A 55350-nucleotide genomic window follows, 5' to 3' on the forward strand; every position below is an offset into this window, starting at 1 on the left:
TGAGCGCCGGGCGGTCTGCTTTCTGTGGCACTGTCCCGCGGGTCACCCCGGGTGGCCGTTAGCCACCACCCTGCCCTGTGGAGCCCGGACGTTCCTCGGGAAGCCCCCTGGGGAGCTCCACGCGGCCGTCCGCCCGGCTCGTCTGCCGTGTGGACCATGTTACCGGCCTGCGAGGGGCGGCCGTAGCCGGCACTGATCCGGGCCTGCGATCAGCACGCCCGCTGGAGCCGAGCGTTCCGGCGACCTTCACCGGGCGCAGGCCGGTCTCTCGTAGGCCGCGTTCAGAGAAAGTCCGACGTGTCCAGGTCGAAGGCGAAGGGCTCCGGGAGGACCAGAGGCTTACCGAGGGGACGTGTGCAGTGCTCCCGGTAGTCGCCCTTCTCGGGGTCGCTGAAGAGGGTGACCGATGAGGCCTCGCGATCGACGAGCAGGTAGAGCGGGATGCCGCCGCGGGCGTAGCAGCGGCGCTTGGCCTCGCGGTCGGCCTTGGGCTTGGTGGAGGTCACCTCAAGGACCATGGCGACGCCGTCGCAGGGCATCCAGGAGTCGGCGCCCCGGTAGAGACGCAGCTTCCTCGGAGCGAACGTGCCGTCCGGGATCACGTGGTCCTTCGGGCAGTCGCTCCCGCTCTGCAACTTCAGTCCCTTGTTCCCGGAGAACTGCATGTCGGTCCGGGACCGCCTGTAGACCTGGTTCACGATCAACTCGATGCAGTCCTCGTGATCCCCGTCCGGCGGCGGTGTCACAACGATCTCCCCCTCGATCAGCTCCGCCCGGAAACCCTCCGGGGTGTCCAGGGCGAGAAAGCCCTCCAGCAGGACTTCTTCCTGCGTGAGCGGCTCATGGGCCATGGCAGTCATGTCACGCCCCTCCTTCGGTCGCTCGCCAGACTGGGACATCGGAAGATCACCTGTCCGTGAGATCGGGAACCGTTCCTTCGATCGTGGCACACGATCACGGCACCGTCAGGCGGCGAGCCGCTCGCTTGACCCTGCCGCAGCGTCAACGTCTCTACTGATCCCATGCGGATCGGAGAACTCGCCGCCGCCGTCGGCGTCACCACGCGGACCGTGCGGCACTACCACCATCAGGGGCTGCTGCCCGAGCCCGAGCGGCGTCCGAACGGCTACCGGGACTACACCCTGCGGCATGCCGTCGTGCTCGCGCGGATTCGGCGGCTGACCGAGTTGGGGCTGGGGCTCGCGGAGGTGCGGGACGTGCTCGCGGAGGATGCCGGGAAGGATCTTGTCGAGGTGCTGAGCGAGCTCGATGAGGATCTCGCGCGGCAGGAGGCCGCCATCCGGGAGCGGCGGGCGCGGTTGCGGGCGTTGCTGGAGACGGAGGGCGGGGTGCCGGCCGAAGGGCCTGTGTCGCCCCGGCTGGCCGCCCTGTTCCAGGACATGGCGCATGCCGCAGCCGACTCGCCCATGGCCGCCAAGGACCGCGAGATGCTCGCGCTGATCGAGACCACGGCCTCCCCCGAGGACCGTGAGCGGATCATGGAGGTGATGGGCGGCGCGCTGGCCACGCCGGGCGGGGTGGAGCGGGCCCTGGCCGCCTACGCCCTGCTCGACGACCTCGCCGACGCCGGCCCCGGCGACCCGCGCGTGGAGGAGGCCGCCCGCGCTCTGGCCGACTGTCTGCCCCGCGATCTGCTGCCGGGCGGTTGGGGCGACATCGATCACGACGACAGCTTCCTGCGCGCCTTCTACGCCGACTTCGCCCCGGCGCAGGCCGAGGCGATCCGCCGTACGCTGCGGATCCTCATGGAGGAGCGGCGATGAACGCCGTGCTCGTCGTGGCCCGGCACGAGCTGCGGCTCCTCGTCAGCCTCGCGCTGTGGGTGGCCCGGCGTCGCCACCAGACCGGCTCGGGCACCGCCTTCGGGTATGCGCGGGGGCAGGGCCCGGTGATGTTCGGGCTGGCGTTCGTGTGCGTGGTCGAGTCGATCACCATGTCCGTGCTGCTGCGGGACCATCCGGCCGTGCACCGGGTGGTGTTCCTCCTCGACGTGTACACCATCGTGCTGGTCGTCGCGCTGCACGCGGCCTCCGTCGTACGACCGCATGTGCTCGACGCCGACTCCCTGCGCATCCGGCGTGCCGCCCACGTCGATCTGCGGATACCGGTGGAGAAGATCGCGCATGTGCGGCGCGAGTTGCGCACGACCCATGAGCGGGCGGAGGGTGAGCTCGATGTCGTCATCGGGGCGCAGACTTCGGTGACGCTCGAACTCGCCGACACCGTCCCCTACTTCGGCTTCCTCGGTCGTCGGCGGGACATCCGCCTCGTCCGCTTTCACGCCGACGACGCCGACGCCCTCGTACGAGCGATCACGACGGCACGAAGCGCACCTTCGCCACGCCCGGATCGGCCTGGGTGAGGCGGACCCGGAGACGTTCTCCCAGGGGGAGCCGGTCCGTGCCCTCGATCCGGCCTATGACCGCCGGAGACTCCAACTGCACGGTGCCCCGGGCGGGTTGCCGCTCCTGCACGTCCACCACCCAGCCGTCGAACACCTCCCCCACCCGGTCCTTCAGCAGCGCCGCCTCCACGAGGTCGACGCACTCCCGCTCGACGGTGCCCGCGCGCCGCGCTCCCTCGGCCATCCGGGCGGGCAGCGCGTCCAGGGCGGACAGCACCCAGTCGGGCACCGGCTGTCCGGCGGCGGTGGCCAGGCAGATCTCACTGACGTACCGGTCGGCGAGGCGGCGCAGTGGCGCCGTGCAGTGGGCGTAGGGGGCGGCCACGGCGGAGTGGGTGGTGATGACGGGGAGGTCGCCGTCCCGGAAGACGGTGTAGCCGGCGCCGCGCAGCAGCGTCGTGCACTCCTGGAGGAAGGCCGCGTGGTGCGGGCGGTGCGGGTCGAGGGAGCGGACCAGTTCGGCGTACGAGACGTGGTGCGGCCAGTCGATGTGCAGGGCGTGCGCGGTGCGGCGCAGGCGGCCGACGGCGCCGTCGGGGGCGGCGGGGAGGGTCCGCAGGATGCCGGTGCCGCCTGCCAGCATCAGGTCGGCGGCGGCCATGCCGGTGAGCAGGGAGAGCTGGGCGTTCCAGCCGTCGGCGGGGTGGGGTGCGCGGTAGGCGAGTTCGTAGGTGTGGTCACCGTCGCGCTCGACTATCTCCTGCTCCGGCACGTTCAGCGAGATCCCGCCCCGCTCCACCTCCAGCCGCTCCCGCAGCTCCCCGATCTCCTTCAGCAGCGCGAGCGGCTCCTCGGCGGTCCCGCTGTCGATCTCCTTCTGCACGGCCGCGTAGTCCAGCTTGGCCCGGCTGCGCACCAGGGCACGGCGGACGTCGACGGCGAGCGTACGGCCCTCCGCGTCGAGGTCGATGGTCCACAGGACGGCGGGCCGGACCTGGTCCGGGAGCAGGCTCGCCGCGCCCTCGCCGAGCACCTCGGGGTGGAGCGGGATCCGCCCGTCGGGGAAGTAGAGGGTCATCACCCGCCGGTGCGCCTCCCGGTCGAGCGCGCTCGACGGTACGACGAAGGCGGCGACGTCGGCGATGGCGTACCGGACGCGGTAGCCGGTGCCCTGCCGGGAGAGGTGCATCGCCTGGTCGAGGTCGGTGGAGGTGGGCGGGTCGATGGTGAGGAAGGGGAGGTCGGTGGCGTCGTGCGACGGGCGGGCGGTGGCGTTGGCGGCCTGTTCGGCCTCCGCCGACACCTCGGGCGGGAAGCTGCCGGAGACGCCCAGTTCGGTACGGAGCGCGCCGAGGGCGGCCCGGAGGGGGGCCTCGGGTGCGCCGGTCACTCGGATGTGGCGGCGGGGCATGTGTCGAGCGTAGGGCGAGGGCCGCCGGGTGGCACGCCGTACGCTGTGGCGGAGTTCGACTGAAGGAGTACGTGTGCTTGTCCTGCTGCCGCCTTCCGAGGGGAAGGCCCCGTCCGGTCGGGGTGCCTCGCTGAAGCTGGAGTCACTGTCGCTGCCGGGGCTCAACGAGGCCCGTGAGGCCGTTCTCGGCGAGCTCGTCGAGCTGTGTGCGGGCGACGAGGACAAGGCGCGGGAGGTACTCGGGCTGAGTGAGGGCCTGCGGGGCGAGGTCGCGAAGAACGCCGCGCTGCGCACGGCCGGCGCGCGGCCCGCCGGGGAGATCTACACCGGGGTCTTGTACGACGCCCTCGACCTGGCGTCGCTGGACGCGGCGGCGAAGAAGCGGGCGGCCCGGTCACTGCTGGTCTTCTCGGGACTGTGGGGTGCCGTCGGGGTCACCGACAAGATCCCCTCCTACCGCTGCTCGATGGGCGTGAAGCTCCCCGGCCTCGGTGCGCTCGGCGCGCACTGGCGGGCGCCGATGGCCGGTGTGCTGCCGGAGGCGGCCGGGGACGGGCTGGTGCTGGATCTGCGGTCGTCGGCGTACGCGGCGGCGTGGAAGCCGAAGGGCGAGGTGGCCGGGCGGACGGCGACGGTGCGGGTGCTGCACGCGCCGACCCGGAAGGTCGTCAGCCACTTCAACAAGGCGACGAAGGGGCGGATCGTACGGAGCCTGCTGACGGCCGGCGCCGCGCCCGAGGGCCCGGCCGAGCTGGTGGAGGTGCTGCGGGATCTCGGATACGAGGTGGAGGTCGAGGCGCCCGGGAAGGCCGGGAAGGCGTGGACGCTCGATGTGCTGGTGACGGAGATCCACTAGCCCGCATCGTCCTCCCCTGAGGGCGCATCGCGTGCATTGCATCATGCGCAACTCCCTTTGCGCACACTGCATGCCCTGGGCAGGATGAGGCCATGACCTCCGTCCTGGATCTCGCGCCCGTCGTCCCTGTGGTCGTGGTCGACGATCCCGCCGACGCCGTACCGCTGGCCAGGGCGCTGGTCGCGGGCGGGCTGCCCGCGATCGAGGTGACGCTGCGGACGCCGACCGCGTGGGCGGCGATCCGGGCGGTCGCCGACGCGGTGCCGGACGCGGTGGTCGGGGCGGGCACGGTGATCACACCGGAACAGGTGTCGGAGGCGGTCGCGGCGGGGGCGCGCTTCCTGGTAAGCCCCGGCTGGACGGACGTACTGCTCGATGCCATGCGGGGGTCCGGGGTGCCGTATCTGCCGGGCGTGTCGACCACGTCCGAGGTGGTGGCACTGCTGGAGCGCGGGGTGCGGGAGATGAAGTTCTTCCCGGCCGAGGCGGCGGGCGGCACGGCGTATCTCAGGTCGTTGTACGGGCCGCTGCCACAGGCCCGGTTCTGTCCCACGGGCGGGATCGGTCCGGCGTCGGCCCCGGGCTATCTCGCGCTGCCCAACGTCGGTTGCGTGGGCGGCAGTTGGATGCTTCCGGTGGACGCGGTGGCGGCCCGGGACTGGGGGCGGGTCGAGGCGCTGGCGCGGGAGGCGGCCCGGCTCAGGGACTCAGGGGCGCAGGTGTGAGGTGTCGTTGACGAGACGGACGCTGGCGTTGCCGTCGGCGTAGTACGCGATCGCCGAGAGGGAGGCCGCCGACAGTTCCATGCGGAACAGGGACTCGGGCGGGGCGCCGAGGGCGAGGCGTACGAACGTCTTGATCGGGGTGACGTGCGTGACGAGGAGGACCGTGCGGCCGGTGTACGCCGCGATCAGCTTGTCGCGGGTGGCGGCTATGCGGGTGGCGGTCGCCGCGAAGCTCTCGCCGTCGCCGGTGGGGCGGGCCTCGGGGTCGGCCAGCCAGGCGTCGAGGTCTTCCGGGTAGCGCTCGCGGACCTCGCCGAAGGTGAGGCCCTCCCAGGCGCCGAAGTCGGTCTCGCGCAGGCCGTCGTCGATGGTCACCTCCAGGCCGAGGCGGGCGGCGACGATGCCCGCGGTCTCCCAGGTGCGGGCCAGCGGCGAGGCCACGACGGCCTGGATGGTGCCGCGCCGGGCGAGGGCGGCGCCGACCCGCTCGGCCTGCTCCCGGCCGACGTCGGAGAGGGACGGATCGGTACCGCCACTGCCGGAGAACCGCTTCTGGGGGGTGAGGGGGGTCTCCCCGTGCCGGAGCAGTACGAAGGTGGCCGGGGCCCCCATGTCGGCGGGGGCCCAGCCGGACGAGGGCGTGGCCACGGTGCGCGCGGCCCTGACGTCGGCCTCGGCCGCCGCGGAAAGCCGCCCCTCGGCCGCCGCGGAAACCCGCCCCTCGGCCAGCGCCGCACGCGCCCGCGCCGCGCCCGCGGCGGCGTCTCCCGGCGGGCCGGACGGCTCGGGCTCGGGCTCGGCCACGGCCCGCGCGGCCCGCGCGTCAGCCGCCGCGAGTTCGGCGGTGGACGCCGCCGGCGACCAGGGCTCCCCCCGCTTCCCGGCGTCCATCGCCTCGTTGGCCAGCCGGTCCGCGTGCTTGTTCTGCTCCCTGGGCATCCACTCGTACGTCACCCGCGTCGCCGGGAAGACCCGCGCCGCCTCGAACGCCAGCGGCTTCATGTCGGGGTGCTTGATCTTCCAGCGGCCCGACATCTGCTCGATGACCAGCTTGGAGTCCATACGGACGTGGACCGTGGCCGTCGGGTCCAGCTCGTGCGCGGCGCGCAGACCCGCGAGCAGGCCGCGGTACTCGGCCACGTTGTTCGTGGCGACGCCGATGTACTCGGCCGCCTCGGCCAGGGTCTGGCCCGTCGCCGCGTCGATGACCACGGCGCCGTAGCCCGCGGGCCCCGGGTTGCCCCGTGACCCGCCGTCGGCCTCGACGATGAACTCCCGCACGACCAAAGCCCCTTGTATTTACCGAGGTCCTACAGAGCCGACTGTTTACCGAGTCCTACAGACCCGACTGGTTACCGAGGTCCTACAGACCCGACTGGTTACCGAGGTCCTACAGACCCGACTCAGCCGTGCGCACCAGGATCCGGCGGCAGTTCTCGCACCGCACCACCGTGTCCGGCGCGGCCGAGCGGATCTCGCTCAGCTCGGTGATGGCGAGCTCCTGGCGGCAGCCCTGGCAGGTGCGCTGGTACAGCTTGGCCGCGCCGATGCCGCCCTGCTGCTCGCGCAGCTTGTCGTAGAGCCTCAGCAGGTCGGCGGGGACGGCGGCGGAGATGACCTCGCGCTCCTTGGTCACGCTCGCCACCTCGCCGTCGATCTCCTCGAACGCGGCGTCCCGGCGGGCGGTCGCGTCGTCGATCTTCGACTGGACGGAGGCGACCCGCTCGGTCAGCTCGGCGACCCGCTCCTGCGCGGACTCACGGCGCTCCATGACGTCCAGGACGATGTCCTCCAGGTCGCCCTGCCGCTTGGCGAGGGAGGCGATCTCGTGCTGGAGGTTCTCCAGGTCCTTCGGGGAGGTGATGGCGCCGGAGTCCAGTCGCTGCTGGTCGCGGGCGGAGCGCTGGCGGACCTGGTCCACGTCCTGCTCGGCCTTGGTCTGCTCGCGGGCGCAGTCGCTCTCCTCGGTCTGCGCGGCCACGAGCAGGTCGCGCAGCTGGGTGAGGTCCTTGGTCAGCGACTCGATCTCGGCGTGCTCGGGCAGGGACCTCCGCCGGTGCGCGAGCTGCTGCAGGCGGACGTCGAGGGCCTGGACGTCGAGAAGTCGGATCTGGTCGGCCGGCGCGGCGTTCAGTTGGGGGCTCCCGTTGTGCTAGTGGGCGGGTTGGACGCCGCGTGGGCGGTCCAGGGGTCGGTGACCGTCTTCGAGACGTGGACGCGCAGGTCCCAGCCATGGCGGTCGGAGATCTCGTCGAGCTGGGCGGCGGCCAGCTCGCACCAGGGCCATTCGGTGGCCCAGTGCGCCGCGTCGAGCAGCGCGAGGGGACTGTGCGCCACGGCCTCGGAGGCCGGGTGGTGGCGCAGGTCCGCGGTGAGGAAGGCGTCGACGCCGGCCGCCCGTACCTGGTCGAAGAGGCTGTCGCCGGAGCCGCCGCTCACGGCGATGGTGCGGACGACGGCTTCGGGGTCGCCGGCCACGCGGATGCCCTGCGCCGTGGCGGGCAGCCGTTCGGCGGTGCGGGCGGCGAGTTCGCGGACGGTCAGGGGCTGGTCGAGCTCGCAGACGCGGCCCAGTCCCCGGCGGCCCTCCGGGTCACTCGTGTCGGGCACGAGCGGTCGTACGACCCTCAGGTCCAGCGCACCGGCCAACGCGTCGCTGACGCCCGGGTCGGCGGTGTCGGCGTTGGTGTGCGCCACGTGCAGCGCGATGTCGTTCTTGATCAGCGTGTGGACGACCCGGCCCTTGAAGGTGGAGGCCGCGACCGTCGTCGTCCCGCGCAGGTAGAGGGGGTGGTGGGTGACCAGCAGGTCGGCGCCCAGCTTCACCGCCTCGTCCACGATCTCCCGCACCGGGTCGACGGCGAACAGGACCCGGGAGACCTCCTGGTCGGGGTCGCCCACGACGGTGCCGACCGCGTCCCAGGACTCGGCCCGCTCGGCGGGCCACAGGTTCTCCAGCGCGGCGATGACTTCAGACAGACGGGGCACGAAGGAAAGGCTACCTGGCTGTTCCGTACGGCTGTACCGGCGGCGGAGCAGCCGGATCGGCCCCCCGTGTCGCTCCGGGCCGCGCCCGGCCCCGCCCAGCACATCAGCCCCCGTTTCCTCAGGCGAATCGTTCCCCGGCCACCCCTTTGTGTGAAGCGGATGCTGCCGCTGCCACGCCTGTGCGTGCGAAAACTAGCTTCGTAACCGGAGGTGACCGATCCATGACGGCCTGTGCGATCGAGCCCGCTGCGGAGCACGAGGACGGCGACACGCCTCGGGCGGGATGCACCATCACGGCGGACGGCTCCTACGCCGCCCGCCTCGCGCTGGACGGCGACTGCTGGTTCCCGGAGCGCTGGACACTCGACGGCCCCGAGCCCTACGCCGTGCCGCTGCCCGCCCACCAGCCGGAGGAGCCCGGCACCGAGGTGCAGCCGATGAGCGACGGGCGGGTACTCATCCGCCGCCCCACCGACGGACGGCACATCTTCTCGCTGCTGTACCCGACCGGACCCGGCACCGGGGAGCTGTTGCTGGGCGCGGTCCAGTGCCCGGACGAGGGGACCCGGCTGCGGATGCTGCCGCCGGCGCCGGGCGGCGACAGGGCGTACGCCCTCGCGGTGGGCCCGCGCTCCAGCGCGGTGTGGCTGGTGGCGGGGGGTGCCTTCGGGCCGGAGCACCTCGCGCAGGTGCCGGGGCGCTGCTCGGGTGGGGTGTGGCTGGACCGGGGCGGGCGGATGCTGGCCCTCGACCGGAGGATCGGGGGCCGTACGAAGACCGTGGTGGTCGACCTGGAGCGGGGCGGCGAGGTGTCGCCGCTGCTGCAGATCGCGGCCGACAGCGACGACCGGCTGCTGCTCGCCGACCCGGACAGCGGGCTGCTGCTGATCCGGTCGGACGCCCCCTCGCCGGGACGGGACCGGCTGGGCTGGGGGGTGCTCGGCAGCACGCTGCCGGTGCGCTTCCCGGAGTGCCTGCGGCTGCCGGACTGCGCGGTGACGCCGATCGCGATCCAGCCGGGGCAGGTGCTGACGCCGGAGAGCTGCGGGGTGGCGCTGCGCCTGGACGGGCCGGTCGGCAGCTGGATCGGGGTGTGGCGGCCCGCCGAACGGCAGGTGTGTCATCTTCCGGCGCCCGAGGGGTGGTTGGCGGGGGCCGGGTGGTGGACGCGGGACGGGGTGCTCCAACTGCCGTATGCCACGGCCGAGGTGCGGTGCGGGGTGGCGCGGGTGGAGACGATGGCCGTGCCTCGGATGGAGGGGGTGGCGGTTCCTCGGGGAGAGGCGGCAGTGCATCGGGGGGAGGCAGTGGCGGTGCCTCGGGCGCAGGCGGTCATGGCGTCTCGGGTGGAGGCGGTCCCGGCGTCTCGGGTGGAGGCGGTGGCGGTGCCCGGCCCGGCAGCGGCGGAGACGAGGGCGGCCACGGCACCGGCCCCGGAGCCGGAGTCGACGGCGTCCAGACCGCCGGAAACGGACCCTCCGCATCCCGTCGCAACGCGCCCCGTGCCGTTGCAGCAAGCCCCGTTGGGCGGTCTTGTAACGAAGTAGTGCCGGTTGGCGTGGCCGCCTGGATTCGGCCCTCAGGGGGCCGGTTAGACTCGCCCGGCTGTTAGAAAGATCATCGTTGACGGGGTGAGCTTTACCGATGAGCAACGCCAGCACGACCCAGCCGTCGTCCGACGTCCAGGAGGCCGCCGGTCACGGCAGGCACCGGGGCCCGGTCTCGGCCAACGACTGCGAGACGGCACCTCGCGGCCGTCACCGCAAGCCGGTCGAGGAAGCCGAGTCGGCAGCCTGACGCCGCGCGCGAGCAACGGCACACGGCCCTGTTCCCCGTAGGGGGCAGGGCCGTTTTCGTGGGGCAGGACCGTTTTCGTGCCTCACCCCCGTTTCAGGCTCAGCACCTCCGCCGCCCCGAACGTCTCTCCCGACGGCCGCCGCGCGTAGTGCGGACCGAGTACGGCGTCCAACTCGTCGTACGTGAACGTCTCCTGCCTGCTGTCGAACTTCGCCCGCACCCGCGGCCGTTCGACGACCGCCACCATGCCGCCGTGCACGACGAGCAGCTGGCCGTTGATGCGGGCGGCGGCCGGGGAGGCCAAGTAGCCGACGAGCGGGGCGACATGCTCGGGTGCGAGCGGGTCGAGGCCGTCCGGTGGCTGCTCGAAGCCGGCGAAGACGTCCTCCGTCATACGGGTGCGGGCGCGCGGGCAGATGGCGTTCGCCGTCACGCCGTACTTGGCGAGCGCGAGGGCGGTGGAGGTGGTGAGCCCGACGATTCCGCCTTTCGCGGCGGCGTAGTTGGGCTGTCCGGCGGAGCCCGCGAGGAACGCCTCCGACGAGGTGTTCACGATCCGCCCGTACACCGGGCCGCCCGCCGCCTTGGAGCGCTCGCGCCAGTGCGCGGCGGCGAAGCGGGTGGTGTTGAAGTGGCCCTTGAGGTGGACGCGGATGACCGAGTCCCACTCCTCCTCCGTCATGGAGAAGACCATGCGGTCGCGCAGGATGCCCGCGTTGTTGACCAGGATGTCCAGCTTGCCGAACTCGGCGACCGCCGACTCGACGAGTTCCCGGGCCTGGGTGAAGTCGGCCACGTCTCCGGTGTGGGCGAGCGCCTTGCCGCCCGCCTCGCGGATCTCGGCGGCGACCTCCTCGGCGGGCCCGGCGGAGGCCTCGCCCGAGCCGTCCCGTCCGGGCTGTCCGTAGTCGTTGACGACGACGGCCGCGCCGAGCCGGGCGAGCTCCAGGGCTTCGGCCCGGCCGAGCCCGCGGCCGGCGCCGGTGACGATCGCGGACAGGCCCTCAAGTGGCAGTGACATACGACCCCTTCGCCGTCAGATCTCGATGCAGGTACGCAGCGCGGTGCCCGTGCGCATCTGGTCGAGGGCCTCGTTGATCTCGGTGAGCGGCACGCGGTGGGTGATCAGGCCCGCGAGGTCGATGCGGCCCGCGCGCCAGAGCGCGATCGTGCGCTCGTAGGAGCGCAGGACGTCGCCGCCGCCGTACATGGACGGCAGGATCCGCTTCTCGTCGAAGAACAGCTCGAACATGCTGAGCTGGAGGAAGTCGTCCATCGCTCCCGCGCCGACGACGACGAGGGTGCCGCCGCGCCGGGTGTTCTCGTACGCCGTCCTGGCGGTGGCCGACTTGCCGACGACCTCGAAGACGTAGTCGAAGCCCTCGCCGGCGGTGACCTGTTGCCTGGCGTCGGGCAGCTCGTCCGGGGTGACCGCCCTGGTCGCGCCGAACCTGAGCGCGGCCTCGCGGCGTGCGGCGACCGGGTCGACGGCGACGATCTCGGCGGCGCCCTTGAGCCGGGCGCCCTGGATCGCGGAGATGCCGACGCCCCCGCAGCCGATGACGGCGACCGACGAACCGGCCTCCAGGTCGGCGGTGTTGAGGGCGGCGCCGAGTCCCGTCGTCACCCCGCAGCCGATGAGGGCGGCGATGTCGAAGGGGACGTCGTCGGGGATCGGCACGGCGCAGCCGGCGTCGACCACGACCTCCTCGGCGAAGGTGCCGGTGCCGGCGAAGCCGAAGACGTCACCGGCGGGGCGCTTGAAGTTGGGGGTGCCGGCGTTCATGAACCCGGCCAGGCACAGCTCGGTCTGGCCGCGTTTGCAGGCGGGGCAGGCGCCGCAGGCGGGCAGCCAGCAGACGACGACCCGGTCGCCGGGCTTCAAGTGGCGTACGCCTTCCCCGACTTCGAGGATCTCGCCCGCGCCCTCGTGACCGGGTACGAAGGGCCCCGGCTGCGGCAGCACCCCCGCCATCGCGGACAGGTCCGAGTGGCACAGCCCGGTGGCCCGCACCCGGATCCGCACCCTGCCGGGCCCGAAGCCCACCGTCTCGACGTCGTCGAGGACCTCCAGCTTGTCCTGGCCGATCTCGTGCAGTACGGCTGCGCGCATGGTGCGGCTCCCCTCGGGCGACGGTCTGACTCAACGGTCTGACTCAGGTGTGTTCGACGATGGTGTCGGCGAGGACGGGCGCGTCCTCCCGCTCGACCGCGCTCACGGCGACCCGAACGGCGCCCTCTCCCGGCCACATGCGGATCCGCAGGGTCTCCCCCGGGTACACGACCCCGGCGAACCGGGTGGTGTACGAGCGCACTCGGGCCACGTCCCCACCGAGCAGCGTGTCGACGACCGCCTTGAGGGTCATGCCGTAGGTGCACAGCCCGTGCAGGATGGGCCGCTCGAAACCGGCGACCTTGGCGAACTCGGGGTCGGCGTGCAGCGGGTTCCAGTCGCCGGAGAGGCGGTAGAGCAGGGCCTGGTCCTCGCGGATCGGCCGTTCGACGGTCCGGGCGGGCTCACCGGCCGGGGGTTCGAGGCGGGCGGACGGGCCGCGGTCGCCGCCCCAGCCGCCCTCTCCGCGGATGAAGATCTGGGCGTCGTTGGTCCACAACGGCCCGTCGGCGTCGGTGACTTCGGTGCGCATGACCAGTACGGCCGCCTTGCCCTTGTCGTAGACGGCGGCGATCCGGCCGGTGGCGGTCGCGGTGCCCGTCACGGGCAGCGGGCGGTGGACGGTGAGCGTCTGGCCGCCGTGCAGGACACGGGCGAGGTCGACCTCGATGCCGGGCATGGACAGGCTGCTGATCACTCCGGGCGAGCCGGAGCCCGCGACGGTGGCGAAGCTCGGCAGGACGTGCAGCCGGGACTCCAGGGTGTAGCGCAGTTCGTCGGGGTCGGTGGCGGGGCTGTGCTTGTCGGGGTTCGCGCCGGCGCCGATGCCGAGGTGGTAGAGCTGGACGTCCTTGGAGTTCCAGGAGATCTCGCCGGTCCGGGGCTCGGCGGCGAGGGCCTTGGCTGCGTCGATGGGCATACGGCTCCTGACGGTGGCGGATTCCTGACAGTGGTGGGACTCCCGACAGTGCGGAGTCAAGACCCCGGTACGGCCGTCCGCACCGTCGGCCGCACCGAGGTCGTCACGGGCCGTTCTAGAACGCGTTCCAGTCCGGCGCCCCCTGTATAGCCGAGCGCTCCGCACTTGTGAAGACTCCTGACACCCCATCAGCTCCGGTCGGCCGCATCGGTGTCCGCCCGGCCTCCCGAGGCGTCCCGCTCCGCCGCCCTCAGCCGCAGCACCAGCACGCTCGCCGCCAGCAGGATGGCGCCGCCGGTCACCATCGGCGCCGAGACCGTCGTACGCGCCGCCAGAAAGCCGCCCAGCGCCGACCCCACGGGCATCAGCCCCCAGGCGGCCAGCCGGTACGCCCCCGCCGCCTTGCCGCGCAGCTCGTCGGGGACCAGTTCCTGGCGCTTGGCGGCGGTGAGGACGTTCCATACGACGACCGTGCCGCCGTTGACGGCCAGGAGCGCGGCGACGGCGTACGGGGAGCACACGGTGCCGGCGAGGACCAGGGTGACGCCGGCGACGAGGACCGCCCCGGTGTTGGCCGTTCCCCAGCCGAGCCGGGCGCCGAGGCGGGCCGCGAGCCCGCTGCCGACCAGGCTGCCCACGGCGGACCCGGCGATCAGCCAGCCGTAGCCGGCCTCGGACAGGCCCAGGGTCCGGGTCGCGTAGAGGACCAGGACCGACGTGGCCATCGCCCCGGCCAGGCTCAACAGCCCGACCGTCACCGTCAGCAGCCGCAGGACGGGGTGCCGGAGCAGGAAGGCGAGGCCCGCGCGGATCTCGCCGAGCCAACCGCCGGCCGGCGCGGGGGTGGCCGGGGGCGCGGGGCGGAAGCTGCCGGGGATGCGGAGCAGCAGGACCGCGCTGAACAGGAAGGTCAGCGCGTCGACGGCGAAGGGCGCGTGGACGTTCCAGGCGAACAGCCAGGCGCCGATCACCGGTCCGGCGAAGCTGAGGTTGACGACGCTCGTCCCGAACAGCCGGCTGTTGGCCCGGGCCAGCGACGGGGTGGGGACGGTCGAGGGGATCATCGCCTGGGAGGCGGTGTCGTAGAAGGTGTCGGTGGTGCCGAGCAGGAAGGCCACCGCGTAGAGGAGGGCGGGCGAGAGCGTGCCGCCCAGCGCCGACGCGATGAACCCGGCCACCAGCAGGTGGCGCAGCACGTCGATGCCGATCATCAGCTTCCGGCGGTCGACACGGTCGGCCGCGGCGCCGCCGATGAGGGCGAAGAGCAGCCAGGGCAGCCGCTCGAAGGTGGCCACCAGGGCCACCTCCTGGGGGTCCCCGGTGAGCGTGGCCGCCATCAGCGGCAGCGCGGTGACACGGATGCCGTCGCCGAGCCCGGACACGGCGTACGCTCCCCACAGCTTCCGGAACGCCCCGCTCAGCGGTGGTGTGCGCGGCGCCTTGGCGGTGGTTCGCGGGGCGGAGTTCACGGGGGCGTCTCCAGGTGTCGGCCGACGGCTTGTGCGGCGCGGGTGCCGCGGTGAACGGAACGGAACCGTAGTCTCCGGGTCGGCGGGGGGCAGCTCGTTTTTCGTGGGGCGGGCGGGGCGGCTCGCTTTCCGACGGGCGAGCGGGGGCGGCTCGCATTCCGACAGGCGAGCGGGGGCAGCTCGCATTCCGACAGGCGAGCGGGGACAGCTCGCATTCCGACAGGCGAGCGGGGACAGCTCGCATTCCGACAGGCGAGCGGGGACAGCTCGCATTCCGACAGGCGAGCGGGGACAGCTCGCATTCCGACAGGCGAGCGGGGACAGCTCGCATTCCGACAGGCGAGCGGGGACAGCTCGCATTCCGACAGGCGAGCGGCGAGCAGCTCGCTATGCGCCAAGCCGAGGGAGAGCGGCTCGCTATGCGCCAGGCCGACGGGGGCACCTCGCATCCCGCCAAGCCAACCGGGGGCCGCCCCGCTGTCCCCCAAGCCGCGCCCAAGGCGAACGCCGGCCCCCGCGCCTACCCTTGGGGCGTGAACGAGATGCCCCGGAACCACCGGCCCGCGAAGTCGATCCGGGTCCTGCTCGCCGAGGATCAGGGCATGGTGCGCGGGGCGCTCGCCTTACTGCTCGGGATGGAACCGGACATCGACGTCCTGGCGCAGGTGCCGGGCGGGGACGCGATCGTGGACGTCGTGCACGCCGTCCTCACCCACCGCCCCGATGTGGCCCTCCTCGACGTCGAGCTGCCGGGCGGCAGCGGCCTCGACGTGGCGGCCGAGCTGCGGGACCAGGCGCCGGACTGCCGGGTGCTGCTGCTGACCACCTTCGGCCGGCCCGGACATCTCCGCCGGGCCCTGGCGGCCGGAGCCGCCGGTTACCTGGTGAAGGACGGCCCCGTGGAGGAGCTGGCCGCGGCGATCCGCCGGGTGCTGACCGGTGAGACGGTGATCGACCCGGCCTTCGCCACGACCGCCCTGGGCCCCGGACCCGACGCGCTCACCCCCGGCGAGTGCGACGTCCTGAGGGCCTCGGCGGACGGCGCGACCGTCGCCGACATCGCCGCCGAGTTCCACCTCGCCGAGTCCGCCGTCCGCGACCACCTCTCCTCCGCCATCGGCAAGACAGGCACCCGAGACCACCGGGAGGCACTGCGGGAGGCCCGGCGCCAGGGCTGGTTGTGACCGCCGGCCACGCCGTCCGCTCGCGGGCCTACTGGATCACCCCCGCCGTCCTGTTCTCCGTCCCCTCCGGGCCTACGCACACGAACCACTTCAGCGGAGAGCCGGCGGCCTCCTTCGGCAGGTCCACGCTGGTCGTGCCGTCCGACCAGGTGCACTTGACCTGCTGGGCCGTCCTGGCGACACGGCCGACCGCAAGGCTGTCGGGCCCGGGACCGCTGTCCTCCGACGGCGACAGCGCACCATAGACGATGTCCCTGCCCGTCATCTCGTCCCACTTCTCGACCGTGTCGAAGATCAGGACCCTGGGTCGGCTGCTGCCGGCGGAGAGGCTCACGAAGTACGACGTCTTGCCGACGACGCCGGAGAGCTCCGGTCGTGCCCCGGCGTCGATCCCGTACTCGGCCATCGCGGCCAGCTGCCCCCGCGCCTCCGCCCTGTCCCGTGGCGGCCCCCACACGGAGATGACGACGCGCCAGTCCTTGCCCCGGTCGGTCCCCCGCGACAACTCGGTCTGCTGCGGCTCGTACACATGCCGCTCACCGCTCGTCGGCGGCTGTGTCGCCACCGCCACGCTCTTGTTGCCGTCCCCGCCCGGCAGTCCCGCCACCGCCAGCGTGCCCGCCGAGCCGACCAGCAGCAGGGCCGTTGCCGTGGCCATCGCCCAGCGACGGGCCTTGCGGCGGCGGCCGCCGCGCAGCACCGCGTCGTAGGGGGCTGTACCGATCTCGACCTCGTCCGCGGCGTCGGCCAGCAGCAGGGTGATGTCCGTGTGGTTCATGTCGAGGTTCGTCTCCCGGTCCGCGCTCATCACTGCCGCCCTCCGTGCGTCACCATCTCGGCCAGTCCCGGTATGGCGCGCAGTTTCGCGATCCCCTTGGCCGCGTTGCTCTTCACCGCGCCGACGGAACAGCCCATCGCCTCCGCCGTCTGCGTCTCGGTGAGGTCCTCCCAGTACCGCAGGACCACCGCCTCCCGCTGCCGCGTGGGCAGTTGGGCGAGCGCCGACAGCAGGGCACTGCGGTCCTCGGCCTGGCCGATGCGGTCACCGGTGTCGGGCACCTCTCGCACCAGGCCCGAGTCGTCCTTCGGGGCGAGGAACTCCCTGAGCCTTCTGCGGTGTCTGCGGGCGTGTGCGTTGATCATCACGCGCCGTACATAGGCCTCCGGGTCGTCGGCCGAGCCGACCCTGCGCCAGGCCACATAGACCTGTTCGAGCGTCGACTGGACCAGGTCCTCCGCGGCGTGCTGCTCCCCCGTGAGGAGAAATGCCGTCCGCATCAACCGCGGCCAGCGGCCGATGACAAAGCTCTGGAACTCCGTGTCCCGAGCCGCCTTGCGATCCCCCATGGGCACCTCCTAGATGTCTGAAGGAGTCCATGGGCCGACCGAACCGTTGCCTCCGTTCGCAGACTTTTCTCGGTTCGACGAGATTCTCGGTTCCACCAGATTTCTTCGTTCCCGAGATTTCTCAGTTCGAGGAGACCTTTCGCGGCAGCCACACCAGCATCAGCGCCACCGCGCCGAGCAGCACCCCGGTCCCCACCCGGAACGCCAGCGCGTACCCCTCCGTCAGCGCCGCCGGCGTCGTACTCCCCGCCGAACGGGCCGACGCGATCGTCGACATGACCGCGAGCCCCAGTGAACCGCCCATGGTGCGGGAGGTGTTGACGAGCCCGGACACCAGCCCGGCCTCCCCCGGCGCGGTCCCGGACGTGGCCAGCGCCGCGAGCGGGGTCGACGCGAGGCCCGCGCCCAGCATCATCAGGATGCCCGGGAACATGATCGAGGTGAGATACGTGCCGTGCACGGTCATCGTCGACTGCCAGGCGAACCCGGCGACCGCCACCACCGTCCCCGCCGCCGCCAGGTTGCGCGCCCCCAGCACCCGCATGAACCGTGGCGCGACCTTGGAGCCGAAGACGATCGCCAGGGAGCTCGGCACCAGCGCGAGACCGGCTTCCAGGGGGGTGTAGCCCAGCACGTTCTGCGCGTACAGCGTCATGAAGAACCACATGCAGAACATCGCCGCCCCACACAGGAACATCGCCACGTTCGCCGACGACACCGCCCGTCGGCGGAACAGCCCGAGCGGCATCAGCGGAGCGGCCGTACGGGCTTCCACGACGAGGAACACACCGATCAGCGCCAGGCCGGCGCACAGGGGTACGACCGTGGCCGTCGCCGTCCACCCCTCCGCCTCCGTCTGCGAGATGCCGTACGCCAGGATGGCCAGCCCCGCCGTCACCAGCGCCGCACCCGGAAGGTCCAGCCGCCGCCCGTCGCCGTCCCGGCCCTCGGCCAGCCACAGCAGCGCGGCGACCAGGACCACGGCCCCGACCGGCACGTTGATCAGCAGCACCCAGCGCCAGGACAGCACGTCGACCAGCACCCCGCCGACGACACCGCCCGCCGCGCCGCCGCCTCCGGCCACGGCGGTCCAGGTGCCTATGGCGCGCGCACGGGGAGCCCCTTCCGGGACCGCCGCCGTCAGGATCGTCAGGGTCGAGGGCGCAAGCACCGCCGCGCCCAGTCCCTGCACGGCCCGCGCGGCCAGCAGCTGCCAGCCCTCCTGGGCCAGGCCGCCGCCCAGGGAGGCCAGCGTGAACAGCGCGAGGCCCACCAGGAACATCCTCTTGCGGCCGTAGAGATCCCCGGCCCGCCCGCCGAGCAGCATGAACCCGGCGAAGGCGATGGCGTACGCGTTCACCACCCACTGCAGGCCCTGCGCGCTCAGCCCCAGGTCCGCCCGCATCGACGGCAACGCCACGTTCACCACGGACACGTCGAGCACGACCAGGAACTGACCGGCGCAGGCGAGCGTCACCACCACCCAGGTGGGGAGCGCGGTACGGCGGGATGTCTGGGTGACGTCAGCGGCTCGGAGCATGAGTGTCATGTTCTCAACGCCTGACGCTCCTGGCATCGGGATTTCGACCTAGGCCCGCGTTTCCCAAGAGAAGGTCAAGAAATCATTAGTGAGCCAAAGCATCGGAATAGTTGCCCTGGCGCACCGAGTTCAAGCTACACATGACACGAACGACGACTGACCAGCCCACCGGCAGAGCGACCTCCGGCGCCCTCGTCCCGGTCCTCGCCTTCGCGGGCATCGTTGTCGCGGTGATGCAGACCCTGCTCGTCCCGGTCATCAAGGACCTGCCGCAGCTGCTGAGCACCGCGCCCAGCAACGCCACCTGGGTGCTGACCTCGACGCTGCTCTCCGGTGCCGTGGCCACGCCGATCATGGGCCGGCTGGGTGACCTGTACGGCAAGCGGCGCATGCTGATCGGCAGCCTGGCCGTGATGGTGGTCGGTGCGCTGGTCAGCGCGCTCACCAGCGACCTGCTCCTCATGATCGCCGGCCGTACCCTCCAGGGCTTCGCGATGGGCGCGATCCCGCTCGGCATCGGCCTGATGCGCGACATGCTGCCCCGCGAGAGGCTCGGCTCGGCGATGGCCCTGATGAGCTCCTCGATCGGCGTCGGCGGCGGCCTCGCGCTGCCCGCCGCGGCCCTGGTCGCCCAGCACGCCGACTGGCACGCCCTGTTCTACGGCGCCGCAGGACTCGGCGTCCTCTCCATCGTCCTCACCCTCCTCGTCGTACCGGAGTCCAAGGTCCGCGCCGAAGGCTCCTTCGACCTGCTCGGCGCGCTCGGCCTCTCCGCGGGCCTCGTCCTCTTCCTCCTCCCGATCACCAAGGGCAGCGACTGGGGCTGGACCTCCGGCACCACGCTCGGCCTGTTCGGCGCCTCGCTCCTCGTCCTCCTCCTGTGGGGCCTGTACGAGCTGCGCACCCCGGCGCCCCTCGTGGACCTGCGCACCACGGCCCGCCCGGCCGTCCTCTTCACCAACCTCGCCTCGATCATGGTCGGCGTCAGCTTCTACGTCGTCTCCCTGGTCCTCCCCCAGCTCCTCCAGCTGCCGAAGAGCACCGGGTACGGCCTCGGCCAGTCCATGGTCGTCGCGGGTCTGCTCGTGGCGCCGCTGGGCCTGACGATGATGTTCACCGCGCCCGTCTACGCCCGTCTCTCGGCGAAGTACGGCCCCAAGTCCACCCTGATCCTCGGCCTGCTGATCATCGCGATCGGCTACGGCGCCGGTCTGGGCCTGATGAGCGCCCCCTGGCAGAGCCTCGTCATCTCGGTGGTCCTCGGCGCCGGCATCGGCCTCGCCTACTCCTCCCTGCCCGCGCTGATCGTCGGCGCGGTCCCGGCCTCCGAGACCGGCGCGGCGAACGGCCTCAACACACTGATGCGTTCCATCGGCACGTCGGTCTCCAGTGCCGTCATCGGCATGGTGCTGGCCAACACCGCGGACAACGTCGGCGGCGTCGAGATCCCGACGATGCACGGCTTCCGCGTCTCCTTCCTGATCGCGACCGCCGCCGTGGCCGTCGGCCTCCTCCTGGCCCTCTTCCTGCCGGGGCAGCGCGCGGCGTCCAGGCCCCAGCTGCGCGCGAGCAGCGAGGAGGACGCGAACCTGGAGAACGCCGAGGAGGCCCTGCGTGGCTTCCGCGGGCGTGTCCTGGGCGCCGACGGCACCCCGGTGGCCCGCGCCAAGGTCACGTTGATCGACCGCCGGGGCCGCCAGGCGGGCGCGACCCTCTCCGGGGCGGACGGCAGCTACGCCCTCACCGTCCCCGCCCAGGGCTCCTACGTCCTGGCCGCCCGGGCCGACGGCCACGGCCCGCTCGCCTCGTCGGCCACGCACGCCGGGGACGACCGCCCGGTCGACCTGGACCTGCCCCTGCCGGGAGAGACGGTCACCGCCTGAGATCCACGCCACCCGTACCCCCTGTCGCTTCGGTGGCAGGGGGTACGACAGCATGGGCGCCCTGACCTACGTACTACCGAAAGGACCCCCATGCCCCCGGCCCCCAAGCCCGAGATCCTGGCCGCGTTCGAGGCGGCGAAGGGCTTCATGCCCACGGGCGAGGGGCTCGCGCTCTACGCGGCGGCCGTCGAGGCCGGGCGCCTCGGCCTTCCGCTCCTGGAGGTCGGCACGTACTGCGGCCGCTCCACGATCCTGCTCGCCGACGCCGCCCGCGAGGCCGGTGTGACGGCCCTCACGGTCGACCACCACCGGGGCAGCGAGGAGCAGCAGCCGGGCTGGGAGTACCACGACCCGCAGACGGTCGACCCCGAGATCGGCCTGATGGACACGCTGCCGACCTTCCGCCGCACCCTCCACGAGGCGGGCCTGGAGGAGCACGTGATCGCCCTGGTCGGCCGCTCCCTCCAGGTCGCGAAGGTCTGGAACTCCCCCCTCGGCCTGGTCTTCATCGACGGCGGCCACACCGACGAGCACGCCAACGCCGACTACGAGGGCTGGGCCCCGCATGTCGCCGAGGGCGGTCTGCTCGTCATCCACGACGTGTTCCCGGACCCGGAGGACGAGTTCACGGGGCAGGCGCCGTACCGGATCTACCTGCGGGCGCTGGAGTCCGGCGCCTTCACGGAGGTCTCGGCGACCGACTCGCTGCGGGTGCTGCGGCGGACGGGGGCGGGGGTCTGACGGCGCGGTCCCCGTATGCCGGGCCGGCGGCCACCCATTGAGCCGCTCCGGATCCCATGGGAATCCCGCACCGCCGCTAGGGTGGCAGGCGTGTCGTACGCAGGCCCGGACTTCGATCCTCCCCAGCCCCGCCGCCGTAGGCGCCGCGCCCTGACCGTCGCGGCCGCGGCTCTCGTGCCGGGGGCGCTGCTCGGATGGCTGATGTACGAGGTGATGGGCGGCCCCGGCGACAAAGACGCGTCGGGCAACGCGGCCGTACGGCCGTCCGCGGCGCCGACGGCCTCGACCACGAGCGACGACAAGCCGCCGGGCCCGACCCCGACCGCCGACTCCACCGCCGACTCCACCTCCGCGCCCGCCGCCTCCGGCGCCCTCAAGGGCAAGGTCGTCGTCATCGACCCCGGTCACAACCCGAACAACTTCCAGCACACGGCCGAGATCAACCGGAAGGTGGACATCGGCACGAACTGGAAGGAGTGCGACACGACGGGGACCTCCACCAACGACGGCTACACGGAAGCCGAGTTCACCCTGGACCTCGCCCACCGGCTGCGCACCCTGCTGCAGAAGCAGGGCGCCACGGTGAAGTTCACGCAGGACGGCGACCGGTCGTGGGGGCCGTGCGTGGACGAGCGGGCCGAGATCGGCAACGAGGCACACGCCGACGCCGCCGTCTCCCTCCACGCGGACGGCGCGGGCGCCGGCCAACGCGGCTTCCACGTCATCCTCCCGGGCAAGGTGAACGCGGGCGCCGCCGACACCGGGCCCATCGTCGGCCCGTCCCGCGACCTCGGCGAGCGCATCGCCGGCTCCTTCGTCCGCGTCACGGGCAGCGCGCCCTCCAACTACGTCGGCGACGGCACCGGGCTCGTCACGCGTGAGGACCTCGGCGGTCTCAATCTGTCAACGGTTCCGAAGGTGTTCATCGAGTGCGGCAACATGCGCGATAGCAAGGACGCGGCACTGCTCACCAGCGGCACGTGGCGGCAGAAGGCGGCGCGGGGGATCTCTGAGGGAATCGTGAGTTTCCTGCGCGGGTAGTGATCGGCGGGCTGATCCCGGCGGACACCCTCGTCGGTCGGACGATAAGGTCGTCCCTACGATGAGGGGCCACCCCTGCGCTTCACACCGGCCCGAGGGCGACATGGTGACAGCGACGCCTCTACCGATGACGAGACGACTGAACTGAAGGACCGACTGAAGTGAATATCCGCTCCCTCACTAGAGGCGACGGCGTGGTGATCGGGGCAGCGGTGTTGCTGTTGATCGCGTCGTTCCTCGACCTCTATTCGATCGACGGGGCTTCCGACAGCGCCGACCTCCCGAACCTCTGGGGAAGCGGGCCGGTGCTGCTCAGCGTCGTCCTGGCCGGGATCATCGGCGCCGCGATCGTCGTCGTGTCCCGGGCTCTGCCGCAGGTACCCAAGGTCGCCGGCCTGGACCTCGGGCAGTTCGGCGCCGCCTTCACGGTCTTCGCCGCCTGGAGCTCGTTGGGCAACATCTTCGACGTGATGGGTGGAGCCGACAACGGCGGCACGGACATCGGCGTCAGCCCGGGCGTCGGCATGATCCTGGCCCTCATCGCGACCCTGCTCATGGCCGCCGCCGCCATCGCCACCCCCCTCGTCCCCGCCCTCCAGGCCTCCCTCCTCCCGGCCCCCCGCCCCGCCGCCCCCCAGCCCTACGGCGCCCAGCCCCCCGGCGGCTACGGCTACCCCGGCGCTCAGCAGCCGCAGCAGCCCTACGGTGGTCAGCCGCAGGCCGGGCAGCCCTTCGGTGGGCAGCCGCAGCAGCCGCAGGCGCCCGCCGCCGACTTCTCGCCGTTCTGGTTCGCCGTGCCCGTGCCGCGCCCCCTGTTCGCGGAGGACGGCTCGCCCACGCCGATCGCCGAACTCGCGCCGGGCACCTGGTACCTGGCCGTCGAGCAGCGCGGCCCGGCCCTGGTCGCCCAGACGCAGGACGGCCGCCGCGGCGTGCTGCAGGACACGTCCGGTATCCAGCGCGGCTGAGCCGACGAAGCCGTACGACGGCCCCTCACCCTTCCCGGTGAGGGGCCGTCGTCGTACAGTCGCAAGCCTCGAAGCAGATCTGACGATCCGTCAGGAGGCAGGCATGCGGCTCGGGCTCGCACTCGGTTACTGGGGCCGCGGCCCCTCGGCGGACCACGTACCGCTCGCCCAGGAGGCCGAGCGGCTCGGCTACGACTCCGTGTGGACCGCCGAGTCCTGGGGTTCCGACGCCTTCACCCCGCTCACCTGGATCGCCGCGCAGACGTCGAGGATCAAGCTCGGTACGGCCGTCGCCCAGATGGCCGCCCGCTCCCCCACCACCACCGCCATGCACGCCCTCACCCTCGACCACCTGTCCGGCGGACGCATGATGCTGGGGCTCGGGCTGTCGGGGCCGCAGGTGGTGGAGGGGTGGTACGGGCGGCCGTTCCCCGCCTCACCGCTGACCGCCACGCGCGAGTACGTCGATGTCGTACGGCAAGTCCTCACGCGGCGGGCGCCGGTCGAGCTCGCCGGGCGTTTCCACGCCCACCCCTACCGCGGCCCGGACGCCACCGGCATCGGCAAGGCCCTGAAGCCGATCACGCATCCCCTCCGGCCCGACCTGCCCGTCCTGCTGGGCGCCGAGGGTCCCAAGAACGTCGCCCAGACCATCCGGATCGCCGACGGCTGGCTGCCGTTGTACTGGTCGCCGAGCAGGCCCGAGGCGTACGGCGACGCGGTGCGCGACCTCCCGCAGGGCTTCCTCGTCGCCCCCATGGCCCGCGTCCAGGTCTGCGACGACCTCTCCGCGGGGCTGCTCCCCGTCAAGGCCATGCTCGGCTTCTACATCGGCGGCATGGGCCACGCGGCCCGCAACTTCCACGCCGATCTCATGGCCCGCATGGGGTACGAGGAGGAGGCCCGCCGGATTCAGCGGCTGTTCCTGGACGGGCACCGGGAGGAGGCCGTCCGCGCCGTCCCCGACGCCTTCGCCGACGAGATCTCACTGGTCGGGCCGCGCGAACGCATCGCCGAGCGGCTGGAGTTGTGGCGCAAGGGGCCGGTGACGGATCTGCTGGCGCTGGCACCGGACCGGCACACCCTGCGGGTGCTCGCCGAGCTCAACTCCTGAGCGGCCCGTCCGCCCGACCCGGTTTCATCCAGGCTTCCAGGGCTACCCGAAGGGCATGTCCCCTCGATATCGCAACGGTGCGAACCAGGCCGGCACGGTCATCGCGATCGTGGCCGACATCATGGCCCTGATCCTGGGTCTGTGGATCCTGATGTACCTGCTGGACGCCAACCGCGCGAACGACTTCGTGCAGTTCGTCCATGACGCGGCGCGCTGGCTGGCGGGCTGGTCCCACGACCTGTTCACGTTCGACGAGGCGTGGGCGAGGGTCGTGGCCGGGTACGGGCTGGCGGCGGTGGTCTACCTGTTCGTGGGTCACGCCATCGCCAACCGCGTGCACCGGCACTGAGGCCCTCGCGTCTCAGCCGCAGCAGTCCGGGTCCAGCCCCCTCGGCAGCTCCTCGCCGCCGAACACCTGGCAGGTGGCCTCGTGGCCGCCCAGCGCGGCAACGGCCAGCAGCAACGACCCCGCCGTCCACGTGGTCAGCTCCCGCGGCCAGATGGCGTCGTCCTCGAAGACGTACCCCGTCCAGTACAGGCCGCTCTCCGGATCCCGCAGGTGCTGGATCGACTGGAGGATCTCCAGCGCCCGGTCGGACTCGCCCATCGCCCAGAGCGCCAGGGCGAGTTCGGCCGACTCGCCCCCGGTCACCCACGGGTTGGGGACGACACACCGCACCCCGAGCCCGGGCACGACGAAGCGGTCCCAGCCTTCCTCCGTACGGGACTTGGCCTCGGCGCCCGTCAAGGCCCCGCCCAGCACCGGGTAGTACCAGTCCATCGAGTAGCGGTCCTTGTCCAGGAACCGCTCCGGGTGGCGCCGGATCGCGTGCCGCAGCGCCCCGACCGCCAGCTCCCAGTCCGGCTGCGGCTCCTCACGCTGCTCGGCGATCGCCAGCGCGCACCGCAGCGCGTGGTGGATCGAGGAGGAACCGGTCAGCAGCGCGTCCGCCGTCGCCGTGCCGTCCTCGTCCCGCCGCCAGCCGATCTGCCCGCCCGGCTGCTGGAGTCCGAGGACGAACTCGATCGCCGCGTGGACGGACGGCCACATGCGGTCCAGGAACGTGTCGTCGCCGGTGGAGAGGTAGTGGTGCCAGACCCCTACGGCTATGTAGGCGACGAAGTTGGTCTCGCGCCCGGTGTCGGTGACGTCGTCGAAGGCCCCGTCCGCGTAGGCCGCGTACCAGGAGCCGTCGTCGTTCTGGTGCCGCGCCAGCCAGGTGTACGCCCGCTCCGCTGCCGCGTGCTCGCCCGCCGCGTCCAGCGCCATCGCCGCCTCGACGTGGTCCCACGGGTCGAGGTGGTGCCCACGGAACCACGGGATCGCCCCGTCCTCCCGCTGTACGGCGAGGATCCCCGCGACGGTCGCGGCGGCCTGCTCGGCGGTGAGGACCCCGGGCAGGACGAGGTGTTCTGTCCGGGGGGTCGTCACTTGGCGTCCACCCGGGGGAGGTGGGGCTTGGTCGCGTAGGCCACGAAGCTCTTGCCGATCAGCGGGTTCAGCGCCTGCTCGGCGACCCGGGTGGCCAGCGGTTTCTTCATGATGTCCCAGACCAGCAGCTTGTGGTATGCCCGCACCGGCAGGGCCTTGTCGTTGTCGACGCCGAACGCGCACTTCAGCCACCAGTAGGGGGAGTGCAGGGCGTGGGCGTGGTGGGTGCCGTAGGGCTTGAGGCCGGCCTCGCGGATCTTCGCCAGCAGCTCGTCCGCCTTGTAGATGCGGATGTGGCCGCCCTCGACCTCGTGGTACTCGTCGGACAGTGCCCAGCAGACCTTCTCGGGGCCGTAGCGGGGGACGGTGATGGCGATCCGGCCGCCGGGCTTCAGTACCCGCACCATCTCGGCGAGGACGCCCTTGTCGTCCGGGATGTGCTCCATCACCTCGGAGATGATCACGACGTCGAAGGACTCGTCCGGGAAGGGCAGGGCCAGCGCGTCGCCCTCCATCGCCGTCGCGGTGGCACCCTCGGGGGCCTCCCCCGCCTCCTTCATCGCCGCGAACCACTTCGCGACCTCGCGGATCTCCTCACCGTTCTGGTCCAGCGCCACGACCTGGGCGCCGCGCCGGTAGCACTCGAACGCGTGCCGTCCGGCACCGCAGCCGAGATCCAGGACGCGGTCGCCCGGGGCGAGCGGGAACCGGGAGAAGTCGACGGTCAGCACGTGGGCCTGCTTTCGCGGTCGGAACGGTTGGAGCGGTGGGGGCGGTCGGAGCGGTCGGAACGACGGGAGCGGTCGGAACGACGGGAGTGCTGGGTGTCCGCGGTCGTGTGGGCGCCGGTCATTGGGCGGCCTCGGTCACACGCGCGGGTTCACCGGCCTTCGCGCCCTCGTACACGCGCGGCGCCTCGTCGGCCTGCGCACCATCGCGCACGCGCGGCGCCTCGTCGGCCCTCGCGGCCTCGGGCATCTCCGCGGCCTCGGATCTCCCCGCCGCGTCGGCCGTCGTCGCCCGGGAGGTACCTGACGAGGCAGCGGAGCGGCCGGGAGTGGGGAGCGCGGGGCGGTCGGCGCCCGCGGACCGGGCTATGGCCTCGCGGTACCGGGCCACCGTTCCCTCGGCGGCACGCGCCCAGGTGAAGTGTCGCAGGACCCGCTCACGCCCGGCCGCACCCAGCCGTGCCCGCAGTTCCTCGTCCCCCAGCAGCCGGCTCAGCCCGGCGGCCAGCGCCCCGGAGTCCCCCGGCGGCACCGCCAGACACGTCTCGCCGTCCCTCCCGGCGACCTCGGGAATCGCCCCGCCGGTCGTGGCGACCAGCGGCGTCCCCGTGGCCATGGCCTCGGCGGCCGGCAGGGAGAAGCCCTCGTACAGCGACGGCACGCAGGCCACCTGCGCCGAGCGCACCAGGTCGACGAGCTCCGCGTCGGAGATGCCCTTGACGAACTCGACGGCGCCTTCGAGGCCGTACCGTTCGACGGCCTGCGCGACCGGCCCCTCCGTGGGCCGCTTGCCGACGACGACCAGGTGGGCGTCGGGGTGCTCGGTGCGGACCTTGGCCAGCGCCTCGACGAGGAAGACCAGGCCCTTCAGCGGGACGTCGGCGCTGGAGGTCGTGACGATCCGGCCCGGGATCCGCCGTACCGAAGGATCCGGCGAGAAAAGATCGGTGTCCGCGCCGATGTGGACCACGTGGATACGGTCCTGTCGTACGCCGAGGTGGTCGACGATCTCCGCGCGGGAGGTACCCGAGACGGTCAGCACCGACGGCAGGCGGCGCGCCACGCGCTTCTGCATGCGGGTGAAGGCGTACCACCGGCGTACGGACATCCGCCGCTGCCAGCCCTCGGCCGCGTCCAGTTCCAACTGGCGGTCGACGGTGATGGGGTGGTGGATGGTGGTGACGAGGGGGGCGCCGACGTCGCCCAACAGGCCGTAGCCCAGCGTCTGGTTGTCGTGGACGACGTCGAACTCGCCGCGCCGGGCCCGCAGATGGCGGCGGGCGCGCAGCGAGAAGGTCAGCGGCTCGGGGAAGCCGCCGGTCCACATGGTCGCCACTTCCAGCGCGTCGATCCAGTCGCGGTACTCGTCACGCTTCGGGGTGCGGAACGGGTCGGGCTGGCGGTACAGGTCGAGGCTGGGGAGCTCGGTGAGGCTCAGGCGGCCGGCGCTGTCCTCGCCCTCGTCGAGGACGGGGTAGGGCTGGGAGCCGATGACCTCGACGCGGTGGCCGAGGCGGGCCAGCTCGCGGGAGAGGTGACGTACGTAGACGCCCTGGCCGCCACAGAACGGGTTCCCTTTATAGGTGAGAAGCGCGATGTCGAGCGGTCGCTCGCCGTCGGCGGCCGGATCCTTCGGGGACCCGGCCTCCCTGGCCTCAGCGGTCACTCTTGGCCCCCTTCTCCCTGCACTGTCCCGCGAGGTTACGCCGGGACGCTAATCTAGAACAAGTTTCAGACTTGATCGTTCAAGAGGCTCTGAATCTACCGGCAGGTAGCGCCGCTGTGAGCGATGGATCAGGTGATTCACGCCACGGCCGACGCCCTGGCATGCTCTGTCCGGTCACTCACCCTCACCGACTGTCACGGAACGGGATCCATGCCTGCGGAACCGAGTAGCGCGCTCCCCGCCTCCCCACCCCTCACCGAGCGGCAGGAGGCCCGCCGTCGGCGCATCCTGCACGCCAGCGCGCAGCTCGCCAGCCGGGGTGGTTTCGACGCCGTACAGATGCGGGAGGTCGCGGAGTCCTCGCAGGTGGCGCTCGGCACGCTGTACCGCTATTTCCCGTCCAAGGTCCATCTGCTGGTCGCCACGATGCAGGACCAGTTGGAGCACATGCACGGCACGCTGCGGAAGAAGCCGCCGCAGGGGGCGACGGCGGCGGAGCGGGTGGCGGAGACGCTGATGCGCGCCTTCCGCGCGCTGCAGCGCGAGCCGCACCTGGCCGACGCCATGGTCCGGGCCCTGACCTTCGCCGACCGGAGCGTCTCGCCCGAGGTCGACCAGGTCTCCCGGCAGACGACGGCGATCGTCCTGGACGCGATGGGCCTGGAGAACCCGACGCCCGAGCAGCTCTCCGCCGTCCGCGTCATCGAGCACACCTGGCACTCGGCTCTGATCACCTGGCTCTCGGGCCGGGCCTCGATCGCCCAGGTGAAGATCGACATCGAGACGGTGTGCCGGTTGATCGACCTGACGGCACCGGAGGCCGACTCGTAGCCTCTGAGACCCGCCGGGCCCTTCCGGCCTGACCCCACGCACCCGAAGTCCGCGCGGAACGCGCAGGTCGGGCCGTACCCTCGGAGTCATTCGCCGAACCGCACCGAAGGGGTTGGGGAGTTGGCCGCACCGACGGGGGGTCCGGTCGCGGACTTCTGCAGGGCGCTGGGCCTTCTTGTGCGCACCTGCCGCGTATCGCAGCGAAAGATCGCCGAGGCCCTCGGGCGGCACGGCACCAGCTCGGTCTCCGAGCTGCTGAGCGGGCGGCGGCGGAGGGTGCCGGAGTGGCACGTCGTCGAGACGATCGTCGGGCTGTGCGCGGCCGAGTGGCGGCGGGTGTCGAAGCAGCCGCCTGCGGGCATGCCTGTGGACCTTGAGTGGTGGAAGAGCCGGCACGCGGAGCTGGAGCGCACGGCGGAAGCGACGCGGGGACGGGGCGAGCGCCCTCCCACGCCGGTCGAACGCCCTCCCGCACCGGTCGAACGCCCTCTCGCGCCGGTCACCCCGCCCGAGGTAGTGAGCCTGCCCCTGACGCTCGACGCGACGGCGGTCGCCGGTATGAGCGTCGAGGAGGCGGTGCGCTGGCTGACCGACGGGCGCGTGAGGACGAAGGCCATCGTGGACAGGGTGATGACCCGGCCGCAGGACGGGCGCCTCGAACGCCAGGTCCTGAGTGATCTGCTGGCGCACTTCCCGGAGCGCGTGCGAGCGGCCCGCGGTGTCGCACGCGCCGCCCTGATCCAGGCCGCCCGAGTGGTGCTGGTGGCGGCTGCTGCGGCGATGAACCACGACCCTACTGAGTTCGGCGCCCTGGTCTATGGCCTGACCGAGGGCGGGCACGCCGCGCACACGCCCGCGCTGGCGGACCGCGGCGACGGCGGCCCGGACTACGTCCCGTTGCAGATCGTCAACGACTATGTGCGGCTGGCCACTCCGCTGGCCCGGTCCTGCCCGGAGTTCGCGCTGGGGGCAGGCCTCCCGGGCGTCGAGCTGAGCGGCGCGCCCACCACCGGTCTGGCGGAACTCGGACGGATCCTCTCGGAGTTCGCGAACGGCGACGGACTCCCCGCGCCCGAGGGGGCCCTCGCACCCGAGGGGGCGCTCCTACGCAGCCCGATCGCCCCTCTCGACTCCCCTGGTCCCCGGCTTCCCAGCCTCGCCGACGGTTACATCACCCCCCGCTTCCGTCTCGCCGCCGCGTCCCGGGACGCACGGCCCGGGATCGCCTCGGACAAGTGGTGGGACGAGCAGCCTCTGCACGACGACATCGAGCGCTTCCTCGCCGAGCACCTTCTCGGCCTCCCCGCCCTGCTGGCACCGCTCGTCGTCCTCGGCCACCCCGGCGCCGGCAAGTCACTGCTCACGAAGCTGCTGACGGCCCGGCTCCCGGCCCGTGAGTTCCGCACGCTCCGGGTGGAGTTACGGCACACGCCGGCCGAGACGGGCGTACAGGCGCAGCTGGAGCACGCACTCAAACGCCGTACAGGACGGGAGGTGAGCTGGCCGGACTGGTCGGAGGAGGAATCCGGCCCGATCCCGGTGGTCCTGCTGGACGGCTTCGACGAACTGCTCCAGGCAGGCGCGCAGAAGCTGGGTCAGTCGCGTCAGTGGGGCTACTTGCGGGAGGTCGAGGAGTTCCAGAAGCGCGAGGCACTGCAGCGCCGTCCGCTGATCGTGATCGTGACGAGCCGCACGGTGGTCGCCGACCGCGCGGACATCCCCCGCACCAGCCAGGTGGTACGCCTGGAGCCCTTCGACGAGGCGGAGATCGAGCGCTGGCTCAGCGTCTGGAACACCACGAACGCGGGGTACTTCACCCGAAACGGACTGCGGCCGCTCACACCGGAGGTCGTCCTCCCGCACCGTGACCTGGCGGCCCAGCCCCTGCTGTTGCTCATGCTGGCGCTGTACGACGCGGTCGGCAACGCCCTCCATCTCCTGCGGGACAGGGACATCACCCGCACCGAGCTGTACGACCAGCTGCTGCGGGAGTTCGTCCGCCGCCAGGTCGACAAGGACGGCCCGCTGCCCCCGGCCGAGGCGACCACGGCCGTGAGCCGCGAGCTGCACCGGCTGTCCGTGATCGCGCTGTCCATGTTCCATCGCGGCGCCCAGTCCATCAGCGGGGAGGAGGCCCACCGGGATCTGCGGGCGCTCGGCGAGGCGGATGACGCCTGCGGGTTGCTGTTCGGCCGGTTCTTCTTCGTGCACGAGGCGCAGGCCATCGTCACGGAGGAGCGGCTCCGCAGCTACGAGTTCATGCACGCGACCTTCGGCGAGCATCTCGCTGCCCGGCTGGTCGAGGGAGCGTTGCGACGGCTCGTCAGTCAAGGCAGCAGCCCCTGGGACGACGGCGAGTTGTACGCGTTGCTGTCCTTCGCCCCGCTCACGGACCGGGCACAGCTGGTGCAGAACCTGGGGGACATGCTGGCGGCATGGCCGGCGAACCGTGCGCGGAGTGACCTGGTGCCCGCGCTCCTCAGCCTGTTCCGCGCGGCCTCCTGGGACCCCGAGCACCGTACCGAGGTGGCGTACGCCCCGGTCCGGCTGCGCAGGAGGTACCGGGAGGCGGTGTACGAGGTGAACCTCGTGCTGATCGCGGTGCTGGCGGTGGGCGAGGTGTTCGCGTCGGAGCTCTTCGGCGACGCGCTCGCCCCCACGGCCGAGTGGCGCAGGCATGCCCTGGGGTGGCAGGCGCAGTTGTCCGTCGGGTCCTGGGCGACGGTGACTTCGACCCTCAACCCCGAACGCTGCTGGAGGCCGAACCCGACGGCGGACCAAGAGGAAGAGCCGGACCTCCGCCTCACCACGCGTCCGGCGCCGCTGGTCGACCATGCGCTGAACTGGTCACTGGGGGTGGGCCCGCCGAGGGCCTCCAGAGCGATGTCGTATCGGCTGGAGGAGCGTCTTTCCGACACGTCCGTCCCGGATCTGATCAGGCAGACCCGATTCGTGGGCGATCGTGACGTCGAGCATCTGCTGCATATCAGCTACCCGATGCTGCTCCAGCTGCCGAGTGCCCTGCACTCCTTCAGGCCCGAGCCCGGCATGCTGTACCACTCGGCAGCGCAAGCGCTGATCAACCTGCTGACGTACGACGTGTACGACTCCGTGGAACTACCCGGCCAGTACTTGCAGTGTCTGGGCTACCTCTCCACGCTGGAGAGGGCGGAGCGCAGCCCCTATTTGGAAGCCGTGATGCGTCAGCTGGTCCACGATGCGCCCGCTTTCAGCGACGAAGCCCTTGCTGACATGATCGAGGAGCTGCGCATCGCATACGGGGACGATCCGGCGGCCTTCACCGGGGCCGTGTACCAGACACTTCTGGATTTCCTCCGCCACGCCCTGGACCGTGGAAGCCCCCGCCTGGCGGAGCCTCTCGGCCACGTCCACGTGATCCTCGACGACAACGACCGCCTGGAAAGCCTCCTTGAGCTGACTCGCCTGAGCCACTCCACCCACACCTGGCGCTGGCGCGGTTCCCGGCGTGGCCCGGCCGCCCGCCACTTCGACCTCGTTCTCGAAAGCCTCGACCTCCCCCATGCAGCCACCACCCACCCCACAGCCCTCATAGACCTCCTCCGCCTCGCAGCAGAACTGGGCCTGGACGACTGGCTGACCACCCACACCCCGAAGATCCTCGCCGCCCTCCCACCCGCGGCCTTCGGTCTCCTCCGCCCCTCCGACCTCCCCCGCCTGCGCGCCGCGCTCCCGAAGGGCGCCTACGCCGAAGAGTTCGAGGACGTCGAGAAAGCCTGGCGGGCATGCAAATGACCTACGAGACGGGTTCCCTGCGCCGGTATTACCCGGATCAGGTGGTTAGGGGTCGCCTTCCGGTCTTCAGACCTCTCGGTCTTCCGACTTTCCGGCCTCTCAGCCCGGACCGTCGATGTCGGCCCCAGCGGAAGCTGTCCGCTTCCCGCCAGAGTCGGCTACTCCGGTTCGGGCTCCCTCACTCGTCCCGTAGGCCTATACCCAGAATAGAACTTATGCCCAGAAATGAAACCCCCTGAAAGGGGATTTTTCGGGCGCTACTCCTCCGGCGGAAACACGGGCTCCCCGCTCCCCAGCATCGTGATCACGATCGCCTCCACCGGGCAGTTCTCCGCCGCCGCCAGGATCGTCTCGTTCGCGTCGGTCTCCGGGTCGGCCGGATGGGACTGGCGGCCGGTGTCGAGACGGAAGCCGTCGGGGGCGTGGTGGACGCACTGGGCCGAGCCGATGCACACCGACCGGTCGACCTCGACGTGCCAGCGGTCGCCCATCCCCTATCCCTCCCAGCCCGCCGGGAGGTGGATCATCTTGTGCTCCAGGTACTCGCCGTAGCCCTCGGGACCGAACTCCCGCCCCAGCCCGGAGTTCTTGTAGCCGCCGAACGGGCCCAGCATGTCCAGGCTGAAGGTGTTCACCGAGTAGGTGCCGGTGCGGACCCGGCGGGCGATCTCGATGCCGTGCTCGACGTCGGCCGTCCAGACGCTGCCGGACAGACCGTAGTCGGAGTCGTTCGCGATCTTCACGGCCTCGGACTCGTCGCCGTAGGGGAGCAGGCAGATCACCGGGCCGAAGATCTCCTCCCGCGCGATCCGCATGGAGTTGTCGACGTCGCCGAAGAGCGTCGGCTCGACGTACCAGCCCTTCTCCAGTCCCGGCGGCCGTCCGCCACCCGTCAGGATCTTGGCGCCCTCCTCCTGGCCGATGCGGATGTAGTCGAGGTTCCTGCGCTGCTGCCGCCGTGCCACCAGCGGGCCCACCTGGGTCGCCGGGTCCAGCGGGTCGCCGACCACCAGCGCGCCCGCCGCCGCCGCGAAGGCCTCGGCGAACTCGTCGTAGCGGGTGCGGGGCAGGAGGATGCGGGTCTGGGCCACGCACGCCTGGCCGTTGTTCATCCACGCCGCCGGGACGACGCCGGCGACCGTCGTCTCGACGTCCGCGTCCGGCAGGACCACGGCCGCCGACTTGCCGCCCAGCTCCAGGGTCACGCGGGTGAGGTTGCGGGCCGCGACCTCCATCACGCGCTTGCCCGCGGCCACCGAGCCGGTGAAGGAGACCTTGTCGATGCCCGGATGCCCGACCAGGTACTCGCTCACCTCGCGGTCCGCCGGGAGGATGGACAGCACGCCCTCCGGCAGTCCGGCGTCCTTCGCGATCTCCGCCAGCAGATAGGCGTCCAGCGGCGATTCCGGAGACGGCTTGAGCACCACCGTGCAGCCGGTGAGCAGCGCGGGTGCGAGCTTGGCGGCGGCGACGAACTGCGGGACGTTCCAGGGGACGACGGCCGCGACGACGCCGACCGGCTCCCGCCGCACCAGGATCTTCCCCAGCACGCCGTCGCGCCGCTCCTCGTACGTGAAGTTCCGCGCGACCGTCATCGCCGCGTCCCACACCATCATCGCGCCGAGCGCCTGCGCGAGGACGCTCCAGGAGTACGGGGAGCCGTTCTCGGAGGAGATCACACGGGCGATCTCCTCGTGCCGCAGGGCGATTCCGTCCTTGATGCGGGTGACGACCTCGATGCGCTCGTCGAGCGACATCCGCGGCCAGGGACCTTCGTCGAACGCCTGCCGCGCCACCGCGACCGCCCGGTCGACGTCGGCCGGTGAGGCGTGCGGCACGCGTCCGATGACCTCTTCCGTGTGCGGTGAGACCACCTCGATGACGTCCGCGCCCAGGGGGTCGGTCAACTCCCCGCCGATGAACAGCTGTCCGTGTTCCACGAGCTCGGTCATGGCCGACTGCCTCCCCGGGAGCCTGACTCTGACGATCCATCAGATACACCGAACTGATACCAGTTCCACCCGACGGAGTCCACGGAGCGCACACCACTTCACGCCTACGCTGATCAAGTGAGGACGACGAGCAGCAGCCGTGAGCGCAGGCGGGCCTGGGCCGTGTTCGGGACGGCCATGACGACGGCGGTCTGCGGGGCCGTATGGATGGCCTCGGCCTGGGAGGACGTCAGCCGCAGCAACGGGGTGTCCGTCCACCGGGAGACGAGGAGCGACGAGGAGATCCGGGAGGACCTGAAGGACTTCCGCCCTCAGGATGTCGAGCCGGAGGAGATGCCGGGCTGGAACCCCTGCGAGCACTTCCCCTTCCTGCTCTCGACGGACTGCTGGTAGATGACTCGGGCTCCCATCGAAACGCGTTCTAGTTATAGTGGCCGAGGCGGCCGGAACGCATCGCGGCGATTGGGGATCCCATGGCGCAGGTGTACGACCACGGCGGCGGCGTCCGGTCCCTCCAGGTCCCCATCCCTGACAACCCGCTCGGCCACACCCTCGTGTACGTCGTCGACACCGACCGCGGCCCGGTGCTCATCGACACCGGCTGGGACGACCCGGCGTCCTGGGACGCCCTCGCCGAGGGCCTGACGGCATGCGGCACCGCGCCCGCCGAGATCCACGGCGTGGTGATCACCCATCACCATCCCGACCACCACGGTCTGTCGGGCAAGGTGCGCGAGGCCTCCGGCGCCTGGATCGCGATGCACGCGGCGGACGCGGCGATCGTACGGCGGACCCGCACCACCCGCCCCGAGCGCTGGTTCTCGTACATGGCGGACAAGCTCACGGCGGCCGGCGCCCCCGACGCGCACGTGGCCCCCCTGCGCGCCGCCCGCCGTCCGGGCACGCTGCCCGGCTTCTCCCCCGCCGCGCCCGACCGCGAGATCGTGCCCGGCGAACTCCTCGACCTGCCCGGCCGCCGCCTGCGCGCGATCTGGACCCCGGGCCACACCCCCGGCCACGTCTGCCTCCACCTGGAGGAGGACCACCCGGCCCGGCTTCCGGGCCACGGCCGCCTGTTCTCCGGCGACCACCTGCTGCCCGAGATCACCCCGCACATCGGCCTCTACGAGGATCCCGACGACACCACCGTCACCGACCCCCTCGGCGACTACCTCGACTCCCTCGAACGCGTCGGCCGCCTCGCCCCCGCCGAGATCCTCCCGGCCCACCAGCACGCGTTCACCGACGCCCCCGCCCGCGTACGGGAGTTGCTGACCCACCACGAGGACCGCCTCACCGGCCTGCTGGCGCTGCTGTCCGAGCCCCTCACCCCGTGGCAGCTCGCCGAGCGCATGGAGTGGAACCGGCCCTGGGACCAGATCCCGTACGGCTCACGGAACATCGCGATCGCCGAGGCCGAGTCACACCTGCGACGCCTGGTGAAGCTGGGGCGGGCGGAGGCGGTGGCGGGCAGTGAGCCGGTGACGTACGTGGCCGTACAAGGGGCCGACCGCTAGTCGCGCAGGAACGTGCGGATCAACTGTTCGGCGAGGGGGCCGTCGCCCACGGCGACCTGGGCGAGGATCACGGCGGAGGAGCCCCAGTCCAGTCCGGGGTCGCCGTCCCGTGCGTTGTCCCAGTCGATCACGTACGGGCCGTCGGGCGTGAGGGTGACGTTGTCCGGATGCAGGTCCAGGTGCAGCACCGAGCCCTGCGATCGGCGTGCGGGGACGCCGTGCAGCTGCCGCGGCAGGCGGGCCAGGATGCCGCCCGCCTCCCGCGCGCCCATCGCCCCCTCGGCGAGCGCGTCCCCGTACCGTCCCGGTAGCGGCGCAGCACCCACGCCTCGTCGAGCTCGTAGACGTCGGCGGTACGCCCCGACCCGAGCAGTCTCCCCACGGTCCCCTCAGCCATGGCCCGAACCCACCCGTCCGTACAGGCGGCTCTCAGGGGTTCGGTTACGGCCGGGTAGAGTGTCGGCGTCGTCATCACACCCGTACGGGGGGAAGCCGGTGCAAATCCGGCGCTGACCCGCAACCGTGAGCCACCCATGGCAAGCCGGATCGCCCCGCACGGGTCTTGTGACCGGCTCACGTGCACCGGCAACCGGCCGGCGCACGGCACCGTCGAGGTACGGAGCCGAGCCGCCCGGGGGTCTCCCCTGTGCTGCCCGGCTCCCCCTAGGGAAGGGCACCCGCCGATCATGTACGTCCGCCGCAGCGCCGCGGCCCTGGCCGCCGCCGCCGTGATCGGCACGGCCGCTGCCACGCCCGCAGTCGCCGCCGACTCCTCCCCGTCCCCGTCGCCGTCCGTGACGATCCCCGCCGGGCTGTACGGCGACGCCGACCCGACGTACGACGGGGTGTGGCGTCAGTCCCTCGCACTCATCGCGCAGAACCGGATGGAGTTGGAGCCCGCCGCCGAGGCGATCGACTGGCTGACCGGACAGCAGTGCACCAACGGTGCATTCGCGGCATTTCGCGCCGCCCCGTCCAAGGCGTGCGACGCCAAGGTCATGGTGGACACCAACAGCACGGCCATCGCCGTTCAGGGCCTGGCCGCGGTCGGCGAGCACGACACCGAGGTCGCGAAGGCGGTGACCTGGCTGAAGTCGGTGCAGAACAAGGACGGCGGCTGGGGGTACACGCCCGGCGGGGCCAGCGACGCCAACTCGACCTCGGTCGTGATCGGCGCGCTCAACGCCGTCGGCACCGACCCCGCCGAGGTCCGCAAGGACGGCAAGTCGCCCTACGACGCCCTGCTCAAGCTCGCCCTGCCGTGCGCGAAGGGCGGCGCCTTCGCCTACCAGCCCGACAAGAAGGGCAAGTTGTCCGCCAACGCGGACGCGACGGCGGCGGCCGTCGTCGGCGCGCTGGGCCAGGGCATGCTGACGGCGAGGGCAGGCGACAAGGCGGAGGCGGCCTGCGCCGATGGCTCCCCTCTCTCCCCGCGGCAGGCCGCGGCCAACGGCGCCGCGTACCTCGGCAAGGCACTCGACAAGGACGGCCACCTGAGGTCCGCCCTCGCCGGCGCCGAGGACCAGCCCGACTACGGCAACACCGCGGACGCGGTCGTCGCGCTCGCCGTACAGGGTGGTGAGTCGGCAGCCCAAAAGCCCCTGCGGTGGCTGGAGAAGAACGCCGTGACCTGGGCGAAGCAGAGCGGCCCCGCCGCCTACGCCCAGCTGATCCTCGCCGCCGACGCGGCGGGCGCCGACCCGCGGGACTTCGGCGGCACGAACCTGGTCGAGCAGCTCAACGCGACGGGCCCGGCACCCCAGAAGGCGGCGGACAAGGCCGCGGACAAGCAGGAGGAGGACGACAACTCCTTCGGCGCCTGGTGGTACATCGGCGTCTTCCTGGTCGTGGGCATCGGCATCGGCTTCCTGCTGAGCGGCCGCAACAAGGGCGGACGGCAGTGATCCGCCGCGTCGTCACCCTCCTCCTGGCCGCCCTGGTCCTCCTGACGGGCGCGGCCCAGACCGCCCAGGCGGCCGGCTACCGCTACTGGTCCTTCTGGGACCGCGACGGCGACAAGTGGACGTACGCGACCCAGGGCCCCGCCACCGCCCGCCCCTCCGACGGCGACGTCCAGGGCTTCCGCTTCGCGGTGAGCGAGGACTCGGGCAACGCGGCACAGCCGAGGGGAGCGGCCGCCTTCCAGGTGATCTGCGCGAGGACGCCTGCGCAGGACGGCAAGAAGCGGGTGGCTCTCGTCATCGACTTCGGCACGACGGCCGATGCCCCGGCGGGCGAGACGCCACCGGCTCGGCGTACGGCATGCGCGCGAGTGGCCACCGACGCCACGACGGCAGAGGCGCTCGCCGCGGCGGCCAAGCCCTTGCGGTACGACACCAACGCCCTGCTGTGCGCGATCGCGGGGTATCCGGAGCAGGGGTGCGGGGAGCAGGTGAGCGAGGAGCAGACGTCGGGAGAGGAGACGGGAAAGGAGAAGGAGGAGAAGGAGGAGAAGCCGACGACCGGCGCCGAGGACACCGAGTCGGACAACGGCCCGTCCGTGGGGCTGATGGCGGGGATCGCCGTCGTGGCGGTACTGGGAGCGGCGGCACTGTGGCAGGCACGCCGACGCCGGCATGGGTAACTGCGGACTGCACCCGGGCGCCTGGTGGCTGTGGTCCCTCGCCCTCGGCACCGCGGCCACCCGCACCACCAACCCCCTCCTCCTGGCCCTGCTCATAGCAACCTCGGCCTATGTAGTGGCGGCCTGCCGCCCCGACACCCCCTGGGCCCGCTCCTACACCGCCTTCGTCAGACTCGCCCTCGCCGTACTCCTCGTCCGCCTGGCCTTCGCGGCGGCACTCGGCTCCCCCCTCCCCGGCACGCACGTGATCGTCACCCTCCCCGAACTCCCCCTCCCGCACTGGGCGCAGGGCATCCGCCTGGGCGGAAAGGTCACCGTCGAGACCCTCCTGCACGCCGCCTACGACGGCCTGCGGCTGGCCACCCTCCTCATCTGCGTGGGCGCGGCGAACTCCCTCGCCAACCCCGCCCGCCTCCTCAAGTCCCTCCCCGGCGCCCTGTACGAGATGGGCGTGGCGGTGGTCGTGGCCCTCACCTACGCCCCGAACCTGATCGCCGACGTCCAGCGTCTGCGCGCCGCCCGCCGGCTGCGCGGCCGCCCCGACCGCGGCATCCGCGGCCTTCTGCATGTCGGACTCCCGGTCCTGGAGGGCGCGTTGGAGCGCTCGGTCGCCCTCGCCGCCGCGATGGACGCCCGCGGCTACGGCCGTACCGCCGACGTCCCGCCCCGCGTCCGCCGTACGACCACCGCGCTCACCCTCGGCGGGCTGCTGGGCGTCTGCGCGGGAACGTACGGACTGCTGACCGCCGAGGGCGGGACCTACGGCCTGCCGGTGCTGCTCGCCGGGCTCACCGCCGCCCTGGCGGGCCTTCGCCTCGGCGGTCGCCGTACGCCGCGCACCCGTTACCGCCCGGACCGCTGGGACGCCCGCGCCTGGCTGGTCGCCGGTTCCGGCGCCGCGGTCGCCGCCCTGCTGGCCCTCGCCGCCGCCCGCGACCCGGCGGCCCTGCACCCCGGCGTGGTCCCCCTCGTGGCGCCCACCCTGCCCTTGTGGCCCGCGGCGGCCGTCCTCCTCGGCCTGCTCCCGGCCTTCGTCAGCCCCGCCCCCCGCAGCCCCGCTCCCAAGGAGCCGTCGTGATCCGCTTCGAGAACGTGTCGGTGACCTACGACGGCGCCACCGAACCCACCGTCCAGGGCGTTGACTTCGAGGTCCCCGAGGGCGAACTCGTCCTGCTCGCCGGCCCGTCGGGCGTCGGCAAGTCCACTGTGCTCGGCGCGGTCAGCGGCCTCGTCCCGCACTTCACCGGCGGCACCCTGCGCGGTCGCGTCACGGTGGCGGGCCGGGACACCCGCACTCACAAGCCGCGCGAACTCGCCGACGTGGTGGGCACGGTGGGCCAGGACCCACTCTCCCACTTCGTGACCGACACGGTGGAGGACGAACTGGCCTACGGCATGGAGTCGCTGGGCCTGGCCCCGGACGTGATGCGCCGCCGCGTCGAGGAGACCCTCGACCTGCTGGGCCTGGCCGGCCTGCGCGACCGCTCCATCGCCACCCTCTCCGGCGGCCAGCAGCAGCGCGTGGCGATCGGCTCCGTCCTCACCCCGCACCCCAGGGTGCTGGTCCTGGACGAGCCGACGTCGGCGCTGGACCCGGCCGCCGCGGAAGAGGTCCTCGCGGTCCTGCAACGCCTGGTCCACGACCTCGGCACGACGGTCCTGATGGCCGAACACCGCCTGGAACGGGTCATCCAGTACGCCGACCGGATCGCCCTGCTCCCGTCCCCCGGCGCGGCCCCGCTCCTCGGCACGCCGGCGGAGATCATGGCCGTGTCCCCGGTGTACCCGCCGGTCGTCGACCTCGGCCGCCTGGCGGGCTGGTCCCCGCTCCCCCTGACGGTGAGAGACGCACGCCGCAGGGCGGCAGACCTACGGCAACAGCTTGAGGGGCGGGACGACAACGCCCTGAAGGGGCGCGGGGCCGTGGTCGATTTGCGGCTGCCGCCGCGTGACCGCGATCAATCGAAAACACCCACTCACCGCCGCTGGTTCCCACGCAGGCGCACCCCCGCCACCCCCACAACCTCCCACACAGCCGAAGTACAAGCCCTCGCCGTGACCCGCGACCGCGTCCGCGCCCTGCGCGGCATCGACCTCACCGTCACCCCCGGCGAGACCATCGCCGTCATGGGCCGCAACGGCGCCGGCAAGTCCACCCTCCTCAACACCCTGGTCGGCCTCGTCGCACCCACCACCGGCTCAGTCACCGTCGGCGGAGCCGAACCCCACCGCACCCCGCCCCGCGACCTCGTCCGCCGTGTCGGCCTCGTCCCGCAGGAACCCCGCGACCTCCTGTACGCCGACACGGTCGCCGCCGAGTGCGCGGCCGCCGACGCCGACGCGGGCGCAGCGCCCGGCGCCTGCCGCGCCCTCGTCTCCGAGCTGCTCCCGGGCATCGCCGACGACGCCCACCCCCGCGACCTCTCCGAGGGCCAGCGGCTGACCCTCGCCCTGGCCGTCGTGCTGACCGCCCGTCCTCCGCTGCTCCTCCTCGACGAACCGACCCGCGGCCTGGACTACGCGGCGAAGGCCCGCCTCGTCGCCTTGCTGCGCGACCTGGCCGCCCAGGGGCATGCCATCGTGCTGGCCACCCATGACGTGGAGCTGGCCGCCGAGCTGGCCCACCGGGTGATCCTGCTCGCCGAGGGCGAGGTGATCGCCGACGGCCCGACAGCGGAGGTCGTCGTCTCCTCCCCGTCCTTCGCCCCGCAGGTCACCAAGATCCTGGCCCCCCAGCGGTGGCTCACGGTCGCCGAGGTGCGGGAGGCCCTGGCATGACCGGGGACTCCACTCCTCAAGCCCGAGCCGTCCGCCTGGGCCCCCGCTCCCTCACCGCCCTCGTGCTGGTCAGCGCGGTCGGCGTCGCCGCGCTCGGCCGGCCCTTCCTGTCCCCGCCCACCGCGCAGGCGAGCGCCCATGCCCAGGACGCCCCCTGGTTCTTCACCTGTCTGCTTCTGCTGCTGGTCGCCGTCGTCGGGGCGACGATCTCCGAGTCCGGGCTCGGCCCGAAGGCGGTGGCGATGCTGGGCGTCCTGGCGGCGACCGGCGCCGCCCTGCGCCCCCTCGGCGCCGGGACGGCCGGCATCGAGCCGATGTTCTTCCTGATGGTGCTCAGCGGCCGGGTCCTCGGCCCCGGCTTCGGGTTCGTCCTCGGCGCGGTGACGATGTTCGCGTCCGCCCTGCTCACGGGCGGGGTGGGGCCGTGGATGCCGTTCCAGATGCTGTCGATGGGCTGGTTCACGATGGGCGCCGGGCTGCTGCCGGGCCCGGACCGGCTGCGCGGCCGGGGCGAGCTGCTCCTGCTGGCCGGCTACGGCTTCCTCGCCGCCTTCGCCTACGGCCTGGTGATGAACCTCCAGGGCTGGCCCTACTTCACCCCGGGCAGCTCACCCCTCGCCCCCGACCCGCACGCCGGGCCCCTGGCCAACCTCGCCCGCTTCGCCGCGTACCACCTGGCCACCTCGCTCGGCTGGGACCTGGGCCGGGCCATCGTGACCGTCGTCCTCGCCGTCACCCTCGGCCCGGCGATCCTCAAGGCGCTGCGCCGCGCCACCCGCCGGGCGGCCTTCGAGAGCCCGGTCACATTCGACGCTCCCACAGGGTGAGGGCCCGCAAGCGGACCGTCAGACGCGCGGTGAACCGGCCCACATGACCCACATCACCTACGATCCTCTTTAGTCGGACAAATCGGATGCCATGTACGCATCATAATGCCCACTGACCTGCACATTGAGAGCCAGGTCACACAAACGACCTTCCCCCCGCATACGACGACAACTAGCAAAAGCACTCATTGCGGACGCCGTTCCGGCCTGCTTCTCTGGACGACGTCGCACGGCGCCGACGTGCCCTCAGGGCCGCGGCGCCGACGCATGCCCCCGCCTCGCACCGCGTGGTTCCGGCATGCCCGCGGCCCACCGCCCCCGACGAAAGGTTCCCCGTGTCCGTCGTTTCTCTCTTCCGCCGCACCTCCGCCCCGAAGAAGGCCCTCGCCGGTGCCGCCCTGGCCGCCGCCACCGCCGGCACGCTGTTCGCCGCCGCCCCCGCGCAGGCCGCGACGACCCAGGCCTCCTCGGCGCAGTCGCTCGCGAAGAAGATGATCTCGGACTCGGCCCAGTACCAGTGCTTCTCGAAGATCGTCGACCACGAGAGCGACTGGAACGTCACCGCCACGAACACCTCCAGCGGCGCCTACGGCCTCGTCCAGGCCCTCCCGGGCAACAAGATGGCCTCCGCCGGCTCCGACTGGAAGACCAACCCGGCCACCCAGATCGAGTGGGGCCTGGACTACATGAAGGACCGCTACGGCAGCCCGTGCGGCGCCTGGAACTTCTGGCAGGCGAACGGCTGGTACTGAGCCACCGGCCGGTACTGAGCCGACCCCGCCCAGCAGACCGAAGGCGGCGACCCCCTGATCCCCGGGGTCGCCGCCTTCGCCTGCGTGCGGGCCTCGCCCGGGACGGGTCAGCCGGTGCCGACCTGGAGCTCCTTCACGCCGTTGATCCACGCGGAGCGCAGCCGGCGCGGGTCGCCCACCAGCCGCAGGTCGGGCATGGCGTCGGCCACGGCGTTGAAGATGAGGTCGATCTCCAGGACCGCCAGGGACTTGCCGAGGCAGTAGTGGGGACCGCCTCCGCCGAAGCCCAGGTGTGGATTGGGGTCCCGGGTTATGTCGAAGACGTCCGGGTTCCCGAAGACCTCGGGGTCGTGGTTGGCCGAGGCGTAGAAGATGCCGACCCGGTCGCCCTTCCTGATCTGCTTGCCGCCCAGCTCGGTGTCCTGTGTCGCCGTGCGCTGGAAGGAGACCACCGGGGTCGCCCAGCGGACGATCTCCTCCGCCGCCGTCGCGGGGCGCTCCCTCTTGTACAGCTCCCACTGCTCGGGGTGGGTGAGGAAGGCGTGCATGCCGTGGGTGATGGCGTTGCGGGTGGTCTCGTTGCCCGCCACGGCCAGCATCAGCACGAAGAACCCGAACTCGTCCGAACGCAGACTGCCCTCGCCCTCGGCCGCCACCAGCGTCGTGACGATGTCCTTCGCCGGGCACTCCTTCCGGTCGGCGGCCATGTTCATCGCGTAGGCGATGAGCTCGGTGGCCGACTCCTTCCCGACCTCCTCGGTGATGGCGTACTCGGGATCGTCGTACGCGATCATCTTGTTGGACCAGTCGAAGATCTTGGCCCGGTCGTCCTGCGGGATGCCGATGAGCTCGGCGATGGCCTGGAGTGGCAGTTCACAGGCGACCTCGGTGACGAAGTCGAAGGGGCCGGAGCGGTCCCGGGCGTGCGCGGCTATGGCGCGCGCCCGCGTCCGCAGGCGTTCCTCCAGGGCGCGTATGGCACGCGGGGTGAAGACGCGCTGCACTATCTGGCGGACCCGGGTGTGCTCGGGCGGGTCCATGTTCAGCAGGATCAGCCGCTGGGCGTCGATGGCGTCGCGCTCGATGTGCTCGTTGAAGCGGATGATCGCGGTGTTCAGGGAGGACGAGAACAACTCCGGGTGCGTCGACACGTACTTGACGTCCGCGTGCCGGGTCACCGCCCAGTAGCCCTCGTCCTGGAACCCGGCCACGTTGCCCGACTGCGGGATCCAGCGGACCGGCTCGGCCCGGCGCAGCTCGGCGAACTCCGGGAGGGGCACGCGGTGGTGCAGCACATCGGGGTCGGTGAAGTCGAACCCGTCGGGAAGCGCGGGACAGGGCATGAGGCAGCTCCTGACGGTCCATCAGCTAAGAGGGATTTCCGCGACCGTAGTAACGGGTTCTACAACTAGCAAGAGGCATGGGCTCCCCAATTGCCCGCACAACTCTTGCGGTCAGCGAGCCTCCGTCAGCACACTGCACACAGAACTAGAACGCGTACTAGTTCCGCAGAGCCTCGGAGAGGATCCGCACCCATGGCTGCCGAACCCGTGATCGTCGAAGCCGTACGCACCCCCATCGGCAAGCGCGGCGGCGCGCTCGCCAACCTCCACCCCGCCTATCTCCTGGGCGAGACGTACCGCGAACTCCTGGGCCGCACCGGCATCCCCGCCGACTGCGTCGAGCAGATCGTCGGCGGCACGGTGACCCACGCCGGCGAACAGTCCATGAACCCCGCGCGCACGGCCTGGCTGACCATGGGTCTGCCGTACGAGACGGCGGCGACGACCGTCGACTGCCAGTGCGGGTCCTCACAGCAGGCGTCGCACATGACGGCCAACATGATCGCGGCGGGCGTCATCGACGTCGGGATCAGCTGTGGCGTCGAGGCGATGTCCCGGGTGCCGCTGGGATCGGGGTCCAGGCACGGGCCCGGGAAGCCGTTCCCGGACGAATGGAACGTCGATCTGCCCAACCAGTTCGAGGCGGCGGAGCGGATCGCTCGTCATCGGGGACTGACCAGGGACGACGTCGACTCACTGGGGCTCGCCTCCCAGGAACGGGCCGCCGCCGCGTGGGCCGAGGAGCGCTTCAAGCGGGAGACGTTCGCCGTCCAGGTCCCGACCACCGAGGACGAGCAGCGCGCCGGGCAGGGCATGTGGCGCCTCGTGGACAAGGACGAGGGCCTGCGCGACACGTCCCTGGAGGCCCTCGCGGGCCTCAAGCCCATCATGCCGACGGCCGTCCACACGGCGGGCAACTCGTCGCAGATCAGCGACGGGGCGGCGGCCATCATGTGGGCGTCCAAGCGGATGGCGCGTGCGCTGAAGCTGAGGCCGAGGGCGCGGATCGTGGCGCAGGCGCTGGTGGGGGCCGACCCGCACTTCCACCTCGACGGGCCGATCGACGCGACGCGCGCGGTGCTGGGAAAGGCCGGGATGTCCCTGAAGGACATCGACCTCGTCGAGATCAACGAGGCCTTCGCGTCCGTGGTGTTGAGCTGGGCGCAGGTCTTCGAACAGGACCTGGAGAAGGTGAATGTGAACGGTGGCGCGATCGCGCTCGGGCACCCGGTGGGGGCCACCGGAGCCCGGCTGATCACGACCGCACTTCATGAACTGGAGCGGGCGGACAAGGAGTTCGCGCTGGTGACGATGTGCGCGGGGGGCGGCTTGGCCACCGGCACGATCATTCAGCGGCTGTAGTCCAACCCACGAACGCATTGAACGCGGCGGGGGCGAGGGTGAGGATCGGTCCCGCCGGGTTCTTCGAGTCGCGGATGGCGATGGTGGTGTGGGGGGTTTCGGCAATCTCTACGCATTCGCCGCCCTGGTCGCCGCTGTGCGAAGACTTGCGCCAGGCCAGAGGCCCAAGCGGTGCGCATTCGACGCAATCGCCGCCTTGGTCGCTGCTGTAGCTGGACTTACGCCACCGAGTCCCCGTCGCGATCGCGTTGCTCTCCATAGCGTTCCTCCATCACGCGTCGGATCAGCTCCGCCGAGTCCCTGAGGGAGAGGGCGGCGGCCTGAAGATGATCGTAACGGAGCGAGCAGTTCTTGACGGTGTCCGGGTTTGCGGTTGGGTGCCCGCTCCCGTAGCCCTCCATGTAGACAATGTCCGGGTCGCTCGCAAAGCGGTAGAGGTTGAATGAGCCTGTCAGCCCTGCGTGAGCTCCGACCGAAAACGGCAGCACCTGGATGTTGACCCGGGGGTTGCCCTCGAAGGCCAAAAGATGGGCGAGTTGTCCCCGCATGGTGTCAGGCCCGCCGATCTCCTGATACAGCGCGGCCTCGCTGAGGATCGTCCAGAAGACCGGCGGCTCCTCCTTCTCAAAGATGCGCTGGCGAGCGAGCCGTACGGCGGTGCGATCGTCGAGGTCGGTCTGGTCCAGTGCGCCGAGCACAGCACGGGCGTAGGCAGGGGTCTGGAGCAAGCCGTGCACCATGCCCATCTGGAAGGTACAAATTTCAGTGGCCCGCGCCTCCAGCTCAGCGACTTGCTGAAACCAGGCCGGAAGTTGACTACGCATCACCAGCTCATGCAGCCGGGACAGCAACCCACCCGTCCCCAACGCCACATCCGCCCGCTCGCTGAACTGCAACGTCGGCAGTTTCCGGGCCGTCTCGATCTGGCCGACCAGCGAACCGGTGCAGTAGACGATGCCCCCGAGCTGCTTCTGCGTGAGCCCCGCGGACTCGCGGTACCGCCTCAGCTCGAAGCCGTAGTAGTCGAGGGGCGAGGCGCCCGGGTCGAGGGTGTTGATGTGGGTCACGCAGCGGCCCCTCTCTCGCAACTCGGCCCACTTCGGGACCTGTTGTGTCCGTTCGGTAGCCCAGCGTAGTCGCACGAGGTCACCCTCGTAGCGTGAACGGATACATTCCCCCCACCTACCTGGCCCCCTTCCGCGCCCAGTACCGGCTTCGCCTCACCGCCGGCGCGCACTCGGCCCGCCACATCCGCAGCATCGCGCGCTCGCTGCTCGACGAGTGGGAGCTGGCCGAACTGACCGACGCCGTGGAGCTGGCCCTGACCGAGCTGGTCGCCAATGTCGTACGGCATGTCCCGGACCGGCGGTGTGAGGTGCTGATCCTGCGGCAGACGGCCGGGGTGCGGGTCGAGGTGACGGACGGCTGCGCGCAACTTCCGCTCTGCCCGGAGGAGTTGCGACCGGACGCGGAGAACGGGCGCGGACTCGTCCTGCTGGAGGCGTCGGTCGACAAGTGGGGCGTGGATGCCATGCGCAGGGGTGGCAAAACGGTCTGGTTCGAGTGCCGGGTGTGACGTTCTGTGCTCATGTGATCAGCTATGGCACAAAATCCTCGTGGCGGCCTGCTCGATCCGCTGAACGTCTCCACTCGATTCCACGTCTACGAACACGTGGCCCCAGCCGAACTCATCCTCACCAGACCCCCGCAGCAGGCGCCGTCCTCGCAGAAGCTGTGGCTGCGCAGGTTCTGGACCCGTCACCGGATCCCGCTGTCGGCCACCCTCCCGGCCGTCCCCCTCTACGCGCTCTGGTGGGCCTTCCTCGCCACCGGCGGCGGTGATCTGGCCGCCCAGTACGCCTGGGCCGGGTTCGCGGCGCGGCACGGCGACTCGGCCTACAACCTCTTCTGGTACGGCGGCACGCACACCGCCAACTACAGCCTGATCTCCCCCTACTTGATGGCCGCCTTCGGCGTGCGCGCCGTCACGGTCGTCTCCGGCCTCGCCGCCACCTGGCTGGCGGCCGTCCTCATCACCCGTGCGGAAGGCCTCCGAAGACCTCTCGGCCCCGCCCTCCTCGCCTCCCTCGCCCTGTGGTGCAACGTGGCCTCCGGCCGTACCACCTTCGCCCTCGGCGTCGCGTTCGGGCTGGCCGCGTGTCTGATGCTCAACCGTGGCCGACGGATCGTCCTCGCCGCCGCATACGCCGCCCTCGCGACCATGGCCAGCCCGGTGGCCGGACTGTTCCTCGCCGTCGTCGGTGCCGCCTTCCTCCTCACCCGCGACTGGCGCCGCGCCCTCACCCTCCTCCTCCCGCCCGCCGTCACCGTCGGCACGATCGCCCTCCTGTTCCCCTTCAAGGGCGAGCAGCTGATGTTCGCCGGCCGGATCTGGCCGCCCTTCTTCCTGGGCCTGGCGGTCACCTTCCTCGCCCCCCGCAGCTGGCGCGTCGCCCGCTGGAGCGGTGTCGTCTACGCGGCCGGGACGGTCCTGACGTACCTCGTGGCCTCCCCCGTCGGCACCAACGTCGAGCGCTTCGCCGAGCTGTTCGCGCCCGCCGCCCTGCTGGCCGTGCTGCTGGCCCGGCCCCGTCTCACCAAGGTCCGCCGCAACCTGCTCGTCGGCGCCCTGGTCTTCTCCCTCGGCTGGGTCGGCTTCAAGACCGCCGCTGATCTCCGCGTCTCCACGACCGTGCCCGCGTGGGCCGCCGAGACCCAGGGCGTGGTCCGCGCGCTCGACCGCCTCGGCGCCGACCGCACCCGCGTCGAGGTCGTCCCGGCCCGCAACCACCGCGAGGCCAGTGGGCTCGCCCCGCACGTCAACATGGCCCGCGGCTGGAACCGGCAGCTCGACATGGAGCGGGCGCGGCTGTTCTACGACGGGTCCTTCTCGGCCGCCACCTACCGGGCGTGGCTGGACCGCTGGGCCGTCGGGTTCGTCGTGCTGCCGCTGGGCAAGCCCGACGGGTACGCCAAGGAGGAGGCGCGGCTGGTGCGGGACCATCGGCCCGACTGGCTGGAGCCCGTGTGGCAGGACACGCACTGGCGGGTCTATCGCGTGCGCGATGCCGTGCCGCTCGTGTCCGGACCGGCGAGCGTCGTGTCGACGTCCAGCGCCGACGTCGTCGTACGCATGGCACGTCCCGGCTCGGCCACGGTGCGGATCGCCTACTCGCCGTGGCTGCGGGTGGACGGCGGCGGGTGCCTCACCCGGCAGGGCGAGTTCACGCGGCTCACCGTCGACGCCCCCGGCGCGTACCGGCTCAGCTCGGAGTACGGTCCTTCACCGGAGCCGGAGGGTCGCTGCTGACCGGTTCCCCGTGTGTCCGGGCCTTCGCCCGGGCCGTCACCGTCCTGGCGCGCGGCCCCTGGAGCAGGTACGTCATCCCGAAGCCCGCGCCGACGACCAGCGCGCCGCCGACCGCGTCCAGCACCCAGTGGTTGCCGGTGACGACGATCGCGGTGACCGTGAAGAACGGGTGCAGCAGGCCCAGGGCCTTCATCCACCACCTGGGGGCGAGGACGAGGATGACCAGGCCGCACCACAGCGACCAGCCGAAGTGCAGGGACGGCATCGCCGCGTACTGGTTGGTGAGTTCGGTGAGGGTGCCGTAGTCGGGTTTCGAGAAGTCCTGCGGGCCGTGGACCGTGTCGATGACGCCGAGGCCCGGCATCAGACGGGGCGGGGCCAGCGGATACAACCAGAAGCCGATCAGGGCGAACACCGTGGCGAAACCGATCCCGGAGCGGGCCCAGCGGTAGTCGACGGGGCGGCGCCAGTAGAGGACGCCGAGTATGGCGAGCGGGACGCCGAAGTGGAACGACGTGTAGTAGAAGTCGAAGAACTCCCGCAGCCAGTCGATCTTCACCACGGCGTGGTTGACCCAGTACTCGATGTCGATGTGCAGGGCGCGTTCGACGGAGTGGATCTCCTCGCCGTGCTCCTCGGCGGTGACCCGGCCGGCCGAGTTGGAGCCGCCGGCCGCGGCGAGGCGGATCTGGGCGTAGGCGTAGTAGGTGACCCGGATGAGCAGGAGCTCGAAGAGCAGGTTGGGGCGGCTGATCACCCGGCGCAGGAACGGCACCAGCGGGATGCGCCGGAGGCGGGAGGGGACCGGGTCGGCGTACCGGGTCGGGATGGGCGTCTGCCAGTACGGCGACGTGCGCGACAGGAACGGCACCACGGCGGCCGTGGCGAGCGCGGCCAGAAGGACGAGGTCGGCACGGAGGGGATGGAAGATCACCTTGTCCGGCACCATCATCTTCGCGGGCAGCGTCATCACCAGGACGACGGCGACCGGCCACACATAGCGGTCGGAGGCCCGTTTGCCGACCTGGCCGACGACGGCGAGCAACACCCACAGCAGTTGGTGCTGCCAAGCGGTGGGGGACACGACGATCGCCGCACAGCCGGTGATCGCGACGGCGAGGAGGAGCTGTCCGTCGTGGGCGTAGCGCACGGCGCGGCGCACGGCGAGGACGGCGACGGCGGCGCCCAGAAGGAGGAAGAGGGCGATCTCCAGGGGGCCGGTCAGCCCGAGCCGGAGCAGGGCGCCGTGCAGGGACTGGTTGCCGAGGTCGTCGGCGCGTCCGCCGAGGCCGACGCCGGCCAGGTGGTGGACCCAGTAGGTGTACGAGTCATGGGGCATCGCCGCCCAGGCGAGCACCGTGCAGGCGGCGAACGTGGTCCCCGCGCAGGCCGCGGCCCGGCGGCGGCCGGTGAACCACAGCAGCGGGGTGAACAGCAGCAGGGTCGGCTGGAACGCGGCGGCGAGGCCGATGAGCACGCCGCTGGTGCGCACGCCCCGGACGGCGAAGCAGCCGAGCAGGACGAGCAGCACCGGGATGATGCTGGTCTGGCCGAGGTAGAGTGTGTTGCGCACCGGCAGCGACAGCATGAGCAGGCTGATGGCGACCGGCGCGGCGAGCAGGGAGGTCCTTCTGCTCACCGGTTGGGGCAGGGCACGGGCGGCGACCAGGCCGAGGGCGACGACGAGCAGGAGGGTGCCGAAGGTCCAGCCCCAGCCGAGGGCCTGCTCGGCGGCGCGCGTCAGCGGCTTGAGGACGAGCCCGCCGAACGGCGTCCCGGTGAACCGCGTCGAGTCGTAGAGCGAGCCCTCCACGTGCAGGACGCCGTCCGGGCCGACCCAGGTCTCCAGATCCGTCAGCCGTTCCCCGCGCGGGGTACCGAGGACGACGGCCACCTGCCGTACGCCGAGCACCGCGGCGATGAGCCACAGCCCGAGCCGCGCCACGCGCAGGCGTGCCTGGACCGTGCCGACGGCCGTGGCGCCGAGCGCTTCCGCCGGTCGCCCACCGTGCTCCGCATTCGCCACGCCTGGTCGGCCTCCCGCCCCGTCCCGTCCCGCACGTCCCTGGGTGAGGAATCCCTACGAACCCTATGCGGCTCGCAGCATCCAGGGGAGAGACGCAGGCAACCCCCCGTTCACCTGACGTCCGCTCTCCTTTTGTCCGGATGACGATAGTCGGCGGTCGCCTGCCCCGCCTCCGCTGAATCCGCGGCACATCACCCGGCGGACCAGCCCTTTCCACGGCCGCGCACACGTACACGGCATTTCCCCGCACTCTGCTCCACCCGAGGGGCCGCCGAGACGGAACCACCCCTCCGGCCGTACCGTCTGAAGCCTGCCGACGACCGACGGACGGGCGTGGAGGGGCACGGGGGAATGCTGGGCTTCCTGCGATCAGGCTCGCCGCACCTGACTCCGGCGCCCGCCCGCCGCCGCGTCCTCGCCGTTCTCCTCACCCTCCTGGCCCTCCAGGCCGGCAGTCTCGTCGCGCCGGCGTGGGCCTGTGGGTGTGGGGCCATGGTGGCGGGGGGCGCGGGGCGGGTGAGTGTCGGGCGGGAGGAGTCCGTCGTGCGCTGGGACGGGGTGCGGGAGGACGTGGTGATGCGGCTGACCGTCGGCGGGGACGCCGAGCGGGTCGCGTGGATCATGCCGGTGCCGCGGCGGGCGACGGTCCGGCTCGGCGACCCCGAGCTCTTCGAGGAGCTGCACGACGTCACGGCCCCCGTGCACCGCGACCGCCACCACTTCTGGCCCCGGGACGGCGACTGGCCCCTGGTGACCGGCGGCGACACCGCGCGCGGCCCGCGCCCGCCCTGGGTCGGCGGACCTCCCGTCGGTGTCGTCGGCCGCCAGCGGCTCGGCCCCTTCGACGTAGCCCGGCTGACGGCCACCGACCCGGACGCCCTCGACCGCTGGCTGGACAGCAACGGCTTCACCCTGCCGCCCCGTCTGGAGGGGGCACTTCGGCCGTACGTCGACCGGCGCTGGGAGTACGTCGCCGTCAAGCCGGCCCCGCGGAGCCCGGGCGTGCCGCTGACCGGCATCCTGGACCCGCTGCACCTCACCTTCCGCGCCGACGAGCCGGTCTACCCGATGCGCCTGTCCCGCCTCGCCGACACCCCCCAGTCCCTGGGCCTGTACGTCCTGGCCGCGCACCGCATGGAACCGTCCTCCCGGATCGGCGGCGAACGCCCCCGCGTCACCTACGCCGGCCGGGTGGCCGAGAAGTCCGGCCCGCTGGCGGAACTGGCGGCCGGGACACCGTTCCTCACGGCGATCGGCCAGGAGTTCCCGTACCCCGAACGGATCTCCGGCGACCACGTACTGCGCCGGGCGGCGGCCGACGACACCTTCCAGCAGGTGATCCACGAGGACCGGCTGCGCACGGTGGCCGGTGTCCCGGCGTGGCTGCTGACGGTGACCGGCGGGTCCACGCTGGCCGCGGCCACGGCGGTCCTGCTCGCCGTACGCCGGTCCCGGCGGCCCGAGGCGCCTCCGCCTCCGCCTCCGCCTCCGTCGGCGCGGCCCGCACAGCCGTCTGCGCCGATCGGCTGAATCCACCATCCTGGAATTCCCGAAAGGGAAAGGGGCACACGACTATATTCGTTAGCACATCTACTTAGCACTTCTACTTAGCGCTTCTAACTAGCCATACGAAAGGTAAGGCGATGAGCGAGTCGCAGCTCTGGGACGACGTCGACGAGTACTTCTCCGCCCACCTCTCACCCGACGACGACGTCCTCCAAGCGGCCCTGCGGGACAGCGAGGCGGCCGGGCTGCCGTCGATCGCCGTCAGCCGGCCCCAGGGCAAGCTCCTACAGCTCCTCGCCGAGATCCAGGGCGCCCGCACCATCCTGGAGATCGGCACCCTGGGCGGCTACAGCACCATCTGGCTGGCCCGCGCCCTGCCGGCCGACGGCCGGCTGATCTCGCTGGAGTACAGCGCCAAGCACGCCGAGGTCGCCACCCGCAATATCGCGCGCGCCGGCCTGGACAAGATCGTCGAGGTGCGGGTCGGCGCGGCGCTGGACTCGCTGCCCAAGCTGGCCGACGAGAACCCGGCCCCCTTCGACCTGGTCTTCATCGACGCCGACAAGGCGAACAACCCGCACTACGTCGACTGGGCCCTGCGGCTGACGAGCACCGGCAGCCTCATCGTCGTCGACAACGTGGTGCGCGGCGGCCGGGTCGTCGACGCGGAGAGCACCGCGCCGGACGTCCGGGGCACCCGCGAAGCCATCGAACTGATCGGCAAGCACCCGAGGTTGAGCGGCACGGCGATCCAGACGGTGGGCGGCAAGGGCTACGACGGCTTCGCGCTGGCGCGCGTGCTGGCGTAGCCCTGCCGCGGCTCAGCCCTCGTGGTAGAAGCCGACGTTCACGCTGCGGGGTGCGGTGCGGTCCTGCACGACGATCTCACCGCTGCCGCCCCTCGGCAGCGGCACCGTCCCGCCGTAGGCGATCGGCTGGACGTACTCCCCCACCGTCATCCGCACCTCGGAGGACGGGTCGGCCTGCGAGCCGCGCAGCCAGGTCACCTGCCAGCCGCCGTCCGGGCCGCACAGGAACTCCAGGTGGACCCGCGAGACGAACAGCCAGTCGTCCGGCGTCGCGAGCCGGCACACCGACTTGTCCCGGCCCACCCGCAGCACGGCGCCCGCCTCGCTGGGCGCGTCGGCCATGAGCATGCCGGCCGTGGCACCCTCGTCCGCCGCGGACACGGCGGCCATGGTGAGTTCGAGCACGTGCGCTCCTCCTGAAACGTCCTTGTACGGCAGCCGTTTTGGCCACCGAGGCCGCATGATAAATCGCCCGGCACCACCGCGTCCGGCACAATGGAGTCATGACCGAGCGAAAGCCTCCCGGCGTCCCGTTCGAGTCCTGGGTCGACAAGCAGATCCACGACGCGCAGGCGCGCGGCGAGTTCGACAGACTGCCCGGCGCGGGACAGCCGCTGCCGACCGACCTGGAAGCCCCGTACGACGAACTGTGGTGGGTCAGACGCAAGATGGCCCGCGAGGGCCTGTCGGTCCTGCCCCCGGGCCTGGCCCTGCGCAAGGAGGCGGAGGACGCGCTGACGGCGGCCTACGCGGCACCGTCGGAGCGGATCGTCCGGAAGATCATCACGGACGTCAACGCCAAGATCCGCGACATGCTGCTCAAGCCGCCGCCCGGCCCTCCCCTGGGCCGAAGGCCGTACGACGTGGAAGAGGTCGTACGGCAATGGCGGGAGCGCCGGGCGGCGGCGGACGGCTGAGAGTGTCGAACGCGTCAGACGCGTCAGACGCGTCAGACGTGTCGGATGTGTCAGACGTGTAGGAGACGTTCCGCCAGTTCGCGGTAGTCGCGCAGGGCGAGCCGCAGCTGCTCGGTCTCGGTGGACGACCCGGGCTTGTCCTCGGCCACGTCCATGGACTGCCAGGACCCGCGCAGCGTACGGCGGCGCTGGGCCACCGCCTCGGTCAGGCGGCCGGTGAGCTCCTCCAGGACGTGGTCGGCCTCCTCGACGGCGGCCCGGGGGCCGTCGACGAACCCGGAGACCGCGTGCTGGAGCTGCAGCTCGAACTTGTCGGACTCGTCGTGCGGGAAGAGCGGAGCCGCCTCGTGCCCCGTCTCCGTGGTGATGCCGCCCGGCGTGGTGACGCGCGACTCAGTGCCGCCGTGCTCCGTACCGCCGGTGGGCGCGACCGTGGGCCCGCCCGGTGCCGGCTCGTGTTCCATACCCCTGCCGGTCGTCGCGTCGGTCATGTGCCTCAACTCCCCTTCGCATGACGTCCTGTGAACGTCCATGGCAGATGGCCGCGGTGGCCGTCGGTGCGGGCGTGGGTCCGCCCACCGTCGTCCTTGTGGTGGGGCTCCCGGGTGACCCCGCGGTGCTGCCCGACCGGGGCCGTCAGGTCCTCGAACAGGGTCCGGGCCTCGATCATGGCCTCGCGCATCTCCTCCGTACCGGGCCCGCCGCCTTCCTGTCCGCCGCCCACGTGCGCATGGGCGACGCGGTGCACATGCCGGTAGCCGTGCACATGATCCGC

Annotated in this window: 53 protein-coding genes, 1 other RNA gene, 1 pseudogene and 1 riboswitch (2 of these 56 running past the window's edge); of the genes and pseudogenes, 29 read left to right on the top strand and 26 right to left on the bottom strand. The window is 71.8% G+C overall.

The genetic code is table 11. The annotated features are described in order from the left end of the window. Nucleotides 1-141, bottom strand: an RNA gene (rnpB, locus tag AQI70_RS03070) — RNase P RNA component class A; it reaches 273 nt to the left of the window's first position. A 140-nt stretch (nt 142-281) separates the two neighbouring features. Further along, nucleotides 282-860, bottom strand: a complete 579-nt coding sequence (locus AQI70_RS03075) for a Uma2 family endonuclease (RefSeq protein ID WP_062143675.1) — start codon at nt 858-860, stop codon at nt 282-284. 162 nt (nt 861-1022) lie between these two features. On the opposite strand from AQI70_RS03075, the gene AQI70_RS03080 reads away from it, so the two are divergent. Next, nucleotides 1023-1784, top strand: a complete 762-nt coding sequence (locus AQI70_RS03080) for a MerR family transcriptional regulator (RefSeq protein ID WP_062143677.1) — start codon at nt 1023-1025, stop codon at nt 1782-1784. Further along, a complete protein-coding gene (locus AQI70_RS03085; RefSeq protein ID WP_062143680.1) occupies nt 1781-2383 on the top strand; it encodes a hypothetical protein in 603 nt (200 codons plus the stop codon). The genes AQI70_RS03080 and AQI70_RS03085 overlap by 4 nt, the downstream gene beginning before the upstream one ends. On the opposite strand, the gene AQI70_RS03090 is transcribed toward AQI70_RS03085, so the two are convergent. Beyond that, nucleotides 2334-3776 (bottom strand): RNB domain-containing ribonuclease, encoded by a 1443-nt coding sequence (locus tag AQI70_RS03090; protein ID WP_062143683.1) that lies wholly within the window; start codon nt 3774-3776, stop codon nt 2334-2336. The genes AQI70_RS03085 and AQI70_RS03090 overlap by 50 nt on opposite strands. 73 nt (nt 3777-3849) lie before the next feature. Between AQI70_RS03090 and yaaA the strand changes: the two genes are divergently transcribed. Continuing rightward, nucleotides 3850-4632: a peroxide stress protein YaaA gene (gene yaaA, locus AQI70_RS03095; RefSeq protein WP_062143686.1), complete on the top strand. Its 783-nt coding sequence runs from the start codon at nt 3850-3852 to the stop codon at nt 4630-4632. Between the two features lie 92 nt (nt 4633-4724). Further along, complete coding sequence (eda, locus tag AQI70_RS03100; protein WP_062143689.1) at nt 4725-5357, top strand: bifunctional 4-hydroxy-2-oxoglutarate aldolase/2-dehydro-3-deoxy-phosphogluconate aldolase; 633 nt, start codon at nt 4725-4727, stop codon at nt 5355-5357. Here the strand turns inward: eda and AQI70_RS03105 are convergent. The 3 genes from AQI70_RS03105 to AQI70_RS03115 all read right to left on the bottom strand — a co-directional run bounded on the left by AQI70_RS03105 (nt 5340) and on the right by AQI70_RS03115 (nt 8345). Beyond that, on the bottom strand, nt 5340-6638 hold the full coding sequence (locus AQI70_RS03105; protein WP_062145025.1) for a bifunctional RNase H/acid phosphatase: 1299 nt from the start codon (nt 6636-6638) through the stop codon (nt 5340-5342). The two genes, eda and AQI70_RS03105, sit on opposite strands and share 18 nt — an antisense overlap. A gap of 109 nt (nt 6639-6747) precedes the next feature. After that, on the bottom strand, nt 6748-7491 hold the full coding sequence (locus tag AQI70_RS40580; protein WP_079051122.1) for a zinc ribbon domain-containing protein: 744 nt from the start codon (nt 7489-7491) through the stop codon (nt 6748-6750). Further along, complete coding sequence (locus AQI70_RS03115; RefSeq protein ID WP_062143695.1) at nt 7488-8345, bottom strand: Nif3-like dinuclear metal center hexameric protein; 858 nt, start codon at nt 8343-8345, stop codon at nt 7488-7490. The genes AQI70_RS40580 and AQI70_RS03115 overlap by 4 nt, the downstream gene beginning before the upstream one ends. 221 nt (nt 8346-8566) lie before the next feature. Between AQI70_RS03115 and AQI70_RS03120 the strand changes: the two genes are divergently transcribed. Together AQI70_RS03120 and AQI70_RS39480 are read left to right on the top strand one after the other, a co-directional pair. Next, entirely contained in the window at nt 8567-9892 is a 1326-nt protein-coding gene (locus tag AQI70_RS03120; RefSeq protein WP_062143699.1) for a hypothetical protein, read from the top strand. Between the two features lie 97 nt (nt 9893-9989). Further along, nucleotides 9990-10142 carry a hypothetical protein gene (locus AQI70_RS39480; RefSeq protein ID WP_167358877.1) on the top strand — a complete coding sequence of 51 codons (153 nt, stop codon included), beginning with the start codon at nt 9990-9992 and terminating at the stop codon, nt 10140-10142. An 82-nt stretch (nt 10143-10224) separates the two neighbouring features. Here the strand turns inward: AQI70_RS39480 and AQI70_RS03125 are convergent, their stop codons facing one another. The 4 genes from AQI70_RS03125 to AQI70_RS03140 all read right to left on the bottom strand — a co-directional run bounded on the left by AQI70_RS03125 (nt 10225) and on the right by AQI70_RS03140 (nt 14643). Continuing rightward, nucleotides 10225-11163, bottom strand: coding sequence for a 3-oxoacyl-ACP reductase (locus AQI70_RS03125; RefSeq protein ID WP_062143701.1), 939 nt, complete (start codon nt 11161-11163; stop codon nt 10225-10227). A 15-nt stretch (nt 11164-11178) separates the two neighbouring features. Further along, a complete protein-coding gene (locus tag AQI70_RS03130) occupies nt 11179-12255 on the bottom strand; it encodes a Zn-dependent alcohol dehydrogenase (protein WP_062143705.1) in 1077 nt (358 codons plus the stop codon). 43 nt (nt 12256-12298) lie between these two features. Then, complete coding sequence (locus AQI70_RS03135) at nt 12299-13174, bottom strand: MaoC/PaaZ C-terminal domain-containing protein (protein WP_062143708.1); 876 nt, start codon at nt 13172-13174, stop codon at nt 12299-12301. 188 nt (nt 13175-13362) lie between these two features. Continuing rightward, nucleotides 13363-14643, bottom strand: coding sequence for an MFS transporter (locus AQI70_RS03140; protein WP_062143711.1), 1281 nt, complete (start codon nt 14641-14643; stop codon nt 13363-13365). A gap of 542 nt (nt 14644-15185) precedes the next feature. On the opposite strand from AQI70_RS03140, the gene AQI70_RS03145 reads away from it, so the two are divergent. Beyond that, complete coding sequence (locus AQI70_RS03145; protein ID WP_062143714.1) at nt 15186-15827, top strand: response regulator transcription factor; 642 nt, start codon at nt 15186-15188, stop codon at nt 15825-15827. A gap of 28 nt (nt 15828-15855) precedes the next feature. Here the strand turns inward: AQI70_RS03145 and AQI70_RS03150 are convergent, their stop codons facing one another. The 3 genes from AQI70_RS03150 to AQI70_RS03160 form a co-directional block, all read right to left on the bottom strand. After that, a complete protein-coding gene (locus AQI70_RS03150) occupies nt 15856-16635 on the bottom strand; it encodes a hypothetical protein (protein WP_062143717.1) in 780 nt (259 codons plus the stop codon). Then, nucleotides 16635-17174: a SigE family RNA polymerase sigma factor gene (locus tag AQI70_RS03155; RefSeq protein ID WP_062143720.1), complete on the bottom strand. Its 540-nt coding sequence runs from the start codon at nt 17172-17174 to the stop codon at nt 16635-16637. Before AQI70_RS03155 ends, AQI70_RS03150 begins: the two co-directional genes overlap by 1 nt. A 121-nt stretch (nt 17175-17295) precedes the next feature. Beyond that, nucleotides 17296-18714, bottom strand: coding sequence for an MFS transporter (locus tag AQI70_RS03160; protein WP_062145027.1), 1419 nt, complete (start codon nt 18712-18714; stop codon nt 17296-17298). Between the two features lie 140 nt (nt 18715-18854). Between AQI70_RS03160 and AQI70_RS03165 the strand changes: the two genes are divergently transcribed. The 6 genes from AQI70_RS03165 to AQI70_RS03190 all read left to right on the top strand — a co-directional run bounded on the left by AQI70_RS03165 (nt 18855) and on the right by AQI70_RS03190 (nt 24810). Next, nucleotides 18855-20597, top strand: a complete 1743-nt coding sequence (locus tag AQI70_RS03165; RefSeq protein WP_062143723.1) for an MFS transporter — start codon at nt 18855-18857, stop codon at nt 20595-20597. 90 nt (nt 20598-20687) lie between these two features. Beyond that, nucleotides 20688-21338 carry a class I SAM-dependent methyltransferase gene (locus AQI70_RS03170; protein WP_062143726.1) on the top strand — a complete coding sequence of 217 codons (651 nt, stop codon included), beginning with the start codon at nt 20688-20690 and terminating at the stop codon, nt 21336-21338. 90 nt (nt 21339-21428) lie between these two features. Then, nucleotides 21429-22379 carry an N-acetylmuramoyl-L-alanine amidase gene (locus AQI70_RS03175; protein WP_062143729.1) on the top strand — a complete coding sequence of 317 codons (951 nt, stop codon included), beginning with the start codon at nt 21429-21431 and terminating at the stop codon, nt 22377-22379. 161 nt (nt 22380-22540) lie between these two features. Further along, nucleotides 22541-23347, top strand: coding sequence for a DUF5336 domain-containing protein (locus tag AQI70_RS03180; RefSeq protein ID WP_062143733.1), 807 nt, complete (start codon nt 22541-22543; stop codon nt 23345-23347). A gap of 103 nt (nt 23348-23450) precedes the next feature. Then, nucleotides 23451-24461, top strand: coding sequence for an LLM class F420-dependent oxidoreductase (locus AQI70_RS03185; protein WP_062143736.1), 1011 nt, complete (start codon nt 23451-23453; stop codon nt 24459-24461). 55 nt (nt 24462-24516) lie between these two features. Beyond that, nucleotides 24517-24810, top strand: coding sequence for a hypothetical protein (locus AQI70_RS03190; protein ID WP_004001644.1), 294 nt, complete (start codon nt 24517-24519; stop codon nt 24808-24810). A 12-nt stretch (nt 24811-24822) separates the two neighbouring features. On the opposite strand, the gene AQI70_RS03195 is transcribed toward AQI70_RS03190, so the two are convergent. The 3 genes from AQI70_RS03195 to AQI70_RS03205 all read right to left on the bottom strand — a co-directional run bounded on the left by AQI70_RS03195 (nt 24823) and on the right by AQI70_RS03205 (nt 28287). Further along, nucleotides 24823-25893 (bottom strand): prenyltransferase/squalene oxidase repeat-containing protein, encoded by a 1071-nt coding sequence (locus AQI70_RS03195; RefSeq protein ID WP_062143739.1) that lies wholly within the window; start codon nt 25891-25893, stop codon nt 24823-24825. Further along, nucleotides 25890-26624 carry a class I SAM-dependent methyltransferase gene (locus AQI70_RS03200; RefSeq protein ID WP_004001642.1) on the bottom strand — a complete coding sequence of 245 codons (735 nt, stop codon included), beginning with the start codon at nt 26622-26624 and terminating at the stop codon, nt 25890-25892. The genes AQI70_RS03195 and AQI70_RS03200 overlap by 4 nt, the downstream gene beginning before the upstream one ends. Nucleotides 26625-26742: 118 nt before the next feature. Next, entirely contained in the window at nt 26743-28287 is a 1545-nt protein-coding gene (locus tag AQI70_RS03205) for a glycosyltransferase family 4 protein (protein WP_062143742.1), read from the bottom strand. 210 nt (nt 28288-28497) lie between these two features. Here AQI70_RS03205 and AQI70_RS03210 point away from each other — a divergent pair, with 210 nt between their 5' ends. After that, on the top strand, nt 28498-29118 hold the full coding sequence (locus AQI70_RS03210; protein WP_037889292.1) for a TetR family transcriptional regulator: 621 nt from the start codon (nt 28498-28500) through the stop codon (nt 29116-29118). A gap of 120 nt (nt 29119-29238) precedes the next feature. After that, nucleotides 29239-32892, top strand: a complete 3654-nt coding sequence (locus AQI70_RS03215; protein ID WP_159042604.1) for an NACHT domain-containing protein — start codon at nt 29239-29241, stop codon at nt 32890-32892. 257 nt (nt 32893-33149) lie between these two features. Here the strand turns inward: AQI70_RS03215 and AQI70_RS03220 are convergent, their stop codons facing one another. Both AQI70_RS03220 and AQI70_RS03225 read right to left on the bottom strand, forming a co-directional pair. Further along, nucleotides 33150-33383 (bottom strand): ferredoxin, encoded by a 234-nt coding sequence (locus tag AQI70_RS03220; protein WP_004001638.1) that lies wholly within the window; start codon nt 33381-33383, stop codon nt 33150-33152. Nucleotides 33384-33386: 3 nt separating this feature from the next. Then, nucleotides 33387-34844 (bottom strand): aldehyde dehydrogenase, encoded by a 1458-nt coding sequence (locus tag AQI70_RS03225; RefSeq protein ID WP_062143748.1) that lies wholly within the window; start codon nt 34842-34844, stop codon nt 33387-33389. Nucleotides 34845-34961: 117 nt separating this feature from the next. Here AQI70_RS03225 and AQI70_RS03230 point away from each other — a divergent pair, with 117 nt between their 5' ends. Beyond that, complete coding sequence (locus tag AQI70_RS03230; RefSeq protein WP_062143752.1) at nt 34962-35237, top strand: hypothetical protein; 276 nt, start codon at nt 34962-34964, stop codon at nt 35235-35237. 80 nt (nt 35238-35317) lie between these two features. Then, complete coding sequence (locus AQI70_RS03235) at nt 35318-36361, top strand: Strvi_7410 family MBL fold metallo-hydrolase (RefSeq protein WP_062143754.1); 1044 nt, start codon at nt 35318-35320, stop codon at nt 36359-36361. Nucleotides 36362-36390: 29 nt separating this feature from the next. Here the strand turns inward: AQI70_RS03235 and AQI70_RS03240 are convergent. Further along, a pseudogene (locus AQI70_RS03240) lies at nt 36391-36758 on the bottom strand (phosphotransferase family protein); the annotation flags it as partial. A 35-nt stretch (nt 36759-36793) separates the two neighbouring features. After that, nucleotides 36794-36934, top strand: a riboswitch (cobalamin riboswitch). A gap of 113 nt (nt 36935-37047) precedes the next feature. Between AQI70_RS03240 and AQI70_RS03245 the strand changes: the two are divergent. From AQI70_RS03245 to AQI70_RS03270, 6 genes are all read left to right on the top strand, one after another. Beyond that, nucleotides 37048-38265, top strand: coding sequence for an SCO2321 family membrane protein (locus AQI70_RS03245; protein ID WP_062143759.1), 1218 nt, complete (start codon nt 37048-37050; stop codon nt 38263-38265). Beyond that, complete coding sequence (locus AQI70_RS03250) at nt 38262-38945, top strand: SCO2322 family protein (RefSeq protein WP_062143762.1); 684 nt, start codon at nt 38262-38264, stop codon at nt 38943-38945. The genes AQI70_RS03245 and AQI70_RS03250 overlap by 4 nt, the downstream gene beginning before the upstream one ends. After that, nucleotides 38938-40023 carry an energy-coupling factor transporter transmembrane component T gene (locus tag AQI70_RS03255; protein ID WP_062143765.1) on the top strand — a complete coding sequence of 362 codons (1086 nt, stop codon included), beginning with the start codon at nt 38938-38940 and terminating at the stop codon, nt 40021-40023. Before AQI70_RS03250 ends, AQI70_RS03255 begins: the two co-directional genes overlap by 8 nt. Further along, a complete protein-coding gene (locus AQI70_RS03260) occupies nt 40020-41723 on the top strand; it encodes an ABC transporter ATP-binding protein (RefSeq protein WP_062143768.1) in 1704 nt (567 codons plus the stop codon). The genes AQI70_RS03255 and AQI70_RS03260 overlap by 4 nt, the downstream gene beginning before the upstream one ends. Then, nucleotides 41720-42550: an ECF transporter S component gene (locus tag AQI70_RS03265; protein ID WP_062143771.1), complete on the top strand. Its 831-nt coding sequence runs from the start codon at nt 41720-41722 to the stop codon at nt 42548-42550. Before AQI70_RS03260 ends, AQI70_RS03265 begins: the two co-directional genes overlap by 4 nt. Nucleotides 42551-42885: 335 nt before the next feature. Then, nucleotides 42886-43302, top strand: coding sequence for an aggregation-promoting factor C-terminal-like domain-containing protein (locus AQI70_RS03270; RefSeq protein ID WP_062143774.1), 417 nt, complete (start codon nt 42886-42888; stop codon nt 43300-43302). Nucleotides 43303-43409: 107 nt separating this feature from the next. Here AQI70_RS03270 and AQI70_RS03275 read toward each other — a convergent pair whose 3' ends face one another. Next, nucleotides 43410-44645 (bottom strand): cytochrome P450, encoded by a 1236-nt coding sequence (locus AQI70_RS03275; RefSeq protein WP_062143776.1) that lies wholly within the window; start codon nt 44643-44645, stop codon nt 43410-43412. A gap of 192 nt (nt 44646-44837) precedes the next feature. On the opposite strand from AQI70_RS03275, the gene AQI70_RS03280 reads away from it, so the two are divergent. Continuing rightward, nucleotides 44838-46007, top strand: a complete 1170-nt coding sequence (locus tag AQI70_RS03280) for a steroid 3-ketoacyl-CoA thiolase (protein WP_062143779.1) — start codon at nt 44838-44840, stop codon at nt 46005-46007. Here AQI70_RS03280 and AQI70_RS36985 read toward each other — a convergent pair. Both AQI70_RS36985 and AQI70_RS03285 read right to left on the bottom strand, forming a co-directional pair. Further along, nucleotides 45991-46266 carry a DUF397 domain-containing protein gene (locus tag AQI70_RS36985; protein WP_079051125.1) on the bottom strand — a complete coding sequence of 92 codons (276 nt, stop codon included), beginning with the start codon at nt 46264-46266 and terminating at the stop codon, nt 45991-45993. The genes AQI70_RS03280 and AQI70_RS36985 overlap by 17 nt on opposite strands. Continuing rightward, on the bottom strand, nt 46226-47074 hold the full coding sequence (locus AQI70_RS03285; RefSeq protein WP_062143782.1) for a helix-turn-helix domain-containing protein: 849 nt from the start codon (nt 47072-47074) through the stop codon (nt 46226-46228). The genes AQI70_RS36985 and AQI70_RS03285 overlap by 41 nt, the downstream gene beginning before the upstream one ends. Before the next feature lie 92 nt (nt 47075-47166). Between AQI70_RS03285 and AQI70_RS03290 the strand changes: the two genes are divergently transcribed. Together AQI70_RS03290 and AQI70_RS03295 are read left to right on the top strand one after the other, a co-directional pair. Further along, a complete protein-coding gene (locus AQI70_RS03290) occupies nt 47167-47583 on the top strand; it encodes an ATP-binding protein (RefSeq protein WP_062143785.1) in 417 nt (138 codons plus the stop codon). 96 nt (nt 47584-47679) lie between these two features. Further along, nucleotides 47680-49317 (top strand): hypothetical protein, encoded by a 1638-nt coding sequence (locus AQI70_RS03295; protein WP_062143788.1) that lies wholly within the window; start codon nt 47680-47682, stop codon nt 49315-49317. Here AQI70_RS03295 and AQI70_RS03300 read toward each other — a convergent pair. Then, nucleotides 49271-51343, bottom strand: a complete 2073-nt coding sequence (locus tag AQI70_RS03300; protein WP_062143791.1) for a bifunctional glycosyltransferase 87/phosphatase PAP2 family protein — start codon at nt 51341-51343, stop codon at nt 49271-49273. The genes AQI70_RS03295 and AQI70_RS03300 overlap by 47 nt on opposite strands. 351 nt (nt 51344-51694) lie before the next feature. Between AQI70_RS03300 and AQI70_RS03305 the strand changes: the two genes are divergently transcribed. Beyond that, nucleotides 51695-52873 carry a DUF2330 domain-containing protein gene (locus AQI70_RS03305; RefSeq protein ID WP_062143793.1) on the top strand — a complete coding sequence of 393 codons (1179 nt, stop codon included), beginning with the start codon at nt 51695-51697 and terminating at the stop codon, nt 52871-52873. Between the two features lie 113 nt (nt 52874-52986). Continuing rightward, complete coding sequence (locus tag AQI70_RS03310) at nt 52987-53658, top strand: O-methyltransferase (protein ID WP_004001616.1); 672 nt, start codon at nt 52987-52989, stop codon at nt 53656-53658. Nucleotides 53659-53670: 12 nt separating this feature from the next. Here the strand turns inward: AQI70_RS03310 and AQI70_RS03315 are convergent, their stop codons facing one another. Next, on the bottom strand, nt 53671-54063 hold the full coding sequence (locus tag AQI70_RS03315; RefSeq protein ID WP_062143797.1) for an FHA domain-containing protein: 393 nt from the start codon (nt 54061-54063) through the stop codon (nt 53671-53673). Between the two features lie 98 nt (nt 54064-54161). Here AQI70_RS03315 and AQI70_RS03320 point away from each other — a divergent pair, with 98 nt between their 5' ends. After that, entirely contained in the window at nt 54162-54575 is a 414-nt protein-coding gene (locus AQI70_RS03320; RefSeq protein WP_004001614.1) for a DnaJ family domain-containing protein, read from the top strand. A gap of 50 nt (nt 54576-54625) precedes the next feature. Here the strand turns inward: AQI70_RS03320 and AQI70_RS03325 are convergent, their stop codons facing one another. Together AQI70_RS03325 and AQI70_RS03330 are read right to left on the bottom strand one after the other, a co-directional pair. Further along, the gene (locus AQI70_RS03325; protein WP_374195848.1) at nt 54626-55066 is read right to left on the bottom strand and encodes a hypothetical protein; all 441 of its coding nucleotides are present in this window, start codon (nt 55064-55066) and stop codon (nt 54626-54628) included. A 5-nt stretch (nt 55067-55071) separates the two neighbouring features. Beyond that, on the bottom strand, nt 55072-55350 hold the 3' portion of the coding sequence (locus tag AQI70_RS03330; protein ID WP_062143804.1) for a hypothetical protein. Its footprint extends 411 nt past the window's final position; only the last 279 of its 690 coding nucleotides appear in the window; the start codon falls outside the window, past its right edge — the gene reads right to left on this strand; its stop codon occupies nt 55072-55074.

This window comes from Streptomyces curacoi (assembly GCF_001513975.1).
GTDB lineage: Bacteria > Actinomycetota > Actinomycetes > Streptomycetales > Streptomycetaceae > Streptomyces > Streptomyces curacoi.

What these genes read in the sequence shown, in the direction of transcription:
- AQI70_RS03075 (WP_062143675.1), bottom strand. Translation starts at nt 860, where the DNA reads ATGACTGCCATGGCCCATGAGCCGCTCACGCAGGAAGAAGTCCTGCTG.
- AQI70_RS03080 (WP_062143677.1), top strand. Translation starts at nt 1,023, where the DNA reads ATGCGGATCGGAGAACTCGCCGCCGCCGTCGGCGTCACCACGCGGACC.
- AQI70_RS03085 (WP_062143680.1), top strand. Translation starts at nt 1,781, where the DNA reads ATGAACGCCGTGCTCGTCGTGGCCCGGCACGAGCTGCGGCTCCTCGTC.
- AQI70_RS03090 (WP_062143683.1), bottom strand. Translation starts at nt 3,776, where the DNA reads ATGCCCCGCCGCCACATCCGAGTGACCGGCGCACCCGAGGCCCCCCTC.
- eda (WP_062143689.1), top strand. Translation starts at nt 4,725, where the DNA reads ATGACCTCCGTCCTGGATCTCGCGCCCGTCGTCCCTGTGGTCGTGGTC.
- AQI70_RS03120 (WP_062143699.1), top strand. Translation starts at nt 8,567, where the DNA reads ATGACGGCCTGTGCGATCGAGCCCGCTGCGGAGCACGAGGACGGCGAC.
- AQI70_RS39480 (WP_167358877.1), top strand. Translation starts at nt 9,990, where the DNA reads ATGAGCAACGCCAGCACGACCCAGCCGTCGTCCGACGTCCAGGAGGCC.
- AQI70_RS03125 (WP_062143701.1), bottom strand. Translation starts at nt 11,163, where the DNA reads ATGTCACTGCCACTTGAGGGCCTGTCCGCGATCGTCACCGGCGCCGGC.
- AQI70_RS03130 (WP_062143705.1), bottom strand. Translation starts at nt 12,255, where the DNA reads ATGCGCGCAGCCGTACTGCACGAGATCGGCCAGGACAAGCTGGAGGTC.
- AQI70_RS03135 (WP_062143708.1), bottom strand. Translation starts at nt 13,174, where the DNA reads ATGCCCATCGACGCAGCCAAGGCCCTCGCCGCCGAGCCCCGGACCGGC.
- AQI70_RS03145 (WP_062143714.1), top strand. Translation starts at nt 15,186, where the DNA reads ATGCCCCGGAACCACCGGCCCGCGAAGTCGATCCGGGTCCTGCTCGCC.
- AQI70_RS03150 (WP_062143717.1), bottom strand. Translation starts at nt 16,635, where the DNA reads ATGAGCGCGGACCGGGAGACGAACCTCGACATGAACCACACGGACATC.
- AQI70_RS03155 (WP_062143720.1), bottom strand. Translation starts at nt 17,174, where the DNA reads ATGGGGGATCGCAAGGCGGCTCGGGACACGGAGTTCCAGAGCTTTGTC.
- AQI70_RS03160 (WP_062145027.1), bottom strand. Translation starts at nt 18,714, where the DNA reads ATGCTCCGAGCCGCTGACGTCACCCAGACATCCCGCCGTACCGCGCTC.
- AQI70_RS03165 (WP_062143723.1), top strand. Translation starts at nt 18,855, where the DNA reads ATGACACGAACGACGACTGACCAGCCCACCGGCAGAGCGACCTCCGGC.
- AQI70_RS03170 (WP_062143726.1), top strand. Translation starts at nt 20,688, where the DNA reads ATGCCCCCGGCCCCCAAGCCCGAGATCCTGGCCGCGTTCGAGGCGGCG.
- AQI70_RS03185 (WP_062143736.1), top strand. Translation starts at nt 23,451, where the DNA reads ATGCGGCTCGGGCTCGCACTCGGTTACTGGGGCCGCGGCCCCTCGGCG.
- AQI70_RS03190 (WP_004001644.1), top strand. Translation starts at nt 24,517, where the DNA reads ATGTCCCCTCGATATCGCAACGGTGCGAACCAGGCCGGCACGGTCATC.
- AQI70_RS03210 (WP_037889292.1), top strand. Translation starts at nt 28,498, where the DNA reads ATGCCTGCGGAACCGAGTAGCGCGCTCCCCGCCTCCCCACCCCTCACC.
- AQI70_RS03220 (WP_004001638.1), bottom strand. Translation starts at nt 33,383, where the DNA reads ATGGGCGACCGCTGGCACGTCGAGGTCGACCGGTCGGTGTGCATCGGC.
- AQI70_RS03225 (WP_062143748.1), bottom strand. Translation starts at nt 34,844, where the DNA reads ATGACCGAGCTCGTGGAACACGGACAGCTGTTCATCGGCGGGGAGTTG.
- AQI70_RS03235 (WP_062143754.1), top strand. Translation starts at nt 35,318, where the DNA reads ATGGCGCAGGTGTACGACCACGGCGGCGGCGTCCGGTCCCTCCAGGTC.
- AQI70_RS03245 (WP_062143759.1), top strand. Translation starts at nt 37,048, where the DNA reads ATGTACGTCCGCCGCAGCGCCGCGGCCCTGGCCGCCGCCGCCGTGATC.
- AQI70_RS03255 (WP_062143765.1), top strand. Translation starts at nt 38,938, where the DNA reads ATGGGTAACTGCGGACTGCACCCGGGCGCCTGGTGGCTGTGGTCCCTC.
- AQI70_RS03265 (WP_062143771.1), top strand. Translation starts at nt 41,720, where the DNA reads ATGACCGGGGACTCCACTCCTCAAGCCCGAGCCGTCCGCCTGGGCCCC.
- AQI70_RS03275 (WP_062143776.1), bottom strand. Translation starts at nt 44,645, where the DNA reads ATGCCCTGTCCCGCGCTTCCCGACGGGTTCGACTTCACCGACCCCGAT.
- AQI70_RS03280 (WP_062143779.1), top strand. Translation starts at nt 44,838, where the DNA reads ATGGCTGCCGAACCCGTGATCGTCGAAGCCGTACGCACCCCCATCGGC.
- AQI70_RS36985 (WP_079051125.1), bottom strand. Translation starts at nt 46,266, where the DNA reads ATGGAGAGCAACGCGATCGCGACGGGGACTCGGTGGCGTAAGTCCAGC.
- AQI70_RS03305 (WP_062143793.1), top strand. Translation starts at nt 51,695, where the DNA reads ATGCTGGGCTTCCTGCGATCAGGCTCGCCGCACCTGACTCCGGCGCCC.
- AQI70_RS03310 (WP_004001616.1), top strand. Translation starts at nt 52,987, where the DNA reads ATGAGCGAGTCGCAGCTCTGGGACGACGTCGACGAGTACTTCTCCGCC.
- AQI70_RS03320 (WP_004001614.1), top strand. Translation starts at nt 54,162, where the DNA reads ATGACCGAGCGAAAGCCTCCCGGCGTCCCGTTCGAGTCCTGGGTCGAC.
- AQI70_RS03325 (WP_374195848.1), bottom strand. Translation starts at nt 55,066, where the DNA reads ATGACCGACGCGACGACCGGCAGGGGTATGGAACACGAGCCGGCACCG.